This is a genomic window from Helicobacter sp. 23-1046 (assembly GCF_053654635.1).
Map to the genome: position 1 here is coordinate 686,618 of NZ_JBSIUS010000001.1, position 57,671 is coordinate 744,288.

General features: G+C 38.9%; 60 protein-coding genes and 1 tRNA gene (2 of these 61 running past the window's edge). 28 read left to right on the forward strand and 33 right to left on the reverse strand.

All coding sequences use genetic code 11. The features are described 5' to 3' along the window. The 7 genes from folE to ACWIUJ_RS03350 form a co-directional block, all read left to right on the forward strand. Positions 1–261, forward strand: partial view of a GTP cyclohydrolase I FolE gene (gene folE / locus ACWIUJ_RS03320; protein ID WP_454152041.1) — the 3' end only. The gene continues 279 nt to the left of window position 1, outside the view; only the last 261 of its 540 coding nucleotides appear in the window; its start codon lies beyond the left edge, outside the window; the stop codon is at positions 259–261. A gap of 34 nt (positions 262–295) precedes the next feature. After that, positions 296–709 (forward strand): divalent-cation tolerance protein CutA, encoded by a 414-nt coding sequence (gene cutA / locus ACWIUJ_RS03325; protein ID WP_454151780.1) that lies wholly within the window; start codon positions 296–298, stop codon positions 707–709. A 3-nt stretch (positions 710–712) separates the two neighbouring features. Beyond that, positions 713–991 (forward strand): hypothetical protein, encoded by a 279-nt coding sequence (locus tag ACWIUJ_RS03330; RefSeq protein ID WP_454151778.1) that lies wholly within the window; start codon positions 713–715, stop codon positions 989–991. Positions 992–1,064: 73 nt separating this feature from the next. Continuing rightward, positions 1,065–2,648, forward strand: a complete 1,584-nt coding sequence (locus tag ACWIUJ_RS03335; RefSeq protein WP_454168941.1) for a TolC family protein — start codon at positions 1,065–1,067, stop codon at positions 2,646–2,648. Between the two features lie 9 nt (positions 2,649–2,657). Beyond that, positions 2,658–3,965, forward strand: a complete 1,308-nt coding sequence (locus ACWIUJ_RS03340; protein ID WP_454168943.1) for an efflux RND transporter periplasmic adaptor subunit — start codon at positions 2,658–2,660, stop codon at positions 3,963–3,965. Between the two features lie 10 nt (positions 3,966–3,975). Beyond that, positions 3,976–4,674: an ABC transporter ATP-binding protein gene (locus ACWIUJ_RS03345; protein WP_454168945.1), complete on the forward strand. Its 699-nt coding sequence runs from the start codon at positions 3,976–3,978 to the stop codon at positions 4,672–4,674. A 9-nt stretch (positions 4,675–4,683) separates the two neighbouring features. Then, on the forward strand, positions 4,684–5,901 hold the full coding sequence (locus ACWIUJ_RS03350; RefSeq protein WP_454168947.1) for an ABC transporter permease: 1,218 nt from the start codon (positions 4,684–4,686) through the stop codon (positions 5,899–5,901). Between the two features lie 66 nt (positions 5,902–5,967). Here ACWIUJ_RS03350 and ACWIUJ_RS03355 read toward each other — a convergent pair whose 3' ends face one another. Genes ACWIUJ_RS03355 through ACWIUJ_RS03365 form a run of 3 tightly spaced genes read right to left on the reverse strand, consistent with a single transcriptional unit; the run spans position 5,968 to position 8,832 of the window. Continuing rightward, the gene (locus ACWIUJ_RS03355; RefSeq protein WP_454168949.1) at positions 5,968–7,074 is read right to left on the reverse strand and encodes a c-type cytochrome; all 1,107 of its coding nucleotides are present in this window, start codon (positions 7,072–7,074) and stop codon (positions 5,968–5,970) included. After that, complete coding sequence (locus ACWIUJ_RS03360; RefSeq protein ID WP_454168951.1) at positions 7,071–8,306, reverse strand: cytochrome b; 1,236 nt, start codon at positions 8,304–8,306, stop codon at positions 7,071–7,073. Before ACWIUJ_RS03360 ends, ACWIUJ_RS03355 begins: the two co-directional genes overlap by 4 nt. 19 nt (positions 8,307–8,325) lie before the next feature. Then, positions 8,326–8,832, reverse strand: a complete 507-nt coding sequence (locus ACWIUJ_RS03365) for a Rieske 2Fe-2S domain-containing protein (RefSeq protein ID WP_454151729.1) — start codon at positions 8,830–8,832, stop codon at positions 8,326–8,328. 217 nt (positions 8,833–9,049) lie between these two features. Between ACWIUJ_RS03365 and ACWIUJ_RS03370 the strand changes: the two genes are divergently transcribed. From ACWIUJ_RS03370 to ACWIUJ_RS03380, 3 genes are read left to right on the forward strand one after another with little or no spacing between them, the layout of a single operon-like run. Further along, positions 9,050–9,904, forward strand: a complete 855-nt coding sequence (locus ACWIUJ_RS03370; protein ID WP_454151727.1) for an NAD+ synthase — start codon at positions 9,050–9,052, stop codon at positions 9,902–9,904. Between the two features lie 3 nt (positions 9,905–9,907). Beyond that, a complete protein-coding gene (locus ACWIUJ_RS03375) occupies positions 9,908–10,822 on the forward strand; it encodes a tetraacyldisaccharide 4'-kinase (protein ID WP_454168953.1) in 915 nt (304 codons plus the stop codon). An 18-nt stretch (positions 10,823–10,840) separates the two neighbouring features. Continuing rightward, entirely contained in the window at positions 10,841–11,767 is a 927-nt protein-coding gene (locus ACWIUJ_RS03380; RefSeq protein WP_454168955.1) for a hypothetical protein, read from the forward strand. 12 nt (positions 11,768–11,779) lie between these two features. Here the strand turns inward: ACWIUJ_RS03380 and zupT are convergent, their stop codons facing one another. After that, positions 11,780–12,628, reverse strand: a complete 849-nt coding sequence (gene zupT, locus ACWIUJ_RS03385; RefSeq protein ID WP_454168957.1) for a zinc transporter ZupT — start codon at positions 12,626–12,628, stop codon at positions 11,780–11,782. A gap of 125 nt (positions 12,629–12,753) precedes the next feature. On the opposite strand from zupT, the gene ACWIUJ_RS03390 reads away from it, so the two are divergent. The 11 genes from ACWIUJ_RS03390 to ACWIUJ_RS03440 all read left to right on the forward strand — a co-directional run bounded on the left by ACWIUJ_RS03390 (position 12,754) and on the right by ACWIUJ_RS03440 (position 23,040). Beyond that, positions 12,754–13,767, forward strand: coding sequence for an ABC transporter permease (locus tag ACWIUJ_RS03390; protein ID WP_454168959.1), 1,014 nt, complete (start codon positions 12,754–12,756; stop codon positions 13,765–13,767). Between the two features lie 200 nt (positions 13,768–13,967). Then, the gene (locus tag ACWIUJ_RS03395; protein ID WP_454151716.1) at positions 13,968–14,303 is read left to right on the forward strand and encodes a hypothetical protein; all 336 of its coding nucleotides are present in this window, start codon (positions 13,968–13,970) and stop codon (positions 14,301–14,303) included. Next, the gene (gene vapD, locus ACWIUJ_RS03400; RefSeq protein ID WP_454168961.1) at positions 14,294–14,680 is read left to right on the forward strand and encodes a VapD family protein; all 387 of its coding nucleotides are present in this window, start codon (positions 14,294–14,296) and stop codon (positions 14,678–14,680) included. The genes ACWIUJ_RS03395 and vapD overlap by 10 nt, the downstream gene beginning before the upstream one ends. Positions 14,681–14,845: 165 nt before the next feature. After that, positions 14,846–15,544 carry a metallophosphoesterase gene (locus ACWIUJ_RS03405; protein ID WP_454168963.1) on the forward strand — a complete coding sequence of 233 codons (699 nt, stop codon included), beginning with the start codon at positions 14,846–14,848 and terminating at the stop codon, positions 15,542–15,544. A 21-nt stretch (positions 15,545–15,565) separates the two neighbouring features. Then, a complete protein-coding gene (locus ACWIUJ_RS03410; RefSeq protein WP_454168965.1) occupies positions 15,566–17,854 on the forward strand; it encodes an RNB domain-containing ribonuclease in 2,289 nt (762 codons plus the stop codon). Next, on the forward strand, positions 17,847–18,887 hold the full coding sequence (holA, locus tag ACWIUJ_RS03415; protein ID WP_454168966.1) for a DNA polymerase III subunit delta: 1,041 nt from the start codon (positions 17,847–17,849) through the stop codon (positions 18,885–18,887). Before ACWIUJ_RS03410 ends, holA begins: the two co-directional genes overlap by 8 nt. Before the next feature lie 97 nt (positions 18,888–18,984). After that, a complete protein-coding gene (gene rpsF, locus ACWIUJ_RS03420; RefSeq protein WP_454168968.1) occupies positions 18,985–19,425 on the forward strand; it encodes a 30S ribosomal protein S6 in 441 nt (146 codons plus the stop codon). Between the two features lie 9 nt (positions 19,426–19,434). Then, positions 19,435–19,917, forward strand: a complete 483-nt coding sequence (locus ACWIUJ_RS03425) for a single-stranded DNA-binding protein (RefSeq protein ID WP_454151705.1) — start codon at positions 19,435–19,437, stop codon at positions 19,915–19,917. 10 nt (positions 19,918–19,927) lie between these two features. Next, entirely contained in the window at positions 19,928–20,182 is a 255-nt protein-coding gene (gene rpsR / locus ACWIUJ_RS03430; RefSeq protein ID WP_454168969.1) for a 30S ribosomal protein S18, read from the forward strand. 74 nt (positions 20,183–20,256) lie between these two features. After that, positions 20,257–20,823: a manganese efflux pump MntP gene (locus ACWIUJ_RS03435; protein ID WP_454168971.1), complete on the forward strand. Its 567-nt coding sequence runs from the start codon at positions 20,257–20,259 to the stop codon at positions 20,821–20,823. A gap of 15 nt (positions 20,824–20,838) precedes the next feature. After that, positions 20,839–23,040, forward strand: a complete 2,202-nt coding sequence (locus tag ACWIUJ_RS03440) for a hypothetical protein (RefSeq protein WP_454168973.1) — start codon at positions 20,839–20,841, stop codon at positions 23,038–23,040. Between the two features lie 35 nt (positions 23,041–23,075). Here the strand turns inward: ACWIUJ_RS03440 and ACWIUJ_RS03445 are convergent, their stop codons facing one another. Together ACWIUJ_RS03445 and purE are read right to left on the reverse strand one after the other, a co-directional pair. Next, complete coding sequence (locus ACWIUJ_RS03445; protein WP_454168975.1) at positions 23,076–23,711, reverse strand: DUF3972 domain-containing protein; 636 nt, start codon at positions 23,709–23,711, stop codon at positions 23,076–23,078. 1 nt (position 23,712) lies between these two features. Next, on the reverse strand, positions 23,713–24,219 hold the full coding sequence (gene purE, locus ACWIUJ_RS03450) for a 5-(carboxyamino)imidazole ribonucleotide mutase (RefSeq protein WP_454168977.1): 507 nt from the start codon (positions 24,217–24,219) through the stop codon (positions 23,713–23,715). Between the two features lie 177 nt (positions 24,220–24,396). Between purE and ACWIUJ_RS03455 the strand changes: the two genes are divergently transcribed. The 4 genes from ACWIUJ_RS03455 (at position 24,397) to selD (ending at position 28,024) form a co-directional block, all read left to right on the forward strand. Next, the gene (locus ACWIUJ_RS03455) at positions 24,397–25,185 is read left to right on the forward strand and encodes a hypothetical protein (protein ID WP_454168979.1); all 789 of its coding nucleotides are present in this window, start codon (positions 24,397–24,399) and stop codon (positions 25,183–25,185) included. Between the two features lie 20 nt (positions 25,186–25,205). Then, positions 25,206–26,228 (forward strand): thiamine-phosphate kinase, encoded by a 1,023-nt coding sequence (locus ACWIUJ_RS03460; RefSeq protein WP_454168981.1) that lies wholly within the window; start codon positions 25,206–25,208, stop codon positions 26,226–26,228. A gap of 91 nt (positions 26,229–26,319) precedes the next feature. Then, on the forward strand, positions 26,320–26,943 hold the full coding sequence (gene yedF / locus ACWIUJ_RS03465) for a sulfurtransferase-like selenium metabolism protein YedF (protein WP_454168983.1): 624 nt from the start codon (positions 26,320–26,322) through the stop codon (positions 26,941–26,943). A gap of 64 nt (positions 26,944–27,007) precedes the next feature. Continuing rightward, a complete protein-coding gene (selD, locus tag ACWIUJ_RS03470; protein ID WP_454168985.1) occupies positions 27,008–28,024 on the forward strand; it encodes a selenide, water dikinase SelD in 1,017 nt (338 codons plus the stop codon). Positions 28,025–28,083: 59 nt separating this feature from the next. On the opposite strand, the gene ACWIUJ_RS03475 is transcribed toward selD, so the two are convergent. Genes ACWIUJ_RS03475 through mqnP form a run of 7 tightly spaced genes read right to left on the reverse strand, consistent with a single transcriptional unit; the run spans position 28,084 to position 33,711 of the window. Then, positions 28,084–28,878, reverse strand: coding sequence for a hypothetical protein (locus tag ACWIUJ_RS03475; RefSeq protein WP_454168986.1), 795 nt, complete (start codon positions 28,876–28,878; stop codon positions 28,084–28,086). Positions 28,879–28,890: 12 nt separating this feature from the next. After that, positions 28,891–29,502 (reverse strand): thiamine phosphate synthase, encoded by a 612-nt coding sequence (thiE, locus tag ACWIUJ_RS03480; RefSeq protein ID WP_454168987.1) that lies wholly within the window; start codon positions 29,500–29,502, stop codon positions 28,891–28,893. Further along, positions 29,503–30,384, reverse strand: coding sequence for an arginyltransferase (locus ACWIUJ_RS03485; protein WP_454168988.1), 882 nt, complete (start codon positions 30,382–30,384; stop codon positions 29,503–29,505). Continuing rightward, positions 30,381–31,640, reverse strand: a complete 1,260-nt coding sequence (locus tag ACWIUJ_RS03490) for a murein transglycosylase domain-containing protein (RefSeq protein WP_454151680.1) — start codon at positions 31,638–31,640, stop codon at positions 30,381–30,383. Before ACWIUJ_RS03490 ends, ACWIUJ_RS03485 begins: the two co-directional genes overlap by 4 nt. Before the next feature lie 53 nt (positions 31,641–31,693). Beyond that, a complete protein-coding gene (locus ACWIUJ_RS03495) occupies positions 31,694–32,215 on the reverse strand; it encodes a hypothetical protein (protein WP_454151678.1) in 522 nt (173 codons plus the stop codon). Positions 32,216–32,234: 19 nt separating this feature from the next. Further along, entirely contained in the window at positions 32,235–32,837 is a 603-nt protein-coding gene (locus ACWIUJ_RS03500) for a hypothetical protein (protein WP_454151676.1), read from the reverse strand. Beyond that, complete coding sequence (gene mqnP, locus ACWIUJ_RS03505; protein WP_454151674.1) at positions 32,827–33,711, reverse strand: menaquinone biosynthesis prenyltransferase MqnP; 885 nt, start codon at positions 33,709–33,711, stop codon at positions 32,827–32,829. Before mqnP ends, ACWIUJ_RS03500 begins: the two co-directional genes overlap by 11 nt. 491 nt (positions 33,712–34,202) lie before the next feature. Here mqnP and ACWIUJ_RS03510 point away from each other — a divergent pair, with 491 nt between their 5' ends. Further along, entirely contained in the window at positions 34,203–35,405 is a 1,203-nt protein-coding gene (locus ACWIUJ_RS03510; protein ID WP_454168989.1) for an MBL fold metallo-hydrolase, read from the forward strand. A 48-nt stretch (positions 35,406–35,453) separates the two neighbouring features. Here the strand turns inward: ACWIUJ_RS03510 and ACWIUJ_RS03515 are convergent, their stop codons facing one another. Beyond that, positions 35,454–36,206, reverse strand: a complete 753-nt coding sequence (locus ACWIUJ_RS03515) for a non-canonical purine NTP pyrophosphatase (RefSeq protein ID WP_454168990.1) — start codon at positions 36,204–36,206, stop codon at positions 35,454–35,456. Between the two features lie 32 nt (positions 36,207–36,238). After that, positions 36,239–36,315, reverse strand: a tRNA-Arg gene (locus ACWIUJ_RS03520). A gap of 127 nt (positions 36,316–36,442) precedes the next feature. Here ACWIUJ_RS03520 and gap point away from each other — a divergent pair. After that, positions 36,443–37,432, forward strand: a complete 990-nt coding sequence (gene gap / locus ACWIUJ_RS03525) for a type I glyceraldehyde-3-phosphate dehydrogenase (protein WP_454168992.1) — start codon at positions 36,443–36,445, stop codon at positions 37,430–37,432. Positions 37,433–37,458: 26 nt separating this feature from the next. After that, on the forward strand, positions 37,459–38,748 hold the full coding sequence (locus ACWIUJ_RS03530; RefSeq protein ID WP_454168994.1) for a glucose-6-phosphate isomerase: 1,290 nt from the start codon (positions 37,459–37,461) through the stop codon (positions 38,746–38,748). 23 nt (positions 38,749–38,771) lie between these two features. Here the strand turns inward: ACWIUJ_RS03530 and ACWIUJ_RS03535 are convergent, their stop codons facing one another. The 18 genes from ACWIUJ_RS03535 to ACWIUJ_RS03620 form a co-directional block, all read right to left on the reverse strand. Beyond that, positions 38,772–39,623, reverse strand: a complete 852-nt coding sequence (locus ACWIUJ_RS03535) for a 4-hydroxy-3-methylbut-2-enyl diphosphate reductase (protein ID WP_454168995.1) — start codon at positions 39,621–39,623, stop codon at positions 38,772–38,774. 12 nt (positions 39,624–39,635) lie between these two features. Then, positions 39,636–40,973, reverse strand: coding sequence for a 3-phosphoshikimate 1-carboxyvinyltransferase (aroA, locus tag ACWIUJ_RS03540; RefSeq protein WP_454168996.1), 1,338 nt, complete (start codon positions 40,971–40,973; stop codon positions 39,636–39,638). 14 nt (positions 40,974–40,987) lie between these two features. Then, the gene (pheT, locus tag ACWIUJ_RS03545; RefSeq protein ID WP_454168998.1) at positions 40,988–43,390 is read right to left on the reverse strand and encodes a phenylalanine--tRNA ligase subunit beta; all 2,403 of its coding nucleotides are present in this window, start codon (positions 43,388–43,390) and stop codon (positions 40,988–40,990) included. Positions 43,391–43,399: 9 nt separating this feature from the next. After that, positions 43,400–44,338, reverse strand: a complete 939-nt coding sequence (pheS, locus tag ACWIUJ_RS03550) for a phenylalanine--tRNA ligase subunit alpha (RefSeq protein WP_454169712.1) — start codon at positions 44,336–44,338, stop codon at positions 43,400–43,402. A gap of 182 nt (positions 44,339–44,520) precedes the next feature. After that, positions 44,521–45,270: a tRNA pseudouridine(38-40) synthase TruA gene (gene truA / locus ACWIUJ_RS03555; protein WP_454169000.1), complete on the reverse strand. Its 750-nt coding sequence runs from the start codon at positions 45,268–45,270 to the stop codon at positions 44,521–44,523. Between the two features lie 3 nt (positions 45,271–45,273). Beyond that, entirely contained in the window at positions 45,274–46,305 is a 1,032-nt protein-coding gene (locus ACWIUJ_RS03560) for an LptF/LptG family permease (RefSeq protein WP_454169002.1), read from the reverse strand. Beyond that, a complete protein-coding gene (locus ACWIUJ_RS03565) occupies positions 46,298–46,954 on the reverse strand; it encodes a prepilin peptidase (protein WP_454169004.1) in 657 nt (218 codons plus the stop codon). Before ACWIUJ_RS03565 ends, ACWIUJ_RS03560 begins: the two co-directional genes overlap by 8 nt. Positions 46,955–46,957: 3 nt before the next feature. Further along, positions 46,958–47,590, reverse strand: coding sequence for a protein-L-isoaspartate(D-aspartate) O-methyltransferase (locus ACWIUJ_RS03570; protein ID WP_454169006.1), 633 nt, complete (start codon positions 47,588–47,590; stop codon positions 46,958–46,960). 20 nt (positions 47,591–47,610) lie between these two features. Next, positions 47,611–48,357 (reverse strand): carbon-nitrogen hydrolase family protein, encoded by a 747-nt coding sequence (locus tag ACWIUJ_RS03575; protein ID WP_454169008.1) that lies wholly within the window; start codon positions 48,355–48,357, stop codon positions 47,611–47,613. Beyond that, positions 48,347–49,393, reverse strand: a complete 1,047-nt coding sequence (locus ACWIUJ_RS03580; RefSeq protein ID WP_454152035.1) for a ribonucleotide-diphosphate reductase subunit beta — start codon at positions 49,391–49,393, stop codon at positions 48,347–48,349. The genes ACWIUJ_RS03575 and ACWIUJ_RS03580 overlap by 11 nt, the downstream gene beginning before the upstream one ends. A gap of 47 nt (positions 49,394–49,440) precedes the next feature. Beyond that, positions 49,441–49,782 carry a DUF6394 family protein gene (locus tag ACWIUJ_RS03585; protein WP_454151652.1) on the reverse strand — a complete coding sequence of 114 codons (342 nt, stop codon included), beginning with the start codon at positions 49,780–49,782 and terminating at the stop codon, positions 49,441–49,443. Between the two features lie 27 nt (positions 49,783–49,809). Beyond that, positions 49,810–50,784: a protein translocase subunit SecF gene (gene secF, locus ACWIUJ_RS03590; protein WP_454151650.1), complete on the reverse strand. Its 975-nt coding sequence runs from the start codon at positions 50,782–50,784 to the stop codon at positions 49,810–49,812. Positions 50,785–50,795: 11 nt separating this feature from the next. Further along, positions 50,796–52,412: a protein translocase subunit SecD gene (gene secD / locus ACWIUJ_RS03595; RefSeq protein WP_454169010.1), complete on the reverse strand. Its 1,617-nt coding sequence runs from the start codon at positions 52,410–52,412 to the stop codon at positions 50,796–50,798. 14 nt (positions 52,413–52,426) lie between these two features. After that, complete coding sequence (yajC, locus tag ACWIUJ_RS03600; RefSeq protein WP_454151646.1) at positions 52,427–52,792, reverse strand: preprotein translocase subunit YajC; 366 nt, start codon at positions 52,790–52,792, stop codon at positions 52,427–52,429. Positions 52,793–52,913: 121 nt separating this feature from the next. Further along, entirely contained in the window at positions 52,914–54,284 is a 1,371-nt protein-coding gene (nhaA, locus tag ACWIUJ_RS03605; protein WP_454169012.1) for a Na+/H+ antiporter NhaA, read from the reverse strand. A gap of 21 nt (positions 54,285–54,305) precedes the next feature. After that, the gene (gene serA / locus ACWIUJ_RS03610; protein WP_454169014.1) at positions 54,306–55,886 is read right to left on the reverse strand and encodes a phosphoglycerate dehydrogenase; all 1,581 of its coding nucleotides are present in this window, start codon (positions 55,884–55,886) and stop codon (positions 54,306–54,308) included. Between the two features lie 21 nt (positions 55,887–55,907). Further along, the gene (locus tag ACWIUJ_RS03615; RefSeq protein WP_454151640.1) at positions 55,908–56,375 is read right to left on the reverse strand and encodes a hypothetical protein; all 468 of its coding nucleotides are present in this window, start codon (positions 56,373–56,375) and stop codon (positions 55,908–55,910) included. Positions 56,376–56,384: 9 nt separating this feature from the next. Further along, positions 56,385–57,671: the 3' portion of a 30S ribosomal protein S1 gene (locus ACWIUJ_RS03620; RefSeq protein WP_454169015.1), read on the reverse strand. It continues 378 nt past the right edge of the window; only the last 1,287 of its 1,665 coding nucleotides appear in the window; the start codon falls outside the window, past its right edge; the stop codon is at positions 56,385–56,387.

Genomic DNA, 57,671 nt, shown 5'->3' on the forward strand with positions numbered 1-57,671 from the left:
GGGATTAGTTCGTTAGCAAAGTTAGTAGAGGTTTTTGCGCGGAGATTGCAGATTCAAGAAAGCCTCACAGAGCAAATCGCTCAATGCCTACTAGAATCGCTTGAGCCAAAAGGTGTGATAGTTGTATGTGAGGCGCACCATTTATGTGTGAGTATGCGAGGCGTGCAGAAGAATCCTACTATTATCACAAGCGCATTGCGAGGGCTTTTTAAGACAGATTCTCGCACGAGGGCAGAGTTTATGCAGCTTATTAAGACATAAGTTGCAAACTTTTGCGATTATAAAGGGAAGTAAAATGTATATCGCTATTCATACAACAACAAACAGCAAAAGGCACGCAAACAAAATTGCACGATTGTTACTAGAAGAGGAGCTTTGTGCTTGTGCGCAAATTAGCAAGATTCAAAGTTTATATATTTGGAAGGAAAAGATTTGCGAGCACAAGGAATTTTTACTACAAATAAAGAGTAGGGCGGAGCATTTTAAGCAGATTGCTAGAATTATCAAACAACATCATAATTATCAAACCCCACAGATTATTTCATTACCCATAGATAATGTGGAATCTGCGTATGAGGATTGGCTTAAAGGCGCACTTGCTAATAAAATCGCCTCGCACACACAAAAAAAGAATCCAAAAAAGCCTAATCCTAGAAGCAATCAAGCCAAAAAACCTAAAACACAAAGCAAATTGGCAAAAAAAGGATAATTTTTGTCAAAGCGTGGTTGCAGGTTTTGCTTTAAGTTTCAATTTAATTTAGTGAATATTTTGCTTATCCTCTTTGTCTGTGCGGTGGTGTATGTGGGACATTATTTTGATATGAAAGAACATCGCCAAAAACTCGCCCAAAAAGCCCAAAATGAAGCCTTAGAGTTTGATAGATTACAAGAGGAGTGTTTTTTTAAAAACATAGAGCAATCTTGCCAAACACTTCAAAAAATCAATGACAAAATAAACGCTACTAACAAGACAAACAAAAACACACACTAAACTTTTTATTTCACGCTTACTTCACTTTTTATTTTTACAATGTGGCATTAAAATCAATTTTACGGAGAAATCGTTGAGATATATTTCTATACTAATGATATGTTTTGAAGTCTTTTTTATCTCGTGTAGCACAAAGATTCCAAATAATGCAGAAATTGCAAATAAAACACATATTAAAGAGAATTTTTCCAATACTAACAACTCTAATGATATGAGTAATCTTACGCAAAAAAGAGAAGCATTAGCACAATTTGGCGCGCTGGTAAATGATAAGGAGCTTATTACATTGCTAGAAATTGGTTTAGAGCGCAACACCAATGTGCTTATTATGTCTTCTCGGATTAAACAAGCAAAATCCCAAGTCAAAACCAGCACCGCAAGTATGCTCCCAACTATAAATGGTTCGCTTAATACAAATTACACCGATAGACGCACACAAAATCAAGCCATTAACATTCGACCGGGGACAAATTCAATTAACGCAAGTTTGGGGCTTAGCTGGGAGTTAGATTTATTTGGCAAACTTAATGCCTTGCGTAAGAGTAGCAAAAAGGCTTATGAGCAAGCGCAAAGCAATCTTGCCAACGCACAAATTTCACTCATTGGTGAGGTGGCAAACTTGTATTTTACTTTGCGTGATAATGCGTATAGTCTTAGCACAAATAAAGCAATATTAGAAAATCTCAAAGAAATCGATGAGATTGCGCAAGTGCGCTACAAGCAAGGACTTATTAGTATTAACGACTACAAAACCATTAAAGCAAGTCTTATCACCCAACAAAACTCTTATGAGAGTTTGCAATACACTTATGAACAAAACAAAAACGCACTTTTAGTCCTCCTTGACATAAATGATGAAGATTTGGCGCAAAAAGTGGATTTTTTAGCCGATGGAGCAAGGGACGCCACGCAAGAAACTCAAACAAACAATACAGATTCTCATAACATTACACAATCCCCCCACACACAATCTTTTTATAAATTACCTAACATTGCATTATTTCAAGTCAATACCATTCCAGCTCAAGTAGTGCTTAAGCGTCCTGATGTGCAAGCGAGCATTTATGCCTTACATTCACAGCTTTATAAAACAACAAATGCCAAAGCCGCACAACTCCCTACCATTAGTCTAAGTGGCTCTATTGGCGAAGTGTTGTATTCAAATACAGGCTCTGGCTCGCTAATTTACCAAATAGCTAATTCTATAAGTGCCCCATTACTTAATAGGACAAGTCTTAAGCAAAATTATCTTATACAAAAAGAGCTTAGCAATGAAGCGTTTTATACCCTGCAAAATACCATTAACACAGCAATTAGTGAAATGGAAAATGCCCTTTTTGATACGGATTCCAAAAGACGACAAGTGCAAAACAATAGGGCTATTTTTGATATAGCTAAAGAGGCTTATGATAGCGACATTATCCGCGCTAAGAGCGGTATGCTTGATAGGAGCGAGTTTTTAACTAACCAAAATAGCTACTACACGCTTCAAAGCCAATTTTTCACTTCCCAAATCAATGAGCTTATTTCAGCTGTTACATTGTTTAAAGCATTTGGTGGGGATTTGTATTTCCCTACGGATAGTATTTCGTTTGATGAAAACGATGCAAAAATGAATAAAATCACAGAATCTAATACAGCTAACATATCAAACTAGGAGAGCTTAATGATAGACATATATAAGGCACTAAATCCTAAAAAATTTACGATAAAAGACATTCCGCGCAAATACCTTATTACCATTGCTTCTGGCATTGGGGTTTTGTTGCTTATTATTGTATATTTTGGGATATTTTATACACCAAAGTTAGAGTTTGAAACCACCACAGCCACAAGAGGCGACATTAAATCAAGTATTTCTGCTTCTGGCTCGCTTTCACCGACTAATGAAGTCGAAATTGGCAGTGTGATTTCAGGAATTGTGCTAGAGGTGCTCGTGGAGGAAAATGATAGAGTGAGCAAGGGGCAGATTCTCGCGCGTATCAATCCAGAGACTATCAATCAGCAAATTGCTCGCTACCAAGCCCAGCTAAACTCTGCCCAAGCCCAGCTTAGAGCTAGCCAGCAAACACTTATCGATAAAAAGTGGAATTACGATAGATTACAAGAGCTCTATGACAGCACAAAAGGTCGCTCACCATCACTCCTTGAACTACAAAATGCAAAAACTAACTATACAAGTGCGCTCAGTGATGTGGATATTAAAAAGGCTTCTATTATAGAAATTGAGACAAACATCAAAAGCTCAACTATTGATTTAAAAAATTCTCAAATTATCTCACCAATCGATGGCGTGGTGCTCACTAAAAGTATCGAAGTTGGACAAAGCGTGGCAGCAAGCTTTCAAGCTCCGGTGCTTTTCAAAGTGGCAGAGAGCTTGGAAGAAATGGTGCTAAAGGCAAATATTTCAGAGGCTGATATAGGCAAGATTAAAGAGGGGCAAGAAGTGAGTTTTACCGTTGATGCGTATCCTGAGAGAAGATTCTCTGCAAAGGTTGATAAAGTCAATTATGGTTCAGGCGATGGAAGTTCGAGTTCAAGCTCAAGTAGCACTTCAAGTAGCATTATTACTTACATTGCGCGCATTGAAGTTGAAAACAAATCCTTGCTTTTGCGCCCTGATATGAGTGCTACAGCGGATATTATCATAGCACAAAGCAAAGATACCTTGCTTGTGCCAAGTGCGGCATTGTATTTTGACCTTAATAGAGCCATTGAGCGCAGTGTAAATAAAAATAAGGGTTCGCAAGGAAGCCCTCTTAGCTCAATGTTTGCTCCACCACCGCGTCCAAAAGCTGGTAGGACGGAAAAAAAGCAAGGTGGAAACAAACAAGGCACATTGTGGGTGGTCGTAGATGGCAAACCACAGGCTGTAAATGTAGAAGTGGGAATCTCCGATGGACAATTTAGCGAGATTCTAAGTGGCATTGATGAGCACACGCAAATTATCACTTCACTAAAAAATAATAAATAAGGCAACTACAATGAGTGATTTTATCACACTGCACAATATCCATAAAGTTTATGGTAAGGGCGAAAATGCCTTTGAGGCGTTAAAGGGCGTAAGCTTAAATATTGATAGAGGCGAGTTTGTGGCACTTATGGGACCTAGTGGTTCTGGTAAAAGTTCTTTGGCGAATATTTTAGGCACTCTTGATGTGGGCACAAGCGGGGAATATTTGTTTTGTGGAGCAAGTGTTTTTGCCCTTACGCACAATCAACGCGCCTTATTGCGTAGGAATTTTATTGGTTTTATTTTTCAAGGATTTAATTTGCTTGCTCGCACTACGGCATTAGAAAATGTAGAATTACCACTAATGTATCGAGGAGTTAAAAAGCAAGAGAGAGAGGAAATCGCGTATGCTGCATTAGAAAAAGTAGGACTAGCACAATGGGCGACACACACAAGTGCCAAACTTAGCGGTGGGCAACAACAACGCGTAGCCATTGCGCGAGCTATCGCCTCAGAGCCACTATTTTTGCTCGCCGATGAGCCAACGGGGAATCTTGACACTAAGCGAAGTGTGGAAATTATGGAGATTTTGTGTGAGTTAAATTCTTCGCTTGGCATTACTATTTTAATGGTAACCCACGAGCCAGAAATGGCGAAATATGCTTCAAGGGAGCTACATTTTTTAGATGGGAATCTGCTTAGTGATTCTAAACAAACAGAGTGTAATTGAGGTGTGTATATGATTATCAATGCGTTTTTTCTCGCCCTGCGTCAAATTCGTAGGAATTTCTTGCGCGCGTTTTTGACAATGCTTGGTGTCATTATTGGCGTTGGTTCTGTGGTGGTAATGATAAGTCTTGGAAATGGGACAACAAAAATGATTAGTGATAGAATCTCCTCGCTTGGAAGCAATATATTGCTTGTTTTTCCTGCTAGAGGCGGTAATATCAGCTGGAATTTAAGGCGCAATTTTAGCCTAAAAGAAGCAAGTGATACAGAGTTATCAATGAGTGAGTATATCGTGGCACTTGCTCCCATTTCAGAATCTAACTCAATCCTCGTGCAGTATAAGTCTGAAAATACCACCACAAAAGTGCAGGGCATAAATGCGAAGTTTTTTGCAGTTACGCAGTGGGATAGTGCAGAGGGTAGGGCGTTTGAAGAGAGTGAATACCGCGTGGGGAGCAATGTGTGTATGATTGGGACTTCTGTGAAAAAAAATCTCTTTAAAGATGAAAATCCACTAGGTAAAAAAATCCGCCTAAGCAATATCGTGTGTGAATGTGTGGGGATTTTGGAATCTAAGGGGCAGGGTGGATTTGGAAATGACCAAGATGATGTAATCTTAATGCCTATGCGCGCATATTCTCGCTCCATTAGTCGCAATACTACGATGTTTGTTGCCAATCGCTTAATGTTGCGACTTCAAGAAGGCGTAGATTCTGATGAGGGGGTGGCAGCATTAAGTAGGGTAATGCGCAAAGTGCGTAATGCAAAGCCCGGTGAGCGTGATAGCTTTGAAATTATGGATACCAAACAAATCGCAGATACGCTCACTCAAACTACAAAAATGCTCACGGCATTGCTTGGAATGGTCGCTGGAGTAAGCCTTATTGTGGGTGGCATTGGAATTATGAATATAATGCTTGTTTCAGTTACAGAGCGCACGCGTGAGATTGGCACAAGAATGGCGATTGGCGCATTACAAAGCGAGGTTTTGGGGCAATTTTTAATAGAATCTGTTACGCTTAGTTCGCTTGGTGGCATTATCGGGATTGTATTGGCGTTTTTTGTTTCGTTAGGGTTAAGTTTTTATATGGAGATTCCATTTATTTTTGATGTGCCAACGGCGATTGTCGCATTTATCTTTAGTGCGTGTATTGGCGTGGTGTTTGGATATTTACCCGCTAAAAGAGCTTCTAAGCTTAATCCTATTGACGCCCTCCGCCACGAATAAAATTAGGAGTAAAATTATTTTATAATAAATATCCACACGCTGTATGATTAGCGTGTGGATATTTTGTTAGTGTAAGTCTTTCCACTTCTTGCGTTTCCACAAGTATGCAAAGATACTTAGCACACCAAAGAATATAATGATAGAGACGCCAAGACTTTCACGCTCGGCTTTTTTAGAATCTCCAATAGATTCCAAGTAGCGCACCACGCGACCTTGCGATTCTTCATTTAATCCCACGCGTGGCATTGAAAGTCCCACAGGTAAGACGCCCATTTCTCTTGCGAGATTGCTAAAGTCCTCATCTTCTTGCCACTCAGATTTCTTTGTGTTTGTAGAGAGGTTAGCATTCGCATCTTCATCTAATATAGCAGTTTTAATCTCTTTGTAAGATTTCTTTTGTGGGTCGTTGATAAACCACTCCAAATAATGCTCACCCTTAGAGCGAATCATCATTGACAAATCAGGGGCTTTCGCACCAAGATAAGCCTCTATATCCACTTTCTTTTGATTGTTAGCAGCAATTTGCTCTGCAGTTTTTGGCTCATCGTATTTGATACTATGACATCGTGAGCACGCATCAAGGAAAATGACTTTATCAGTTATATGTGTTCTAGCATTCTCAATCTCCTCACTCTTTTGCGATTCTGAAAGGTTTGATTTTTCAATCGCTTCTTTTCTTGCGATGAACTCATCATTGAAATTCACTGCTTGTTTGAGTGAAGCTTCACCGATAGATTTTAAAAATGCCACGATGTCAGCAACTTCTTGCTCCAGATTCTCATCTTCGCCCTGTGCGAAATATGGTGGCATCATATAATCTTTATGCTCCAACTTAACCGCTTGGGCAGGGTTAATGATAAATGCAGCTAAGAAATTTTCATTATAAATTGCTCCAGCTGTGGATAAATCAGGCATTACAACGCCTGCCATCTCACTCTGCTCAGATTCAAAGCCCTTTGCTTTAAGATTATGGCAGTTTTGGCAATTCCCTTGAAACAACTCTTCCCCTCTTTCCTTATTGCCTTTTGAGAGGTCGATTCTTGCTAAATCTCTAAACTCAAAGTCTGCAGGTGCAGCCTTTGGGTGAAATACAGAGTGCGCCAAAGGCTCGACACCCCAATACAAAACACCAACCACTACAATCAAAACAACTAAAATTTTAATTTCTCTCATTGCGCACCTCCGTTATTTTTGCGCTCCATAATGGTAACCAAAGGTAACGCAATAAAGAACCAAATTAAAAATCCAATAGCTCCTACGAATCCAACATAGACATTTATGCCCTCTGGCGGTAGCTTACCATAAATAGTAAGCACAATGAGGTCTGCAATAAATACCCAAAACCACACCATAAAGAGAGGTCGTCTATGCGCTGGAGCAACAGCTGGATTCCTATCAAGCCAAGGGAGGAACAAAAATGCCACTTGCGCAATGCCAAATGCTATAAGTCCCACATCTCCACTAAAGAAAAATCCACGCAATACTTCATAGCTCCATAAGAAATACCACTCAGGGTAAATATGCGGTGGAGTTTTTAGGTTATCAGCTGGGTCGAAGTTAATGGGGTCCATCGCAAAATCAAAGTGATAGCACACAAGATAGAAAAACAACATCATAAATACGCTAACCACAAAAATATCTTTTGAGAGGAAATCAGGCCAAAAGCTTACGACTTTAGATTCTTTCTTGTTGCCCTCTTCGTATTTTTTTGCTTCTGCTGCGAAGTCGATTTCCTCGCCCTCTTCGTTATTGACATGAGGAGTGCGCAATGTATAGAAGTGCAACGCAATCACCATTAGCACGGCAATAGGCAACAAACACACATGAAGCATAAAAAATCTTGTCAGCGTAGAATCTGCGACAACAAAATTTCCTCGAACCCATTCTACAACCGCAGGACCAACCATAGGCACGGCGTCAGGCAAATTAGTGATAACTGCTGCAGCCCAATAGCTCATCTGCCCCCAAGGAAGCATATATCCGCTGAAAGCCTCCGCACTAAAAAGCACAAAGAGGAGCATTCCACCAATCCATACCATTTCTCTGCCACTTTTATATGAACCATAATACACAGCCACAAACATATGGATATAGATAATTAAAAATACCATACTCGCAGCCACAGCGTGTATATGACGCCATAACCAACCAAACGCCACTTCACGCATAATTGTGTCATTTACACTATCAAAGGCAAGTTTCACATCAGGCTTATAATACATCAGCAAAAACAGCCCGCTAACCACCAATAGCGTGAAAAGTGTCAAAAGCACTACGCCCATAGCCCACAAAAAGTTAATCTTTTTGGGAATCCAGTATTTTGTCATCAATACTTCGATGACTTTTTTGAGATTCGTTCGTTGGTCTAACCAATCAACAATTCCATCTGCTTTTCTTACTTCCATTATTCGCTCCTTTTAGAATCTATGCTTGTTTGAGGGCTTTATACTCTTCGCCCTCCTCACCTAAAACCATTTTTAGCCCATCAAGCTTAAATGGAGGAATCTCCATTGGCTTTGGTGGAGGCGTGCCAGCGATATTCACACCTGAAGAGTCAAATCTCCCTCCGTGGCACGCACACAAGAATGATTGTGTCTTTTCATTAAAGCCCGGTATACACCCTAAATGCGTGCAAATTTGGATACCAACGGTGTAAATCGCACCATTTATCTCAAAATCTCTCCCCTCTACTTTTGGTGAGCCGTCTTGTTTTTTGAGGATATACACAGGTTTGCCACGCCATTCAACCGCACTTAAATGTCCAGCTTGTAATGTGCTTAAATCCACCGTAGTAAAACCCGCAGAAACAACACTGGGCAACGGGTCCCAAGACCTTTTCATCGCATAGAGCGAAGCCACTGCTCCCACAGCAGCCACGCCACCTAAAGCCATACCGAGAAAATCTCGTCTCTCAACAACTTCTTCTGACATTTCTACTCCTTATTGTTGGATTCTCTTTAAAGCCTTGATAATAGTAAAAATTTGCTTAAAAGTTTTTTATTTTTTCACTTTTTTTGTAATTTTTAATGCAAAATGGCTAATATTACACATTATTTTAAGAATCTATAATGCGGAAATGAAACATTATACTTGCAGATTCCCTAATGTTAGAGACTTTATGTAGAGTGAATGTGTATAAGGGTGTAAAATGCGTGATTGGGAAAAATATATTGCAACGATGTGTGATTTTTTACACACTCAAGTGCATAATGCTGGCTTTAATAGTGTCGTTTTGGGGCTTAGTGGCGGGATAGATTCCGCTGTGGTGGCGAAACTTTGTGTGGAAGTTTTTAAAGACAATGCCACTGCCATTTTAATGCCATCTTCTACTTCTAATCCACGTAATTTGTATGATGCAAAGAATTTTGCCGCTTCCATTGGTATGAAGCACATTGAGATACCCATTGCGTCATTTGAAGCTCAAATGCGAGAAAACCTTTTGGTAAATTTTGCCATTAAAGATTCTATAAATACCAATGAACTTGATAATTTGCGCATTGGTAATTTTTGTGCAAGAATAAGAATGGCGATTTTGTATGACTTTTCACTTGCAAATCACTCCCTTGTCATTGGCACGAGCAATAAAAGTGAGATTCTTTTAGGATATGGGACGATTTTTGGTGATTTGGCCTACGCGATAAACCCAATAGGCGGACTTTTTAAAAGTGAAATTTTTGCGCTGGCTAAAGTATTGGGAATCCCGCAAGAAATTATTGATAAACCACCAAGCGCGGATTTATTTGAAAATCAAAGTGATGAAGCGGATTTAGGATATTCTTATAAGCAAATTGATGCGTTTTTATCTGCATTTGAAGCACTTTTACAAAAGCATAATGTAAAATTTAGCGCATTAAGTCAAAAAGATTATACTGATTTAGTTTTGATTGCAGATGAGCTGGAGAAAATGGGCTTTGAAAAACCTTTTGTAGTTTCTCTTATGCGTAGAATCTTAAGAAATGCGTTTAAATCTCATCTGCCAAAAATTTTTAATTCTATGGAGTAGGGTATGCGTTTTGTAGATTCATATTTCTATCGACCGAATTTTTTTCAAAAATGCCTTAGTATCGCGCTTTTACCCGTTTCGGTATTTTATGGTGTGAGTGCGACATTGCGTAGAGTGTTTGGTAGGGTGTTTGGATTGCGTGATTTTGGTGTGCCTATTGTGAGTGTGGGGAATCTTGTCGTAGGTGGTAGTGGCAAAACACCATTTATCATAGAAGTGGCGCGCGAATTTGACAGTGTGGCAGTCATTTCAAGGGGATATAAACGCAAAAGCAAGGGGCTTTTGGTGGTTTCTCATAATGGAAAAATTACTTGCAAGCAAGTAGAAGCTGGAGATGAAGCATTTCTCATTGCTAAAAGTTTGCCAAATGCCACGGTTATTGTGTGTAAAAATCGCACAAAAGCCATAGAAGAAGCGAAGAATCTCGGCGCGAAGTGCATTTTCCTCGATGATGGATTTCGTTTTGCTTTCAAAAAACTTAATATTTTATTACAACCAAAACTTGCTCCATATTTCCCATTTGTCCTACCTAGTGGGATTTATCGTGAAATGCCATATTTGTATAAAAGTGCGGATTTGCTTGTATTGGAGGGTAGGGATTATGACAGAGAGGTCGTTGTAGAGAATCAAACGCAACGAATGCTCCTGCTTACCGCCATCGCTAATCCATCGCGTTTGGAGGAATATTTGCCAGCAGTGGTTGGAAAAATTTTTTTAAGCGACCATAGTCGATTTGATGAGGAATTTTTACGCACACAAATTGACAAACACAATGCCACAAGCCTCCTTGTAACTTCTAAAGACGAAGTGAAGCTCCAAGATATGGGGTTTGAGTTGAGTGTTTTGCGTCTAAAACTTCGTATAGATTCTCAAATCTTGCGTCAAATCCGTGAATACATTACAAGCTACACCCATTAAGTCATTTGGTCAAAGTCAATGAAACAGAGATATTTCATAGAGCGCATATTGTATCTTGTCTTTTGTAGCGTGCAGATTCTCGTATCTCAGCACCAAGAGGCACTAGAATTTTTACAAAAACCTATTTCCCCAAACCAACAAACCCTACAAAAAGAATCTCTGCACCAAGATTATCCTGATGATAGCGCAAGGCTGCATTACGCAAGCATTGCGTATTTGCATTCATATATGAAAAACCACGATTTTAGCATTTTCTCTCAAGGCGTGAGTTTGCAATACTACAATACAAACGATTCTAATCGCAATCTTTTTGCGCTTAATATAATGGATACCGCATTATATAATCCAAAAGATTCTGTAACTTCTAAGGTTTTTTCCGCAACGGCGAGCAATATTGGGCTTTTTGGCGCATTTGATTTTTCATTTGGCGATACTTCATTTGGACATCATTTGCTTGGAGTGGAAATTGGCTATGGCAGAAGTTTGATAGCAAATGGAGCGCGCAATCAATTTAACGAGCATAGTGCGTTACTTAATGTGGATTATGGATATGTCTTTGGCTTTGGGGAACTTTTATTGTATCCATTCGTGCGTGTGGAGCAATATATATTTTTCGCACAAAACCAAAATGGAGAGCCAAAAGATTATGGCTTAAACGCTATTTTAGGAATCAAACTTATGCAGGACTTTATGCAATGGGATTGGTGGGCGAGTGTGGGCGTTTTGAGTGATTGTAATCTCTCTGGTAATGGGATTGGGTTACTTGCTGATAATTCTATTATTTATGATAGAGATGGGATTACAAATGGAGTTTTAGGAGAAATTGGGGTAAATCTCGCTCATACGAAGCATTTTTCATTGCTTACTAAAAGCGCGATTTCTTATACACTTACATACTATGAGCTCAATATCAAAAGTGCGATTTATGGGACTTATAGATTCTAAAATCTAAAGAATCTACAAGTGATTGAGCATAGCGAGGCTTACTGCCATTATCCCCATACCAGCAAGCAATCCATACAAGCAATGGTGTGCCTCACCATATACTCTCGCGGCAGGCAAAAGCTCATCAAAAGAAATATACACCATAATGCCAGCAATAATGGCAAAAGTAACCGCTAATGTGAGCTCGCCGATAAAAGGCAATAAAATAAATACCCCAAAAAGCGCACCAATTGGTTCAGTGAGACCAGAGAGCGCGGAGTAAATAAATGCCTTTTTCTTATCTCCTGTGGCGTGATAAATAGGCAGTGAGACAGCCATTCCCTCAGGAATGTTATGAATCGCCACTGCAATGGCAATAGCAATCCCAAAGGAGAGATTCTCCAACGAAGAAATAAAAGTCGCAAAACCTTCAGGGAAGTTATGGATAGCAATGGCTATGGCAGTTAAGATTCCCGCTCGTTTTATAGCGGTGTTTGATTGTTTGGCTTGATGATAGGCTTTGTCTTGTAAATTGCAAAATTTTAGCTCCTTATATTCTTCTTGCGAATGAGAATCTAAATTTTCAGGGATTAGTTTATCTACAAACACAGAGATGATAATGCCCACAAAAAAGCAACATATCCCCAAAAGTTCTCCCCAAACACCCGTATATACCTTGCTAAAATCCTCAAATGACTTAGGCAAAATCTCCATAAAAGAAATATAAATCATCACTCCTGCGGAGAATCCAAGCCCAATAGAGAGAAATTTGAAGTTATCTTGCCTTGAAAAAAATGCTATCACTGCGCCAATAGCAGTAGAGAATCCAGCCAAAGCTGCAAGCATAAAAGCAATTAAAATTTGGTTTGTGGTAATTTCCATAGTATAATTTCACTCTTTTTGTTTATTTTTGTGTATTTTATAAATAATTTTTATTGTTTAGCAAATGATTGCGAAAATTGCAAAAAATTACAATGACATTGTATTGATTGAGGGCGGTTAAAATAATGGACTTTACACATAAATGGCGTATATTTACCTCCAATAAGCGCGCATACATTTCGCTTATACTTTTTGTGGTATTGTTTGTGGTGAGTTTGCTTGCACCATTTATCGCAAACGAAAAGCCTCTTTTCATTTATCACAATAATAAGGCATATTTTCCTGTTTTTGTAAATTATGCAGAGAGCGAGTTTGGCGGGGATTTTGAAAGTTATACAGATTATTTAGATTCCTATGTGCAGGAAGTTTTACTTAAAGATTCGTTGGTTATCACTGCTCCTATCCCTTATAGTTATGATACTATCATTTTTGATTTAGGCACTCCATCGCCTACTCCGCCAGATTCTAAGCATATACTTGGCACAGATGACAAATCCCGCGATGTAGCAGCGAGAATCTTGTATGGATTGCGCCTTAGCATTATTTTTGGATTATTGCTGACAACCTTTAGTGTGCTTATTGGTGTGGCTTTGGGTGCGTTTCAAGGATATTATGGTGGTGCGCTAGACTTAATTGGACAACGACTTATTGAAATTTGGAATTCTGTGCCTATTTTATTTGTCATCATTATTGTCTCAAATTTCATTACGCCAAATTTTTGGTGGATTTTAGGCATTATTTTGGCATTTTCGTGGATTAGCCTTGTGAGCGTGGTAAGGGCAGAATTTCTAAAAGCGCGCAATTTGGAGTATGTCAAAGCAGCAAAAGCACTTGGACTAAGTAACTTTACTATTATGCTAAAACATATTTTACCAAATGCGATGGTCGCCACAATCACTTATATCCCTTTTATTATGGCTTCAGGCATAATTACACTTGGGAGTTTGGATTTTTTAGGTTTTGGTATGCCTGCGCAAAGTGCAAGTTTAGGCGAGATTCTCGCGCAGGGTAAAAATAATCTCACTTCCCCTCATCTTGGCATTAGTGTGTTTATTGTGCTTTCAATCTTGCTTTCAATCCTTGTATTCATAGGGGAGGGCATTAGAGACGCATTTGACCCACATAGCAAAGCACGCTAATTCTGCTTATACAAGGAGAGAATTGCATTTCTCAAGCACGCAGTGAAACAAACATAGCAAACATTAAAAAATAAATATACCTAAAAACAATATAAGAGGTATCTTATCTGCTAAAAAGGCAATGAGTATGCTATAATCGCCTTAAACAAACAAGGCGATTGTGCTATGTTTGCAAAACTTGCAAAAAAAAAGGATAAACAATGTCAGCAAATGAAACAAGAAGCGAAAAAAGTGTGAGAATCGTGCTAGATGAGGAAAAAATCTTGCGTGAGGGCAAGTATAAGTTAGAGGATTTATATGCGTATTTAGATGAGATAGCAAAAGAGGCAAAACTCCACAAACGCGATAAATACACCTATGTAGCCCAAAAAAGTGAAAGCGATATGGCGCATATTGCAATTTTTACAATAAACAATGCTATACACAATGAAGCAATCACGCGCAATGTCAAAGAATGGTATTGGTTAAAAGATGGCATTGTATCTACAAATGTGATAAAATCAGCAAAAGAAAATGGAGATGGTATATGGGATTAGATAATAATACAGATGAAAAACACATTAAGTGCATAAATTTTGATTTAGACACCAAACAATTAAGAGAAATATTCCCCGATAGCACACGAGAGCCCTACATATTGATTAAAAAATTCTTTGAGGATAAAGGATTTGGACATAGGCAATATTCAGGCTATATATCAAAAGAACCCTTAAGTGAATATCAAATATATAGAATCATTGAAGAATTAGCCAAAAAATTTACTTGGTTGCGGAAATGTATGCAAGAATTTGATATTTCAAATGCACCAGATAGAATCAGCGTAAAAGACCAAATTGCAGATATTGCCTTAAAACAAGAAAAACAAAACAAACTCAACGAAATAACCACTACACACAAACCACACAGACGATAATAACTTACTCATTATTTCAACACAAAGACAAGAAGCGCAACAAAAGGAGTGTGCTAAAGTTTTGCATTTCACAAGCGATATGAATGCACGAATTTTTATTTAGGATTGTCAAATATTGCAACCACAATGCTATAATGACAAAAGAATAACGATTAAAGGCAGAGATTGAATTACTACATACACGATAAAACCTTTCTTATTTCAGATTCCCATTTTGGGCATTTCGCAGCCTTAGTGAAAGAACCAATCCGCTTAAATAGTGCGCTTTCGCACGGATTTAGAGATTTTGATGAATTTAGTATTATGCTATGGAATCAGAGCATTGGCAAAAAAGACGAAGTGTGGCATTTGGGTGATTTGTATTTTGGCGATGGGATAAAGTGCCTCAAGCGTCTCAACGGGCAAAAAACACTTATCGTAGGCAATAACGATATTGGAAAGTTTGAATATGTCAAAAAACAAAGCGATTGGAGGGTGTGCAAAAAACTCAAACTTCAAATCCCAGAGCGTGAGTTTATCAAAAGAACATTAAAGAAAAAATTTGGCGAAATGTGTCTCAAAAATATTTATCTCAATGCCATTGTGTGTGATTTTGATGGTGAGCGGATTATGTTTTCACATTTTCCTGTGTTCAATCGCAAAGCGCGCGATAGATTCGTAGCGGCGCGAGATGTGCTTGATGAAGCGTTTAAACTTTCACAATGTTCGCTGAATATACACGGACATTTACACTCAAAACCAAGTGGAAATGACTTTTGTATCAATGTAAGCTGTGAGAATCTCGCCTTTATCCCGCGCACACTAGGAGAAATTTTACAAAACTATCGCAAAAAATTTGCCCACAAACAAAGTGTTTTTGCGTAAGAGTGGTAATGCAGGACTCTAATGAAGTCGCCTCAAATACACAATAACAAAGATTTTCCATACCACCTCTTATTTTATGAGCTCTACACAAAGGGCATAAATGCAAAAAGCATAAAAAAATCTACACCCCCGCACACTATAATAGAGAATCTGCTCGCCATAGACGCGCTTGAGTGCGAAAATAATACCTTGCGTTTAAAGCCACATTTGCTTGTAGGAAGACTTGATATTGTTACAAAACATTCTAAAAATACTTCAAAAACTCAAAGTAAAGATTCCCCAAAAAAGACATTTTTATCGCCATTTTATACGCCTACAAATATTGGAATCTCACTAGATTCTAAAACATTACAAAAAGACTTTATGTTAAAAGATTTCCCGCCAAATGCCAATAAAGGTGATATACTCATCGCTAAAATCCGCTATATCAAGCAAGGTAAGCGTGCTGGAGTGATGATAAATAAACTTGTAGCGGAGTTTATCGCCACACTTGTGCCAAAAGTGCCACTAAGCGTATGTATCGCCATAGAGCATAAAAATACGATTGTGGGGTTTGCCTTGCGTGAGAGGAAGATTCTCTCCCTTAAGGCAACGCAAAAATCTCTGCGAACATTACCAAAGCAAGCCGTGCTTCAAGTAAATATGCAAACTTGCGAGATTATTGAGGTGCTAGGAGTGTTTGATAATGAGGTGATTGATAAAGATATTGTGTTAAAAGAATATGCTGTGGAACAAGAATTTAGCCACAAATGCGTTGAATACACACAAAATATTGAAAAATCCTTTAAAAGAGGAGGGAAGTTCGTTATTGATTCAGAGCTTTATCCGCATAGAGAGGATTATACGCATATTCCATTTTGCGTCATTGACCCCAAAGATGCAAAAGACCACGATGATGCGATTTATTATGATACAAAGACAAAAAAACTCTATGTCGCTATCGCCGATGTGGGGGAATATGTAGCGCATAACACTCCACTTGATAAAGATGCACAACAGCGGTGCTTTAGTGTGTATTTCCCAGATTGTGTTATCCCAATGCTCCCTTTTGCTCTTTCAAGCGGACTTTGCTCATTGCAGGCTGGATTAAAGCGTTTGGCATTAGTGTGGGAAATCCACATTAACAATGGGCAAATGCTTGATTGCTCTCTTAAGGAGGGAATTATAAAAGTAAGGGAGCATTTTACTTATGAACAAGTGGCAAACTTTATAGAATCTCATAAATTCAACAAAGAGCTATTATGGCTCAAAAGCTATATGACACAAGTAAAAAAACTTCGCACAAAAAGACTAAAAAATGGCTATGAATTTGAGGGATTGCAAGCACACATTAGGCTTAAAGGCAATGGAGAGGTTGCTTCATTCGCTCCAAAGGCACTCTTAGATTCACAAAAGCAAGCCCTCGCGCTTTCTCATAGCATTATTGAAGAATCAATGCTCCTAGCAAATGTCGCTTCTGCAAATTTACTTACTACAATCTCTAAAAAAAGTGCAATGTATAGAATCCACGAAGCCCCAAAGCCTCAAAAAATTGCAGAATTATTCGTGTATGCAAAAAATTTTGATAATGCACGCAAACAGGGCAATGATTCTCATCTTTTTAAAAAAGACAAAAAACAATCATTACATTCTTTGCACGCACAAATTACACAGATTCAAAACCAAGCAAAAATGCTAGGATTAGAGCAAATTATAGATTGGATTATAATTAAAGCCCAATGCAAAGCTATTTATAGTCATATCGCAGATTCTCACTTTGGACTTGGGTTTGCGTGTTATACACATTTTACTTCGCCTATTCGCCGATATAGCGACCTTTGTGTGCATAGAATCTTAAAGGCACATTTACATAAAAGCAATGAAGTGGGATTTTTGAGCCAAAACCTCGAAGCAATAGCGCGTGAGCTCAACATAAAAGAGCGTGAATATATGCGTTTGTGGTTTGATTTTTTAGATTTGAAATTTGCGCGTTTTTGCGCCAAAAATGCACCAAAACTCACTTGCAGGGCAGTGGTTATCGATGATAGCTCTCCTATGGTGTGTGTGGCACTAGATTGTATTCCTGAGGCGAGGATTATAGTAGAATCTGCAAGTTTTGGGAAACTAAGTATTGTGTATTTACGCATTATAGGGGCAAATATTTTAACGCGTGAAATTTTTGGTGAAGTCATTGCCTGTGAGAGTGAGGGATTGCCAAAACAAGAAAGGCAAACACACCCACAAAAAATAACTCAAAAACGATATAATGCAAAATCAATTCGCACCAGCAAGCGTGCCAAAACTAAGATAAAAAGAGGAAACAATGTATAAAAAAGAGCTTGATTCTCTTTTGCTTAAACCAAATCCACCGCGTGCATATTTACTTTATGGTGCAAGTGAGTTTTTGATACACCATTATGGCAAGAAAATTTCCACGCTTTTGGCACAAGGTCAAGAAATAACTACTTTTTATTACGATGAATGCGATCCAGATAGCATTCTCTCAATGCTTACTCAAGATTCTCTTTTTGGTGGAGACACTTTCATTGTGTTAAAACTTGATAAAAAGTTTGATAAAAAAACTTGTGAAAAGTTTTTAAACGCGCTTGTTAAACACCCAAATAACGGACTTATCATTGAATTTTACATCGCTAGCTCAAAAACAGATGCGCAATATATGCAAGATTGTCGTGCCTTTGCTCAAAGTTTTAAAAATCCAAATATGCAAGTCGCTGAAGTGCGGTTTTTTGAGCCTAGCATACAAGAAGGATTAGAATTTTTAAGGGCACGATGCAAGGAGATTGGCATCGAGATTCATAGCCAAGACTTGCGCTATATTTTAGAATTACAAAACAACAATCTTGCCATTGCTTGCAAAGAGATTGAAAAATTTGGCATAGGCGTAAAATCTCCAAGCGCAGATTCAAAATCACAGACTCAACCAACAAAAATTATCGATACTCAATCGGTGCGATTTTTATGTGAAGGGGTGGCAAGCTTTAACACAGAAGAATTGAATTGTGCCATTATGGAAAAAAAGCCTATTGTGAAGATTCTCCAAACACTTTATGAAGAAGGCGTGAATGAAGTCGCACTAGCTAGAGATGTGCAGAGATTTTTTTATCAACTTTTCTTATTTTTTGCCTACATTAAGACCAAAGGTGCGCCAGATGCGGGAGAAATTTTAGGCTTTAATCCTCCTAAGGCTATTATTGAGCGACAAAGTCGGTATTGTATGAAATTAAAAGAGCGCGATTATGTTGAAATTTTTGATTTGCTTAATTCGTGGGATTTGGAGGCAAAAAGTGGAAAAAGTAAAAATTCTGCAACGATTTTAATGAAAATTCAAGCAATGATTGGGTAGAATTAGCACTTTAAACCTTGCTCTTTTTTGTAAAATCACTACAAATATCGAAAGATAGGTAGTTTCAAAGAAAGGGCGATAACCAAAAGGAGACACAATGAAGCACTACGAAACGATGTTTATCGTAAAACCGACACTACAAGAGGAAGAAATCAAAGCAAAAATTGATTTCTTTAAGGACATTATCACCAAAAATGAAGGGGTGATTGAAACCTGCTTAGATATGGGTATGCGTAATCTTGCCTATGAGATTAAGAAAAATCAGCGCGGATATTATTTTGTCATTTATTTTCAATCTAACCCAAGCCTTATTGCCGAATTAGAGCGTAATTACAGAATCAACGAGGATATTTTGCGATTCCTCATTGTGAAATATGAGAGCAAAAAAGAACAAAAAGCGTGGCAAACACTTGTAGATAGGGCAAATGGCAAAGTGGAAGCACCAAAGAGGAAGCCAAAAGAGCGTGTGAGTGTGCCTGAGGATTCTCCCAAAGAACAAGAATCTGTGGAAGCAAAGCAAGAATCTACAGAATCTTAAGGTTGTGTAATGTATAATAAAGTTATCATTATAGGGAATCTCACGCGTGATATTGAGGACATTCGCTATTTGCCAAGTGGAAGCGCAGTAGCCACCTTAGGGCTTGCATCAAATAGACGATACAACAAGCAAGATGGCACAAAGGGCGAGGAAACTTGCTTTGTCGATGTGAAGCTATTTGGGCGCACCGCAGAAGTGGCTAAGCAATACCTAAGAAAAGGCTCAAAAGTGCTTATTGAGGGACGATTGAATTTTGAAAGCTGGAGCGACCAAAGTGGACAAAAGCGTTCAAAACACACTATTATTGCTGAAAGTATGCAAATGCTCGATAGCAAAGGTGGTGGAGAATATACTCAAAGTGATGGATACAGCCAAGATTCCCAAAATCAAGGTTATCAAAATTCACAACCACGCAACACACAAGGTAACGCGGGGGGATATAATCAAAATATCCCAGAAATTGACATAAATGACGAAGATATACCATTTTAAAGGAGAAACAATGGAAAAAAGAAAATATTCAAAGCGATACTGCCGATACACAGAGGCAGGGCTAGAATTTATTGACTACAAAGATATTGAAATGCTAAAGCATTCGCTCTCAGAGCGATACAAGATAATGCCTCGCCGACTTACAGGCAACACAAAAAAATGGCAGGAACGCGTAGAAGTAGCGATTAAACGAGCGCGTCATATGGCATTGATTCCATATATTGTGGATAGAAAAAAGGTTGTTGAGAATCCGTTTAAAATTTAGCAAACTTACTTAACCTCGCGGAATATTGTTTGATTTAGTAAAACTCAACAACAATATTTTAGGAAGGATTAAGTGTGGATACTTGGAGTATTTTTTTGCTTTCTTGTGCTTTAGCAGCAGATGCTTTTGCTGTGAGTTTATGTAAGGGCTTTAGTGTGCGTAGCGTTACTCCTAAGCATTGTATGGTTGTTGCGTTATACTTTGGTGGATTCCAAGCTTTAATGCCTGCTTTGGGATTTTTTCTTGGCATTATATTTGCAGGTTTTATCGCCGATTATGACCATTGGATTGCTTTTGTCTTGCTTAGTTGTATTGGCTTTAAGATGATAAAAGAATCTTTCCAGCCACAAGAATGCGCAAGCGATAGTGATAAATTTGGATACCAAACAATGCTTCCTCTTGCGATTGCCACAAGTATTGATGCACTTGCGGTTGGAGTTAGCTTTGCGGTATTAGAGACAAATTTGTTATTGAGTGTAGCTTGTATTGGTATTGTAACGGCTGTTTTTTGTATTGTTGCACTCAAAATTGGCAATAAATTTGGATTATTTTTGGGGCGCAAGGCAGAATTTTTAGGCGGAGGAATTTTGGTGCTTTTGGGGATAAAGATTCTCATAGAACATCTCTTTTTTGATTCTTAAACTAAAGATTAAATTATGTGTAATAAACGCGGTGCGAAATTCTTACTTGTATGTTTTACATTGAGCGGTGCTTATGGCGTTGATTGGACGAATTCTACTTTGCCGACAAGCATCACGCTAAATGGCGGACAAAGGCAAGATACTATAACTTCGACAAAAAGCCCACAAGGCTGGCAAATGACTACCATAGGGCTAAATCGCAATCCGCATTTAAGCATAAACGGCACGGCAGGCTCGCAATATGCACTCACAATCAAAGACAGCACTACAACTTTTTATTCAAGTGGATTGAGCGTGGCTAGTGGGATAGAATCCACGCTTATAAGTGCACATACGCTTAGCATTGAAAATGGGAGTGTCAATATCGGCAATGGAGCGAAATTGAGTGTCATCTCAAGCGGAAACACAATCAACGCACAAGGCTCGGAATATGGTGGCGAATCCAAAGTGCGATTTGGAAGTGGCTCTACGCTAAATCTCACACAAAATGCCACTGCGGATTTTAGTAATGCCAAATTTTTTATCCACAATGGAAGCACAAACCTTTCTCAAGGCGCGAATCTTAAAATATCTGCCAATACAATTCGATTGCAAAATAGTCTAACAAACAACGGCGGAAGTGTGAATCTAACGGGCAATGTCTATAATGTCGGCTATTCAGGTAGCATTCAAAGTAATTCAGTGTCAAATTTCACGCTAAATGGCGGAAGCGTAACAATCACGGGCAATTTTTACAACGGAATAGAATCAAAAGATATGAGCGTGGATACTACGGGCGGTGGATTGTTTAATGCCTTTGACCCTGCCTTTGGTGGCGGTGGGAATCTCATCATCACAAATGGTGGCACGATGAGCGTTACAGGGACATTGATTTCGCAAATGGGTGGAGATTCTATCAATGGCGGCGGGATTTATAATCCACGCAATTCTAGCATTTCAATCTACGGCGGGACGCTTCAAGTTGGGACATTGCAAAATAATAGTGGCAGCACACTTACATTTGGGATACAAAATGGCACAATGGGAAAACTCGCAGGGAATCTCACCAATAATGGTGGGAGTGTAGTTGTGGATTTTTCTGGTGCAAGTGATGGACAAACCTATCAATTCATCACAGGCACGATAAATGGAGCAAACATAACCTACACCAACGCAGACTTTGCTAATATTACCCTTAATGGTGGAAGTGCCACTTACAACTTAGATTCCACAAAAGTAAATACTTTCACACAAGGGTTGGTTGGCAATGAACGCGCAATTTTTGAAGCAAATAAGGCTGTTATGGGGAATGCCATTTACTCAAGTGGGAGTAGCGGGCAAATTAAGCAATATATGAGTAGCACTAATCAAAGTATAAATGATATTATCAATGCTCCATTTAGCGCACTTTTTAGCCTTAAAAATGCAAGTGCTGACTTTATGGATTCTAACACAGCAGGGGAGAATCTAAGAGTTGGTGTGATTGGCTCAAAATTTCTCACTGGAAATCACGGGAATAATGTCGGCACGCTTATTGGGGCGCAAGTGGGTAGCAAAATATTCAACACAGCTTTTAGTGTAAGTTATGGTAAGGCAAACATAGAGCACACAAACAACGCGCAGTCTATCACACACACAAGTCATAATGTTATGTTTAGGGCTACGCAAACTATCGAACTCTCGCAAGCTCTGCATTTTCTCTTGGGTGGAGCATATTTTAGCTCATTTGGAGAGGTAAATCGCCACAATACATTGGTGCAATCTCGCACAAATGCTTCCCAAGATATGAGTATTATCCAAATAGATTCTTTGTTGTTTAAGGCATTTTCTATGGGTGAGCGCATTGCATTTACGCCTTATGCAGGATTACACCATTATGTGTATAGCATAGAGGCACTCAAAGAAAATGCTTCTAATGCCTTGCAAACGCAAACAAATAGTTTTTATGCACTTGGGGTAGGGATTGGAATCAAGGGGAATTATTTGCTTAATGGTTATAATATATTTGGAAAGGTTCATTATGAAGTTATGACTATGGAGGAAAACAAAAACATCAAAGTGCTCTATGGCACACAAAGTTTGACTTATGCTCCACCACTTTATAATACACTTAATATCGCTTTGGGTGGAAGTTTTACTCTGGCAAATAATACCTTTGTTGATGTGGGTGGATTTTTTGTAAATTATGGTATCAACAATACAATAGGACTAAACGCTTCGCTAAGAAAGGAATTTTAGAATCATAAAGTTATGCAATGCAAGAAAATCGCGTGTTAGCTTTTGTTGCTATCAATGGTTTTGTTGCCCTCAGTAATGGTAGAAACCTTTCCCCACATTAAGCGGTATTTGCGCTTCATAAATTCCACTTCTTCTCTTGCGTGTTCGAGCTCTTGGCGCAAGGTTTCCATTGTCTTTTTATCATCATCATAGACTTCTTGCATTGATACAAGAGCATCTTTTAGGAATGTGTTTTCGTTTTTAAACGCACTAATAGTTTCATCTTTACTTGCAATCACCTTATCGTGTAGGCTTAGGATAGTCGCGATAGTCTTTTCGACAAACATAGGATTGAGCTCACCCTCACTTACGAGGCTACCTTGCACGCGCTTGATAAGCGCATAAGTCCCGCTACTCGCATCAATGAGTATCGCTTCTGCGTCTTTTTTTGTGTTTAGTGTGCCAGATTCTATAAGTTCGTTGATTTTCTCCTTGCTTAATCCTGAAAGTTGAGCAAACTCATCAACGCTAATCCAAGTGGTAGAGGCTTGGATATTTGCAGGCACAGGAGTTGGCTGTGTTTGTGGTGGAACGACTTGCACATTTGGAGAATCTCCATCTGTATTTCTCTCACTTATCTCACTCGCTTCGCTTAGTGGCATTTCATTTGGTGGCATCTGATTTTCTGACATTTTATCCTCTTAGTAATACTTGGATTTCTTGTGAGCTTTGCTCTAAATCTTTTAGCTTGTTAGCGCGTTCATCGCTAAGTTTTTTAGCAAGACGAGAATCTTGTAGGCTTAGTATTTGCATTGCTAAATGTGCGGCATTTATCGCTCCAGCCTTGCCTATCGCCATAGTCGCCACAGGCATACCGCTTGGCATTTGCACTGTGGCAAGCAGAGAATCTAGCCCATTTACAGCACTTTGTGCGCTAGTAAGCGGGACGCCAATCACAGGCTTGCAAGTTTGCGCAGCAACTGCACCAGCCAAGTGCGCTGCCATACCAGCTGCCGCGATAAAAACTTGCGCTCCGCGAGATTGAGCGTCTTTTATATAATCCTTTGTGCGCTCAGGCGAGCGGTGAGCGGAGGATATGATAAGCTCATAAGACACACCAAATTTCTCTAAGGTTTTGGCGCACTCACTCATTACTTCATAATCACTTTTGCTCCCCATAATAATGCTGACAAATTCCATTGCATTCCTCTAAAACGATTGTTTTATGATGATAAGCAAATTTTAATCCTTAAAACTTATAAAAACCTGAGTATTCGCAAAAAATTTTCTTATAAAATGAGATTTTGTTTTAGATTCTCTGTAAATTTTGTGCTAGACTTGCAATCACTGACACAAAAAGACACAAAGGAGATAAATATGGCATTTGGCAATCCATTGAAAACTTGCCTTAAGTATTTGCTTATAGGTGTTGTTTCTCTCACGCTTTTTGGTTGCACGCAAAAGAAAATTTTTATCAACACTCTTGATTCTCAATCTAATCGCTATGGCACACAAGAAAAAGCTTATACAAATGGCGTTATGCTTGTTACTTCTACAAAGACTCATTCTTCTGTGCGTTTTGAAGTCGCCCAAGAGCAACTCAACAAAACCCAAAATGAGCCTTTAACAATTTACATTGGTGCTACGCTAAAAACCCAAGAAAAATCAAACACACAAACACAAGAAAATGACGAGGAATTTATCTTTGATACGCCTAGTGTGTCCGCGTTTTATAACTCCAATCCTGTGAAAATTTTAAATTTTGAAGAGGTAAAGCAGTCTGGTTTGAATTTTGGGCTTGCTATTGAGTCGTTTGGTGTTGTTGTGTCTAAAGAGCCATCGCAATCTAAAGCATATCCTTACGCTACCTATCCTTCTTTAATCTATCGTGGATACCCCGGATTTGTTTTTTATGACCCGTGGTTTGGCGCGCGCGATAGAATCGAACAAGAGCAACGATTAGAAGAAAAACGGCGCATAAAGTCTATTATCCTCTCAAGCTATTTGCGTAAAAATACACTTAAGGCGAATGGAGAAGCAAAAGGTGGCTTTATCGTCATTCCTCCAAAGTCCTTAAAAAGCGGGGTTTTACGCATTGAAGTGAGAATCTTAGATGAGATTCACACACTTTCTCTTTCGACTAGCAAGAGAAAACGCACCCTATAAAAGAGATAAAGCACGCGTGAATGGCACAAAGCATTGAAGAATTCTTTATCGCTTCTTTGCAAAAAGTCGGACAAAAAAATGGCGTGTGTGCTAAATTTGATGATGATGTCTTTGTATGTAAAAAAGAATTACATCATCACACACACAAATATTTGCCTTGTAGGAATGTCTCTTTAGGCAATCATTCTACCAAAGACTTTCAACCCCTTGCAAAAGATTCTCATTTTATTAGTGCGGTTGATGGGTTTTGTGAGGATATTCATTTCAAGCGAGAATGGTTTAGTCCTTATATGCTCGCTTATAAGGCATTTTTAGTCAATATTTCTGACTTTATTGCCAAAAATGCTACGCCAACATTTGCCCTCATAAGCCTCGTAATCGCCAAAGATATGAATAAATCCCAAATTACTCAAATAGTGAATGGATTTAGCGATGTGTGCAAAAACTTTCACATTCGTATCATAGGCGGAGATACAATGTTGGGCAAAAAACTCGCCTTTCATATCACGCTTTTTGGATTTGCCAACAAGCCTATTTCGCGCCATAGCCAAAGTGGTTCTTTGCTTTTTTGCACACAGGGAGATTTTGGAATAGGATTGAGTTTAAAGACATTGCGTGATTTATTGCGCTTTAAGCCAATGCAAAAAAATCTAAGCAATCTTACAACGCAAGTGCTAAAAAATCAAAGAAAAAGCCTGCATAATAGATTTTATCTCCCATTGCCGCGCATTTGTTTTATGCAATCTTTTGGCAGATACATTTGCTCAAGTATGGATATTTCTGATGGCTTACTCCAAGACATTCCTAAACTTTTATCGCATTCAAATTTAACCTTTATCCCAAGCCAAACATTTAAACGATTTCAAAATGGAGGGCAAAAATGGCGTATCCAAAGCGGAGAGGAGTATGAGATATTGTTTTGTATCCACGCCAAGCATAGACACGCACTAAAGAGAATCACACGCAAAACACGCACAAAAATCCTTTTTTTAGGAAAGTTAAAGCGTGGAAAATGTCGCCTCCACTCACAAAAATGGCATTAGATTCTCACTTGCTTATGATTTAATCCTTTAAAAAAAAGCAAAATATGCTACAATACGCGTTTGCATTGAAGTTTTAATACAAGGATAAACAATGGGTGATAATATCAATATTGATGTGCGCAATTTAGCTTGTCCTGAGCCACTTTTGCGTGTTAAAAAAACACTCAATGGAGTAACAAGCGAGACGCTCAAGCACGCACATTATGAGGTCATAGGCAATAGCGTGAGTGCAGAGGAAAATATCTCACGATTTTTAAAAAAGGAAGGCTATGCTTTTGAAGTTGGACACTCCAATGACAAAAAACAATTTATGATAATCATAAAAGCAAAGTCAGAAGCACAAAAAACACAGGAATTAAGCAACAAGATTCTGCCTAAAACACTCCTTGTAAGAAGTGATAAAATAGGCGAGGGCGAACTTGGCGTAATGCTTATCAACGCATTTTTAAAAGCCCTTACAAACACACAAGTTCTCCCGCAAAGGATATTCTTTCTCAATCGTGGCGTGCTTCTCACCACCGATAATGGCGAAGTGCAAAATGATGAAATCGTAGAAGCCCTAAAAGAGCTCGAAAAGCTCGGCGTGCAGGTATATTCCTGTGGTTCTTGCCTAAGTTACTTTGCGCTTACAGAGCGAGTAAAGGTAGGAATGATAGGCAACGCATTAGAAGCAATCGAAGAAATGCTAAAAGGCGAGGGCGTTATATCATTGTAAGCGAGGTTAAATGAATGAGTATAAATTAACGCAATTTGTCTCCTGCGCTGGGTGAGCTGCAAAAATGGGTCCGGAGGACTTACGACAAATTACAAGTAGCCTTACCCAACCACGCAATGACGCACTTTTAGTTGGCTTTGAGAGCAGTGATGATGCGGGTGCGCTTGCCTTAGATTGCTTGCTAGATTCCCAGCAGGGTATGCCACAAAGCAGAGAATTACCAAATGGATTGGTCTTGCTTAGCACGGTGGATTTTATCACACCTATTGTTGATGACCCGTATTTATATGGACAAATCGCAGCGGCTAACTCTCTAAGTGATATTTTTGCAATGGGAGGTAGGGCGATTAACGCACTGAATCTCTTTATGTGGGATAGCACAAATGTCGATACAAACGCAGCTAAGGAAATATTGCGCGGGGGATTAGATAAAATCACAGAATCTGGTGCATTCTTGCTTGGCGGACATACTACGAGTGATAATGAGCAAAAATATGGATTGTGTGTAAATGGTTTGGTGCAAAAAAACGCACTATGGCGCAATAATAGCGTGCAGGTGGGCGATTTACTCGTGCTTTGCAAACCTATTGGCACGGGAATCTTAAGCACGGCTATCAAGGGTGGATTATCCTTTAATCAACGCGAAGTGGTGCAATCAATGACTACGCTTAACTTGCGCGCGAGTCTTGAGGCAAAAAAATATCAAATCCACGCTTGCACGGATATTACGGGCTTTGGGCTTATCGGACATACACTTGAGATGTGTGGGGATAAAACTCTTTTGCTCTACACCCAAGATATTCCGCTCTTTGATGGGGTAGCAGGATTTGTAAGTGATGGGATAATCCCCGGTGGCACACATAACAACAAATCAGCTTTCTCCAAACGCGTAAGCGTGCAGTGTGGCATAGATGATGATATTATCTTCTATGATGTGCAGACAAGTGGGGGATTGGTGTTTAGTTTGCCAGCGAGCGAGGCGAAATCTTTAGTATATGACTTGCGCTTGGCAGGATATGAGAGAGCAGATATAATCGGCGAGGTGCTTAACTTTAGAGAATCTTCGATTATTTTGGGATAGAAAATGTATTATTTTTTAAGGTTAAATTTGCAATCCAAATCTCACAACTTAAAGTAAAATTAAGATAAATTTTTATTAAAAACACTTAGCATTGTCCTTACACTTGCGTGATTTATGGGTTTTTTTCTTGGAGTTATAAATTTTTTATCACTTATATCGCTTAAGTGCTTGTTTTTAATCGAAATGTTCTTATTTGCGTATTTACATTCATTCCACGCGTGCCCGATAAAAGTGCATATATTTGAGGATTTAAAGCAATATTTCCATTTATCAGCAATATAGATATTGACCCATTTCTCCACACACTCAATCTCGTGCGTAGGTCGCCAATATCCAACGGGGTCAAGTGTGAGTAAAATTGGAATTGAATTGCGTGGTAATTTTTCTTTTAGATTCTCTAATGCCTTACATATATTGCTTGCTCCCCAGCTGTGTGCGATGATATATGGCGTATAGCCTAAAGCAAGAATCTCGGGCAATAGAGAAACAAAAAGTCGTTTGCAATAAAATGTGGTGTATATTTTTGCCACAAATGGAATGCTTGAAAACTGCGCGCAAGAATCTAGGGTAAAACTCGCAAACTCCCTAAAAACGACTCGATGAATGCTGTCTAAAAATCCACCAACAAAGATGATAATAGGTTGAGATTGATTGTTTTTTGGTTTGTGAGATTGCACGGATTTTGTGCTTTGGCAAAGCGGGAGGATAGTTTTTTGCACTTCGTTGTTTAGCCACATATTATGTGTGCGATAAAGAGTATTTTTACCTGACAAAAGAGCAGGACAATGGACATCATCGCGCAAAAACTCATCACAGTGAAAATCACCACTATAAAGGAAAACAGGCGTTAGCATATAAGATTCCACTTATAATGAGGTATTTTGACACAAATTCCGTGCATTTTTATACACATCTCCATTCCACAAAGCACTTATCACAGCAAACATATTGGCATTTTTTAGCAACGAAATATTATCTTTGCTAATCCCACCAATCGCACAAATAGGAATGCGTAATTCTTTTTTTGCTTGAGAGAGAATCTCTGCACCCACACATTTGGCATTTGGTTTGGTGGGTGAGTGGAATATCGAACCAAAAGCCACATAGTCAATCCCTTGCTTTTGCAATTCTTTTGCGCGGGTTATATCGCTATATGATGAAGCTCCTAAAATCCCTGTAAAATTTTTACGAATGACTTGTATGTCTCCATCATCTTTACCAATGTGTAAGGCAGGACATCGAAGTCTAATAGCAAGCTCCACTCTATCATTAAGCACAAAAAGAACATTAGATTTAGCACAAATATCCATTAAGCGATAAATAATCTCTATAATATCGTTATCATCGCTAATTTTATCGCGATATTGAAAGATTCTCATTCCACCTTTGATTGCTTCTTGCACTTGAGTGCAAATTGTTTCTTTTGGCGTGAGGGCTGTATCGCTAATGCCATAAAGTCCGCTTAATGCGCTATTCATCTAGGGCTTTCCTGTGTTATTGTAAAAATCCTCATTTTGCTCCTGCGCTGGCAAGACACCTTGCATTTGCTTAGAATCTTCATATAGAGGTTGGCTTGGTTGTGCTTTTTGCAACACACTATTGATACACTCCTCCTTTTTTTGTGCAATGTCAATCTCCTTAGTATGAAGCACCCACTGTGTGCTATCAAAAATATCAGGCGTGTTTATTAGGCATTCAAATGGTTTAAATCGTTCTTTGTATCCCATTGAGCCGTGTCCATCAATCCAATAGCCCGGGTAAAAATATCTCAATTTCTTTTCCTTAGCGATACGCAACTGCATTAAAATATTAAAAGTCCCAAGACTTAAATGTTGATAATCGTGGTCATAGAAAAAATACACCGCGCTAATGTTATCTTGTAAAATATCCACCAAACCAACGCCTACAAGCTGAGAATCCACGAGGTATAAAAATTCATAACCATAATGCTGATGTCCTTCGATAAACATCTCTGTGTAGCTTTTTTGCGTGATTGGGATATATTCCCAGCCTTTTTTGTCGTGCATTTTTTTGTGATATTTGTCATAGAGATTCAAATGCTCTTGACTAATAGTTGGTTTTTGTATGTATAGTTCGGTGTTATAGTTATTTTTTATCACTCTTTTGTGGTTTTTGCTAAATTTAAATTCTTCCACAAGGGTGCGTATAGTGATACATTTTTGGCATTCGCCACACATTGGCACAAAGAAATAATTCCCAAATCGTCTCCATCCACGCTCTAAAAGCCCAATATAAAAGGAATCTGAGCAATTTTGTATATGAAAATAACGAAATCTACTAATTTTATCGCTTAGGTAGCTACATTCCTTTGGCTCAGCGTAAAATTCAAACAGCCTCATATCATACCTTTGTATTGTTGCTTAAAACCGCTTACTTTTTGCACATATTCCCTTGCTTCGGCTTTTTGGAGTTTGCTTGCGAGCTTTTTATACACTTGCTTTGGAGAAAGCGAGTTGATAACTTCGATAGCTTTTGTTCTATCATTATGAAACGCTCTAAGCACATTACCACTGCCTGTGTTGTATGCTGCAATCACGCAATATTCTTGGGATTGTGGGTTTTTAATATCTTTAAGATAGCGTGTATAAAGAATATGGAGATAGGCACTTCCATAGTGAATGTTTGTCTCTGGGGTAAAAAGCATTTGTTTGGTCGGTGCGCCTTTTTGCCCCGTGATAAGCTCGTGGGAATCTGCCCCCGCTGTGCTTGGCACAACCTGCATAAGTCCAAATGCTGGAACATAGCTCATCGCATAGGGATTAAAGTTTGATTCTGTGCGGATAATTGCCATTAGCAGGGCAGGTTGGAGATTATATTTTTTAGCGTATTTTTTCACAAACGCTTGATAATTATTCCCCGCGAGCTCGGCATAATTTCCCTCCATTTGCAAATCCACATAATACACTTCATCACCTTTGCTATCCTTGCGCGTTTTTAGTTTATTTTGCACGAGATATTGCGCATATTTTTTTGCTCTCCACTCATAGAGCACTTCTTTACCCTCATTATCTTTGATTAAGCCCGAGAGAAATGGCTTCCCGCCGAACTTCACTGCAGAATCTGAATACAAATCTATACTTCTGGGGTCATCGGGCGTAAGCAATGTCGATACAATAGCGTTTTGCAAGGATTGTTCGGGGTTTGATTTATCCACCGTTTCCACGCGGATTTTTCCATCACTAAAGTTAATTTTTGAGCGCGAAAGATAATGGTCTGAATATTTGATAATAGAATCTTGTGAAGTCAGCTCTACTTCATCATTTCCCCAATTTTCTATCACCTTATCACTTAGAGTGATAATTTCTTTTTTATAAGCCTCGTGTGCGGCTCTTAGCTCCTTACCACGATTGGAATCTAAATCTGATAACGCACTCTCTAGCGCAAGACTTGATTGCTCTAAAATACTATCACGAGAGAAGAATGTATTACGCCCTGAAGTGCGTTTGTGGATTTGTTTGTTTGGTAAATCCTGCTGGTATGTGCCCCTTAGTTTGGAATCTGCGGTTTGTGTTATGGGGCTGTATGAAAAGCCACTATAAGTTGTCGAGCATCCACACATACATAACGCAAAAGCACCATAAATGTAATATTTCAAATCTAACCTCTATTTATCAACCCCAATGCGATGAAACACATTTAAAAACCATATTAGCGTATATTTGAAAGTTTTAAGATAAATTCAATCTCGCCTTTATTTAAACGCATTTCCTTAGCGATAGCATCAACACTCCAACCATCTCTAAATAGTCCTATGATTTTTTTCTCATCAATCGCATTGCCATTTGAAGGTGTATAGTTTAGTCCCCGTAGCTTCTCTTCGAGCTGGAGCATTTTCTCCTCGACATAATCATTTTGCTTGAGTGTTTGAGATTCTAAAACTTCAATTTGTCGCTGGACATTGATGATTCCATTATTCAGTGCGTCTTTGACTTCGGTTTTGATTTTCGTGTGTATGGCGTTATTGTTGTATTCGCTCTCTAATTCGGTGTCTTTTATCCACTTTTTGATTTTATACACTTCTTTGTTAATATCCTCAAATCCGCGCTCAAATCGCCTAAGACGCTTGGTCATATCGCTATTTTTAAAGAAATTTAACACAGAAAGGATAATCACCGCGCCAAGACAAGAAATACTACAAACAATGCTGATATTCTCTAGTGAAATCTCCATAACTTTCCTTTAATTGCTTTTATTCTTTTATTTCATTGCTTTTAGCATCTAGTATCATTGCACGCTCGCATTCTACCACAAAACTATCAAATCCTCTCGTATCGCGCAAGTGAAGTTTTTGAATATGTGCGATTTGCGAATGAATGACTTTAGCAAAGATTCCAATATCACGCTCAGGGAAAATCGGCAAAAACATTCGCACATAAATATCGCCCATATTGTCAAATTTGTGTCCATCTTTAAGGCAAAGCACATTATGTCCTACAAATCCAAGTTTAGCGGTGTTTGCTAGCGGGGGGAGGGTGCGCTCTTCCTTTTTGATAAGTCGCTCAAGATTCTCAATTTTTTTATACATTTCAACTAAAATTTCAAACAACACTTCTTCACCAGAATCCAATTTCCCCTTAGCTCCCCTCGAATGTATCCATTTCATCATCGGTGTTTCACTTAAGTTTGCTAAAGCACTAAATTCATCTTGGAATGTTTTGATATTTGTTTCATTGACAAATTCATAGGTAATTTGAGTGTGGGTGCTCCCTAGCCGTGTTTGAATGTCAAATGTTTGAAGTATTTGCTTAAAATCACTCGCCAAAATGAGTGGTGTCTCAAAGCTAGATTCCATAATGCAATCCCCCATCAATAAGAATAAATGTCAAAAAAACAAATCCTAAATATCCATTCGTAGTAAAAAATGCTCGTGGAATATTCTCAAAGTCTTTATGCACTAAGTATTGCTCATATATTAACATTAGCGCGCAAACACAAAGCCCTATATATGAAAAGACACCAAGCACTTCTGTTTGCGAGATGAAAAATGCCCAAAATACCACCGCACAGAAATGAAAGATTCTTGAAATATATAAAGTAGTTTTTGCACCAAATCGTGCTGGAATAGAATGTAGGCGATGCTTACAATCAAACTCTATGTCTTGTAAAGAATATAATAAATCAAAGCCCGCCACCCAAAACATCACCGCAATGCAAAGTGCTAAACACCAAAATTCCATACTACCTAAAATCGCAATGCAACCTGCAATAGGAGCAAGTCCAAGCGAAAGTCCTAACACGATATGCGCCATTGATGAAAATCTTTTCATAAACGAATATCCACCCAAAATCACCAAAAACGGCAATGAGAGATAAAACGCTAAATCATTAATATAATATGAGGTAACAACAAAAATCGTGGCATTAAGCGCGCAAAAAATGACAAGTGGTGTAGCAGAAATGCGTCCATCAACACTTGGACGACTTTTTGTGCGCTCATTAAGAGCATCAATATCTCTATCAACTAAACGATTAAAACCCATTGCAAAATTTCTCGCGCTAATGAGTGCAAGGGCACAAAGGAGTAGGGTAGGGAAACCAAACCAAATGCCTGCGTGCTTTTGCAAGCTTGCCACAACCATAGCCACAAGGATAAAGGCTGCAGAAAACGCTGTATGCTCAAACACAACTAATTCGCTAAAGTGTTTCACTTTTTGCCAAAGGCTCATTTATCGCACCCCTAGTGGAATCTACAGATTCTCTTAGATTTTGTAAATGAAATTCTAACACAAAATTTACTTGGTAAATGAATTTTGTAAAAAAAAACACTATAATACGCGCGTATCCTATGGATAACCCACTAAAACATAGGATACCTGTGAGTTGTCATCACTGAATCTTGTTGTACCGAGCAATAGAAAAAACTTTTTCGTAACCTCCTTTCGTAAAAATAAAACTAATGCAACCAAAACAAAAAAATATCCAAAGTATTTGGCACAACAAGGACAACTCACAGAAACCAGAAACTTGCCTTAAACAAAACGCTGAAATAAAATTGAGAATACTTAAATTCATTTATGAAAACTATAATTTTCAAATTACTATTTATCTATCCGTCCCGACTTCATATTTAAAATTACACAAAAAAGTTTCAAAGAGTTTTTATGCTACAATGTTGCTTTTAACTCTTTTAACCCAAAATAAAGGGCTTAAAACTTAAATGACAAATGTATTTAAGGTATTGCTGGCGTTTTTGTGTGTTTGGCTTTTGAATGCGTGTGCTTATAATGCCAACTACACAGAATCTAAAATCATCACGCCAGCGCACATCGACAGCACGCTAGAGAGCATACAAAAGGATAAATGTATGGAGTATGTGAAATTTTCTATCCACTCAAACACGCGTCAAAAATCTCAACAAACACCACACAAAAATCGCTCTATTTACACTAATGAGCACATTGATATACTCTCCGCACAAAAGGTTACCTTTAGCGATGTGTGGAAATATTACAGGTCTAAAAATGCCAAAAACACCAAACCATCAAAGCCATTGCCTATGGCAAATAAAGATTTTATCAGCTTAGATTCTGAACTTTTTACAAAAGATTTTGTCGTATGGCTCGGACATTCATCACTGTATATCTCTAGTAATGGTGTGAATATCCTCATTGACCCTGTTTTTAATACCTATGCTTCACCCCTACCCTTTATCAATCGCGCATTCAAGGCACATAAAACCTACACATTAAGGGACTTTCCACCCATTGACATTGTGCTTATCACGCATTCACATTATGACCACTTGGATAAAAAGTCGATAAAGTCCCTTGCCAAAGTCGCTCAACTCTTTGTCGTGCCTGAAAATACCGCGCCATTACTACAAAAATACGGAGTGGAAGCCAAAAAAATCGTTGAGCTCAATTGGTGGGAAGGCATAGAGCTCAAAAATGAGAATCTCACGCGTTTAAAAATCACCGCCACACCTTCACTGCATAGCACCAAACGACTTGGCTATAAGACAAATGAAATGCTATGGCTAAGCTATGTGTTAGAAACGAGAGAAAAGAAAGTTTTTCTCAGTGGTGATGGAGGCTATGATGAGCGGTTTAAAGAAATTGGCAGTTATTTTGGCGGGTTTGATTTGGTTTTGCTAGAAAATGGACAATACAACCAAGCGTGGAAATATTCCCACTCATTCCCAGAGCAAACTATACAAGCCGCACAAGAACTTCGCGCCAAAGTGCTTCAACCAATCCATTGGGGGCGGTTTATGGCTGGCTCTCACGGCTGGAATGAGCCTGTAGAGATACTAGGCAATCTTGCCAAAGAGCGTGATATAGGCTACAATGTCCCACAAATTGGCGAAGTGTATATCATTGGCAATACGCCCAAAGATACGCGTTGGTGGGAAGGATTTTAGTGTTTAGATTCTCAGTGGTGAGAGGAAATGCAAACAACAAAAAATGGACTACATTGCACTTAGGCATAAAGTTTTACGCAAAAACTCTACACATTGTTCTAATGCCATTTTGCGATGCGAGAGAGAATCTTTATTGGGCATTTGGGCGAGCGTTTGTGTATAGCCATCAGGGATAAAGATTGGGTCATAACCAAAACCCTTGTCGCCAGATTTTTGCGTTACTACCCTGCCCTTTAAAATCCCCTCAAAGTGCTCGCATAATGGATTTTTTACTTCATTTAATTTACCAAAAAGACACATATTTGCCACAAAGGTGGCATTTGAAGATTCTAACCCCCTTAAGCCCAACTCATAAACTACCCGTTCCACATTGATAGAATCTGTGTCTAGCGTGCGTGGAAGAGTGGCTTGATAGCGCACCCAAGTATCCACATTATCATCATCAAAGTGTGTGTGAGGGCTACCACAGGCAAAATTATGGATATTTATGTCTTTAAACCTCGCGCTATACACGCTAGGCGCACCATTTAATGCCTCTATACAAAGTCCGCTGTCTTCACTTAGCACTAAGAAGTTTTTAGTGCTCTTTTCATTGCTAAAATACTCACTTAACGCTTCATATATCACTTTGGCTTTGATTTTGGCATTCTGTGCGAAAGTGCTTCCGTTTTCAACGATTTCAAAAGGCTTTATAAAATCGCTAAAACTCACAACTTCAATGCCCTTTATCTCATAATGTGAAAAAATATTGTTAATTTCAATGCGCTTATTAACATTTGAAGTGGCTAAAATGATATACATAAGTATCCTTAAGCTAAGTGTCTTTGAGAATCTGGTGTCCTCGGCGGGATTTGAACCCACGACCTCTCGATTAGGAATCGAACGCTCTATCCAGCTGAGCTACAAGGACAAATCACTTAGAATGCAGATTCTACTTACATTTTTCACACAAATCAATATTTTTTTGCCTTTTTGCATTAAAATACCGCTGTAATAAATACATCAAAAAAAGACAATCTAAAAACAAAAGGATAGATATGAGTCTAAAAGTAGCAATAAATGGCACAGGACGCATTGGACTTTGCTCTGCGAGAATCATTGGAAATAGAGATGACATAGAGCTTGTGGCGATGAATACCACTGCTGATATTGACACACTTTTACATTTGTTGCGCTATGATTCTGTGCACGGACGATATGAAGCACACAAAGTCGATGATAGCACACTTTGCATTGGCAAATCTAAGCGTGTAAAGATTCTAAGCGACAGAGACCCAAGCAAACTTGATTTTAGTGCGTTTGGGGCACAAGCTGTGATTGAATGCACGGGCAAATTTAATGCACTTGATAAGGCAAGTGTGCATTTGCGCGATACAATCAAACGCGTCATCATCTCTGCCCCAGCGCAAAATACCCCGACTTTTGTCTATGGAGTAAATGAACACAACTATAATGGCGAGGCTGTTATTTCTAATGCTTCTTGCACGACAAATTGCCTCGCGCCTATCGCTAAGGTTTTACACGAAAATTTTGGCATACAATCCGCGCAAATGACAACTATTCACAGCTACACCAATGACCAAAATCTCCTTGATGTGAAGCATAAAGATTGGCGCAGGGCGCGAGCGGCAAATCTTAGTATGATTCCCACTTCTACGGGAGCGGCAAAGGCGATTTCACTCGTTATCCCAGAGCTTGAGGGACGATTTAGTGGTTATGCCCTGCGTGTGCCTACACCCGATGTGAGTCTTGTGGATTTAAGCGTGAATCTTAGCAAATCCACAAGCAAAGAGCAAATCAATACACTCTTTATAGACGCAGCAAAGGCGCGTCCAGATATTTTTTATGTCGATAATGAACAATGTGTATCAAGTGATTTTATCAGCACAAGTTATAGTGCTATAATCGTGCCCGATAAAACAAATGTCGTTGGCGAGAAGTTTGCTAAGATTCTCGCGTGGTATGATAATGAAATGGGATATTCTAGTAGATTGGTTGATATGTGTGTTTATGCACTTTTGCACTAATGTTTAATCTTAAAGAAAGGCAGTAAATGTTGGAATTTGAGCAAGATTTTTACATAGGTTCTTTTGATATAGATACTCCAAATAAACAAATTGAAGCGTTGTTTGCCAAAATATTGCAAGAGCGAGAAGAACAAGCAAGCGGATATTACGCCCTACCCTTTAGTAATCGTGCCTCGCAAGATTGCGAAGAATTTATCCAATCTCGCAAAAAGATTCTCAAAAATCTTAAAAATCTTGTGATTATTGGCATTGGAGGGAGTTCTCTTGGACTTAAAGCCATTGATTGCTTATTGCGTCATAAACCTCATAAAAACACACAACGCCACGATTCACGCCCTAACCTTATATTTTTAGAGCATACAGATGCGCTTATGATTCCACATTTGCTTACAAACTGCAAGCGTAAAAACACACTTTTTATCGCTATTTCTAAGTCTGGGACGACTATTGAAACTTCAAGTCTGCTAAAATATGTCATCAATGAATTTAATCTCTTAGAATCTCATAAAACAAAAAAACACTTAGCCATTATTACAGATGTTGATTCTGCTTTAGCGCGTTTTGCTAAAGAAAAAGACATCGCGCATATCACTATTGCGCCTAATATCGGTGGCAGATTCTCTGTGCTTAGTGCTGTGGGGATACTTCCACTAAGATTGCTCGGCTATGATACATACGCGCTTTTGCAGGGGGCGCAATCATTTATGGAACTCTTTTTTGCGCGCAAGGAGGAGCACATTTTATACAAGGCATTCTTTCTTGCAAAAAACCACATTCAATATCCAATGAGCGTGCTTTTTTCTTATTCAAGCATTTTTAAAGAATTTAATGCGTGGTTTGTGCAGTTATGGGGGGAAAGTTTGGGAAAAATTGACAAACAAGGCAACAATGTAGGCTTAAGTCCCATAGGGCTTATTGGGAGCATTGACCAGCATTCATTTTTACAACTTATCGTGCAGGGACGCGCTGATAAAAGTGTGAGTTTTCTTTCACTCTCGCCACACGCTATACCAAAAGATTCTCCAGAAATTCCAAATCTTAGCTTACCACATTTGCAATCCACAGATTTTATCAATAAAGTGAAATTTTGTGAGCTCTTAGAAAAGCAAAAATGCGCGACATTAGAGACACTTCAAGCCCAAAATATCCCTGTGGATAGCATTGAGTTAGAATCTTTAGACGAAGTGAGTGTAGGTGGGCTTATAGCATATTTTGAACTACTTACATCTGCGACAGGTTGTGCGTTAGAGATAAACACTTATGACCAGCCCGGCGTAGAGTTTGGTAAAAAGCGATTGAGGAAAATGTTTAAATAACGCGAGATTCTTAACACAATAATTTACAACGCCACTACTTTTTGCTTCACTCTTTGGATTATCCAATCTGGCGTGCTTGCTCCTGCGGTGATTCCGCATATTTTTTTGTTTTTAAACCACACATTTTGCAATTCTTTTTCATCTTCGACAAGATAGCTATTTTTGCAGTTTTTCTTGCAAATCATTAAAAGTTGTTTTGTGTTTGAGGAATTTTTCCCACCCACGACTATCATTATATCCACTTCTTTGCTTAGTGCGTCTGCGGCATATTGATTCTCAAATGTCGCGTTGCAAATAGTGTTAAAAACTCGCACTTCAGCCACACGCATAATAAGATAACTCGCAATTTGCCCAAAAATCTCTGGTTGTTTGGTTGTCTGTGAGATAAGCGCGATTTTCTTGCCTAAACGCAAATGACTAAGCTCCTCCATATTTGCCACTACTTTTACAGCCGATTTAGAATCTTGTGTATTTGATTTTGTATTCGCATAACTTACCACGCCCTTGACTTCAGGGTGCTCCTCATCGCCAAACACGATAATATCATACCCCTTAGCACTCATTTCCTCGACTATCATTTGTGGTTTGCGCACAAATGGACAAGTAGCATCTATGACTTCAAATTTTTGCGATTGCAAACGCTCTAAATCCTTTTTGGGAATCCCGTGAGTGCGCACGATAAGCTGCCTACCCTTTTGGAGATTCTCTAAAGTTTCACTTGTATCGACATTGTAATCCATTTTCAAACGCGTGATTTCTTTTGCATTGTGGATAAGCGGTCCAAGTGTGATAGCATTTTTATGCTCTTCAGCAATTTTGATAGCACGCTTCACGCCAAAGCAAAAACCATAATTTTGCGCCAATCTTACTTCCATAAAATGTCCCTTTTAAGCGTTGTGTATTGTAACGGTTGTAATTTTACCTAAAAGCTCTAAAAAATTAGGAAATGAAGTGTCAATGCACTGCGTATCTGTAATCTTTGCTCCGCATAATAACGCACCAATAGCAAAGCTCATAGCGATTCTATGGTCCCCGTGAGAATCGATAGTGCCAGATTTGAGCTCGCCACCTTGCACGCTAAATCCATCTTCAAATTCCTCACATTCAATCCCCATAGCACGCAAACCCTCAACCACACTTGCAATCCTATCAGATTCCTTCACGCGCAATTCTTTAGCGTTACAAACCTTGCTTTTCCCATTAGCACAGGCAAATGCAATAGCCAATGCGGGAATCTCATCAATAAGCCACGAGATATTTTCACTCACATTCACCGCCTTTAGTGGAGCATAGCGCACCTCTATATCGCCAATATCCTCGTAATGTGAGCTTTTGAGATGATAAGAAATCTTTGCTCCCATTTTTTCTAACACTTTATACGCCTCAATGCGCGTAGGATTAAGCAATATATTTTCTATCACCACACAGGAATCTGGCACTATGCACGCAGCAAGTGCGAAATAAAATGCGCTAGAAGGGTCGGCAGGGATTGTGAGTGAAAAGGATTGAAGTTTGGCATTTTTAGGCAACGATTGGAATCGCAGTGTGTGTGATTGCGCATTTTGCGAGGTTGTGAAATTCACTCCCATAGCTTGCAATATACGCTCTGTATGGTCTCTGCTTAAAAGTGGTTCGCTAAAAGTATTTTCCCCGCCACTCTCTCCAGCAAAAAGTCCCGCGAGAATCATTGCGCTTTTTACTTGAGCTGATGAAATTTTGCTCTCATAAGAGAAGTTTTGCAAATGTTTGCCAATGATGGTAAGCGGAGCAAATGCACTGCCCTCTCGCCCATAAATACTCGCACCAATACTGCTAAGTGGCTCAACAATGCGTCTCATAGGACGAGCATTAAGATATTTATCACCACTTAGGACAAAATACCCCTTAATCCCTGACAAAAGCCCTGTATATAGTCGCATAGCAGTGCCAGCATTGCCACAATTAAGAATATCACGGGGCTCTAAGATTCTCTCATCTATGCAATCTGTGCTTTGCGGAGTGAAAATAAAGCTATTTTGTGCGGTTTGTTTAACCTCCAAACCAAGTGATTGGGCGATTTTTAATGTATCAAGTGTATCCTCGCCAAGCAGATAATTTTGCACTTCGCACTTTCCATTGCTTAAAAGCGCAAACATAGCCACGCGATGAGATATAGATTTATCTGGGGCGATTGCGTCAAACGCACAATGAAATTTCTTACTCGCGCTTATACTTATATTTCGCATTTGATTCCAACATCTTAAGTTTTAAGTTTGGCATCAAATTTTTGCTCTAAGAGTGCCAAAACCGCATTGGTGGAATCTACCAAATCTTTTTCTTCTAAGGTTTTTTGCATCGATTGCAAGATAAGACGAATGCTTAGTGCAATAACCCCCTTAGATTGAGCATAAACATCCACAGGATAAATATTTTGCAAATGCGGAATCTGTGCTAAAAGCACTGCTGTGCGAATTTTATGGAAAGGAATATCATCGCTAAGAAGCAAGGTCAAATCCCTCTGTGATTTTTGATATTTTGAAAAATCCTTAAAATGCGGGATTTTTGCATATTGCTCATCAAGTAATACCTCACACACAAAGCAATCCTCAATCTCTAAACTTGGGTGCAATTTGCCTATAAATCCTATGCACTCATCGTTTTGAAAAATAAACGCACATTGATATGGGTGCAGTATATGTGGGAATTCCCCATCGCTCTTAAAGCCAAATTTGCTCAATAATTCATCTTTAAGTGGTGTTTGTAAGGCGTTTTGCAAGCTAAACTCTCCAACTGCACTGCAAATTATGTTTGCCACGCTAAATATATCCCATTTTTTGGGTTTTATATTTGGATAGCATTCCTGACTTAGTGCTCCATTTAGAAGCACACAAAGACGCGTGCTCTCCTCTCTTTTAGCATTATATACCGAGCCAATCTCAAAGAATCGAATGTTTTTAAATCCAAGATTCTTATTGCGCTTAGTAGATTCTATCATTGCTGGGATAAGGCTAGTGCGCAAAGTATCCATTTCACTGCTAATTGGATTTTGCAAATCTAGCTCATTTTCTACACACGCAAAGCCAAGAGAATCTAAATGTGCCAAACTAGCAAAGACATAATGCACGCACTCATAGAGCCCGTGCGCCAAAAGAGACTTTGCAACATTGCGTCTATAAGTATATCGTGCGTATGGGAGTGTAAGCTGAAGCTGTTCGCTAAACGCACACGGTTTTGGAGTGATATTATCAATCCCATAGATTCGTAAAATTTCCTCCGCTAAATCCTGTGTATTACTTATATCGTGGCGATATGGTGGCACAGAAGCGATGAAAAAACTTTCGCTACCCGTTACTTCTAACTCAAATTTCAATCGCTTCAAAATTGAACTCATTTCTTCTTTGTCAAGCACATCGCCAATGATATGGGTAATGGAATCAAAGGTTGTTTTAATTTTGTTTTCTTGGTCATATTGGTCAATGTTGTGCGTGCCTGAATACACCAAAGTTTTAGAATCTTGTAACATTGCCCTACATAAAATATTCATTCCTTGCTCTAAGTCTGGATTACTCCCTCGTGTAGAGCGATAGGCGATATGTGGCGTGGTTTTTAGTTTGTGGTTATAAATGGCTTCGGCGATGATTTTTGGTGGCGCATAACTTGCCTCTATAACGATAATCTCATTTTTGCAATCAAACTTTGTATCATTGTGAAAGATTCCCACTTGAGAGAGAATCTTATCCTTTGTGCAAATTGTTTCCACACCATTTTTATCCTTTTTGACATAGAGTTGTGCTTCAAGGGAATCTTCATCGCTATCACGCAATCGACACTCATCAAGTTTATATGCGTTAAATATCACTCCACTAAGATACCGCCCATATTCTAAGAAACTCTGCACTACATCATCTTTGAGTGTATCATTAAAGCCTAAAACAAGAGCCACAGAGAGTGGCAAGGAAAATGAATTGATTTGAGCCACACGATACAGCAAGTGCGAGTAAAGTTTGTTTTCGACATTTATCCCAAGCACGCGTCCAAGCCCAAGAGACAAAATATTATCAATGTCGTTAATAGACTTTAAACGCAAGTCAAAATACGCACTTATATCGCGTGCGATTCCTAGCACACTTAGGCAATCACCACGATTTGGAGTGATAGAAACTTCAATAGCATAATTATTAAAAAACTCTAAATCGCAAAGTTGCTGCCCTATACTAAACTTCCCAATGCTAGAATCGAGCACCATAATCCCATCATTGATTTTAGGCAATCCTAACTCCACACTTGAGCAAATCATTCCACAGCTTTCTACGCCACGCAGGGTAGTTTTTTTAATTGTTAGCGGTTTAGATTCCTTATTGCTAGCTGGAATAGTTGCGCCCTCTAATGCGACCGCGACAAATTGCTCAACATCGACATTTTTCGCCCCACAAACAATTTGTAGCACTTCGCTCCCCACATCTACTTCACACACGCTGAGTTTATCTGCATTTGGGTGATAAGATTTGCTTATAACCTTGCCCACAACGACTTTTTGTGGAATCTCAAAAACCACCACGCTCTCTACTTCCAAACCAATAGTATTAAGCCCGACACACAGCTTGTCTAGTGAGAGAGAAGATATATCTATAAAATCAGAGAGAAGGTGCTTTGTAACAATCATTGCTTCCTCCTAAAATTGTTCTAATACGCGCAAATCACTCTCAAAGAAACTGCGCAAATCATTCACTCTACTAAGCAACATCGCAAATCGCTCTATACCAAGACCAAACGCATATCCACTTACATTTTCATACTCAACGGCTTTAAACACATTGCTATGCACGACACCACAACCCAATACTTCAAGCCAACCTGTATGCGAGCACACGCGACACCCTCCCTTGCCATTCTCATCGACACCATTGCAAAATACACAGGAAATATCCACTTCTGCACTTGGCTCTGTAAATGGGAAAAAACTCGAGCGAAAGCGCACACGCACATCACCAAACATATAGCGTAAAAAATCCTCTAAAATATATTTTAAATTCGCAAAACTTACCTTATCTTTTGAATCCACCACCAACCCTTCAATTTGATGAAACATTGGCGAGTGCGTTACATCATTATCCCTGCGGAACACCGCGCCCGGAGCGATAATGCGAATGGGAAGTTTAGCATTTTGCATTGTGCGGATTTGCACGGGGCTTGTATGCGTGCGAAGCAAAAGAGAATCTTTGAAGTAAAATGTATCTTGCATATCCCGTGCTGGGTGATATTTTGGGATATTAAGTGCTTCAAAGTTATGGAAGTCATCTTCTACGAGTGGTCCTGTTTGGAGAGAAAAATTCATATTGACAAAATATTCAATAATTTTATCCATTACTTGATTGATTGGGTGTCCGTTACTTGTAGCTTTTAGCGTGGTAAAAAGCGAGGCATCAACATATTGTTGCTTGAGGTTTTTTGCCACTTCCTGTGCGCTTAAGTCTTTTTTTGTCTTTTCAAGAGTGCTTTCAAAATGTGTCTTAAGGGCATTAAGTTCTTTGGCTACATCTTTTTTCACCTCTTCGCTAAGTTCCTTTAATTCAGCAAAGAGTGCGCTTAACTCACCCTTTTTCCCTACCATTTGGATTCTTAGATTTTCAAGTTCTTTTAAATCCTTTATATCTGTAAACGCCTTATCAATGCTTCCTGCAAGTGTTTTAATCTTTTTTTTCAAAACAATCCCTTTCTTTTAAAAGACTTATCCTCTTAATTTGGCTACACAAATCATAAAAATGCTTATATTGTAGCACAGAATTTATACATTTATAACTTCGAGCCAAATATTTCATACCCAACAGCACTTAAATACAATCCATTTGGGCTAATTGGTTGCCAAAATACGCGCTCTTTGGCATCAATTTGCCTAAGCAAATCTGCTTTTGTAATCTCACCGCGTCCAAAGGCAAAGATTGTCCCTAGCATTAGTCGCACTTGTGCGCGTAAAAAGCCATTTCCTCGCACCTTTACAATCAAATATTCTCGATAAGTGTAGCAACTTGCGCGAAAAATATGACGCGTATCACTTTTGCTCAGCGTGCCTTGCTTTTTAAAGAATCTAAAATTATGCTCACCTATAAAATATCCTAATGATTCTCGCACACGAGACATATCGCCATAATCTTCAAATCCAACAAAGCGAGCACATAGCACATTTGGCATTTTTTTGGTGGCGATATAACGATATTCTCGCCATAACGCATTATATCGAGGATGAAAATCATTTGGCACTCTCCATATACATTTGCAACAAATATGTGGATAAAGTTTTTGATTAAGCAACTCTTTTAATCGCACGAGATTCCAATGTATTTCACTCTCAAAGCTAATCATTTGCCCACTTGCGTGCACTCCCTTATCCGTGCGCCCAGCATACAAAAGCACTGAATCTATCCCCACGCTTTGCAGCACTTTGCTTAATTCGCCCTCTATCGTGTGTATATGAGAATCTGGCTGAATAGCAAATCCACTAAACGCACTCCCATCATAAGCAATCTTAGCTAATAATCTCATCATAATTTAATAATATGGCTTAATGCTCTTACGATAAAGCAGATAAGAAAGCATAAACCACGCACTAGGGATACATACAATGCCAATAAAAGGAAAATTCTCCGCGCTAATATAAAGCAACACAAAATACAAAATACTCGCACCAATCACATAAAAATACGACATATTAGATTGAAAACGCGGATTAGCCACGCCAAAAACAAGAATCAAAAATATCGAAGATAATGGAAAAAGTGAAAGCATCACACTTTGGGCGAATTTTCGCTTCTTGCTCTTAGAAGAGCCATCAAATGCGCTGTGCCAATAATCAACAAGTTGATATGCGCTTAGTTGTGGTTCAGCAATCACTTGGTAAATATTCATCAATTCATACCCAATCTTGCGGATTTCTTCCTCGCTAGCGAAATACGCTTCGCCATTCTCTAATATCAACTCAAAGATTCCATTCTCATTTTTCGTGCTTCCATTTTTAGCCACGACAAAGGACTCTGCGCTATCGCGCTTATCAAACCCACCCTGCGAATACAAAATAAGATTCTCATATTTTCGTTTGTCTGCCTTATCGACATACACAAGCCAATTCCCAATCTTTTGCCCGAGCTCTCCTGCGCGCAAATTCACATCTACATCGGTGCGTTTTTTAGAGACAAAGTTAATACTCGCACTCGATGAGAGTGGGACAACCACCAATGAAAAAACAAACAAAATTGCCGTAACAAGCAAAATAATGGGAGTGAATGCTTTAAGGATTGCAATAGGCTTCACTCCTAATGAAAAAAATACCATTAACTCATAATCATAAGCTAAGCGCGAGATTCCAAGCACTAAGGAAGCAAAAAATGCAATAGGAATAATAAAAGAAATACTTGAAGGTATCGAATAAGAAAAAAGTGTAAAAAGGTCTAAAAAGTCCATTTTCACCACATAAGTGCGACCAGCAATAGATATAAGCAACACCACAGACGCAATAAATAACAACACCAGCAAAAATGGGAAAAAGAGTTGAGAGAATGACAAAAACAAATAGCGTTTAAACATTCACTTCTCCTATTACGCTTATAAACTCATCTAAAAATTCCGCTCCACCAAAAAATACCGCGCAAACAGCGAGGAATAAAAAACTTACAAATGGAATCTTACGCCAAACAACGCGTTTTATAGCTTTCACACCAAACGCCACAATAAGCGCAAATACCGAAGCAACAAAAATGCTAAACACACAAAACTTTACTCCAAAAACCATTCCAATGCCACCCAATACGACAATATCTGCTTCGCCAAAAAGTTCTTTTTGCCAAAAAGATTCTAAAAAGACTTTAAGGACAAACAATATTCCCATTATAGCAAAGCCTTGTGTGATTTGCGTAATTTGCATAGAAACTAACATATCTGGTGTAAAAAAACCTACCATAATACTTATGAATAAAAACACCAAAAGTCCTCCATTTGGCAATGCTAAAAACTCCACATCAACAAGTGCCAACACAAATAAAACTACAAAAAATCCATACAAGAATAGCGAATAACACAAAAAAGCAGAATCTATAAGCACAAGCAACAACGCACAAATACCAAGACATAGCCCAAAAAGCCCATAAGGATTCCAAAAATTTTCACTCAAAAAGCGCGTAGTAAAAAAACTCGCTAAAACACCCACTATGAGCACAGGCACATAGATTTCAAGCATACACTATTGCCTTAAGATTCCATTACACACATCGACAAAAAGACATTGTGTAATCACAAGTGGCTTGCTTAATGCACCATCAATTTTCACAAAACGCGTGATATGCTGTTTGCCATCTTGTAAAAATGGCATTAAAAGCACACCGCCCTCTTTTAACTGTTCGATAATCTTTAGCGGGATACCCTGCGCACACGCGCTAAAAATCACGGCATCATAGGGTGCGTGCTCTTCCCAGCCATCTTGTCCATCACCAAGTTTGCTAAAAATATTATCCGCACTGAGAGCACTAAACCTCTTTCGTGCTTCTAAAAAAAGTCTCTCTATGCGCTCAATCGTGCAAACGCGTCTAAAAAGTTTAGAGAGAATCATCGCCTGATAGCCACTTCCACAACCGACTTCTAACACACTTTCCCCACCTTGTGGCATAAGGGATTGCGTCATTATCGCCACAGTAAGTGGAGAACTAATCCATTGAGATTGCTCTATTGGCAACGCATCGAGGCTGTATGCTTTGTCTAAAAAAATCTCTGGCACAAAAAATGCCCTATCCACGCTTTGCATAGCGTTTATTACTTTTGGCGATAAACGCACAAACCGCTGAATCTCATCTACCATTTTAACCAAATGCTGGGACATTCGCACCTCTTTAGATTCTATTATGAATTGATTGGGATTCCTGTTTGGATATGTTTGCGCATTTTTGCACTATCACGCAAATCAACTTGCATACTTACAATCTCTTTTTTGTCATTTTTATATACGATTCCATACGGCGTTATAATTGCACTTCCCTTAGCCATTGTATCATTTGCACCATCACTTGCCACTACAAAGGCTTGATTGCTAATAGCAAGGGCTTTGGTGAGAGTTTCAAATTGCTCTTTTCTCGCCCTGCCCCAAATTGCTGGGACAAAAATAATATCCGCTCCTTGAACGCGCTTCCATAAATCAATAAAACGCAACTCAAAGCAATTAATCGCCGCGCATTTTATAGAATCCACAAAAAAAGGTAAAATCTCATCTTCACTTCCAGCTTCAAAGTGCAGATTCTCATCGCCAAGCTCAAAGAGTTTGTGTTTGGATTGTTTGTGTATAACCTCGCCTTTATGGAACACTTTAAGGTTGTTATAAAATTTATTGCGCTTTTTTTCTATCATTGTCGTTACTATGGTGCATTTTTCGCTAGATTCTAAAAGTTTTTGTGTAACAACTTTTGAAAACTCGCTCGCCTCTTCCATTTTTTGATACGCAAACCCGCTAAAAACTACTTCTGGCGTGCAAACAATAGAATCTTGTTCGATATTTTTAAGGTATTCAAGCACTTTTTTTAAATTTAACTCAAAATCCTGTCCGATTTTCACCTGCAAGGCGCAAAGTTTCCTATATGGATTCTTAGAAATCATCAAAATCAATACTCCCTTTTGCGTAATTCGTTACCTTCGCTTCAAAAAAGTTGGTTTTTTGGTCATTAAAGCTTGAAAACTTATCCACCCATTTAATCGGGTGTGTGGCGTTGTAGAGCTTTGGTAGCCCTACTCTGCTTAATCGCTCATCAGCAAGGAACTCAATATATTGGCGGATAATATCGCCTGTAAGTCCTAAAATCTGTCCTTGCGTGATATACTCACCCCAAGAAGATTCTACATCTACGGCTTTTTTAAACATTTCTATGACTTCTTCTTCTAGGTTTTTGGTGAATAAATCGGGTCGCTCTTTGCGCACTGAGTTTATCATATTTTGAAAAAGGACTAAATGCGTTACTTCATCGCGATTGATAAATCGTATCATTTGCGCACTGCCAAGCATTTTGCCACTTCTAGCAAGTGTGTAAAAATAGCAAAATCCACTATAAAAATAAATCCCCTCTAAAATTTGATTTGCAAACATTGCTTTAATAAGGTTGTATTCCGTTGGGTTGGTGGCAAGCTCGATATACACATCGGCGATATAGTCATTTTTCGCACGCAACTGCATATCCACGCGCCACATATCATAAATCTCCTCTGTATTAGCAGAGATAGATTCCACCATTACAGCATAGCTTTGTGAATGCAAAGCCTCTTCGTAGGCTTGACGCACAAGCACGAGGTTAATTTCTGGGCTCGTCATATAGGGATTGACATTGTCAATCAAATTGTTCGTTTGTAAAGAATCCATAAAAATAAGCTGAGCAAGTGCTCTGTCATAGCCAAGTTTTTCTTGTGGAGCTAATCCACCATTATAATCGCGTTTATCAGCATTCATATTGACTTCTTCTGGAAACCAAGTGTTTGCAAGCATTGTCTTCCATAAATTATATGCCCATTGATATTTAATTTTGTTTAAATCAAACATACTTGTAGGATTCCCGCCAAATATTTTGCGTTCATTCACACCCTCTGTGCTATGTGGATTATAGATTTTCTTGCGCTCGATAAGCGGGCTTTGATTTTCTTGCATTCCCTCTCCTTTGTTTATTGCATTCATATCACTCATTTTTTATTCCTTTAAATTTCCTCTCTCCCGTCTTTTATACTCTCAATAGTAAGGAGCACGAGGGCATAAAAGTTTGCGACCACTGCACCGATGACTATCCCATATCCTAAGTGCTTCATTCCAAAAACTTGCAAAATGATAAATGCTGCTGCTAAATGAAATATCGCCACCACAAAAGTCGCCAAAATCTCGGCTGATAGAGAGCTTTTTATGCCTATGCGAAAGGTTGCACACAAGAAATTCACACTTGCACATAAAAATAAAATCACAATATTGCCCTCGTATAAAAACTCCACGCCAAGCGTTAGTCCCATTACGCTAAAAAATACAAAAAACACTCTTCCCCAATTCATTTATACTACTCCTTTAAGTTTATTGTGCTATACACGACCATTTTCATACATTGCGCGTAACCGCTCTTTTTCTTGTGCTCTTTTTTTCTTCTCTAACTCTTTTTGGTAATATGTATCCAAACTAAAGCCAAATACAATCGCTAGTCTTGGTGCGACAAACATTGAGCTATAAGTCGCAATCAACACGCCAGCAAGCATTGGCAGTGAGAATCCTTTGATAATATCCCCACCAAAGAGATAGAGCGTTAAGACAACCAAAAACACCGTTACAGAAGTGAGAATCGTCCGCGAAAGTGTGGCAGAAACCGCCTCGTTAATCACAAAATTCATATCACTCATTCGCTTTGAAAGCATTTGCTCGCGGATTCTATCAAATATGATGATAATGTCATTTATCGAATAACCAATAAGCGTTAGTAACGCCGCTAGCACCTCTAAATTAAAATCAATATCAGTGATAATCACAATGCCAGAGACAATGATTACATCGTGTGCGAGCGTGCAAATCCCAGCAAGAGAGAATCTCCACTCATAGCGAAAAGAAATATATACCATCATTGCCGCTAAGGCAAGCACAATGGCAATAATCCCTTTTTTCTTAAATTCATCACCCACTTTTCCGCTAATGGTATTATCACGGCGAATTTCAAACGCTCCTGTGGATACCAAAAGAGATTGGACAATTTGAGCTACTTGCGCGCTACTTTCGCCAAATTCAGGGAGCTTTAGCAACACTTCATTTGGTTCGCCAAACTCACTTACTTGGAATCCTTTAAATCGCTCATCATTTGAGAGAATCTCTCTAATTTGCTGAATTGGGGCTTTTTGTAAATCGGTGTATTGAATCTGCACAATACTCCCACCCGCAAAATCAATGCCCAACTTAAAGTCTTTTATCACAATAAGCGCGATTGAAGCAACGCAAAGCACCACAGAAAGAATAAGACCATAGAGGCTATATTTGACAAAATCATAAATCTTTACTTTTTTAAATACTTCCATTGTGCCCTCCCCTACTTGCTTAATCCAAGTTTTTGAGAATCTCTTGTCGCATTGCTCACACCAAACCATAGCCATAATGCCTTTGAATTAGCGATTTTTGGCAAAATGGCTTGATAGATTCCGTGTGTGCCGACAATAGCAGTGAGAATCGAGGCAATGATTCCAAGACTTAGCGTAATAGCAAATCCTTGCACCGCGCCTGTGCCATAAGCATAAAGTAAAATAGCGACCAAAAGCGTAGTGATGTTTGAATCAAAAATCGCCCTAGAGGCGTTAGCATAGCCAAGCTCTATGGACTTCGTGATAGAGTTCCCTCCCCGTAAGGCTTCGCGGATTCTCTCATTGATGATAATATTGGCATCGACTGCCATACCGACGGTGAGCACGATTCCAGCCATTCCGGGCAATGTGAGTGTCGCGCCAAAAAGTGCCATAACAGCCACAATAAGCACAATATTAACCAACAATGCTACCACAGCAATGATTCCAGCGACATTGTAATACGCTATCATAAAGATTACTACCAACACAAATCCGCTTATAAGGGCAATCATAGACGCTCTAATGCTATCTTCACCCAAACTTGGTCCCACTCCACGCTTCTCTAAGACTTCCATAGAAGCAGGCAATGCACCACTTTTGAGCGTGAGGGCTAAATCTGCAGCGGAATATTTATCAAAGTCTCCACTTATTTGCCCGCTATCAGTAATCCTACTACGAAGCACAGGCGCGGAATACACCTTGCCATCAAGCACGATAGCCAATCGCTTGCCAATATTTTTACCAGAAAAATCCCCAAAGATTCTCGCTCCAGCAGAATCTAGTGTAAAACTCACCACATATTGGTTATTTTGGTCTCTGCTTGGGGAAGCACTTGTAATTGATGAACCATCTAAAATAGGGATTTTTTTTACAAGCAAAAAACCGCTCTCTCCACCAGCAGAAGTGCTCTTAGCAAATGGCAAAATTACATCACCATATTCCTCAGCTTCCAAATCACTCATTAGATTCACTCGTGCGTTGCGCTCCTCATCGACTGCCATAAACTCCAAATACGAAGGCTTGGAGATAAGATTGCGCAACCGCTCCTCTTCTTGTGGTGTATTTTCACCGGGCACTTCGACTAGGATATTTTCCTTTCCCTGCCTTGTAACGCTAGGCTCGCTTAGACCAAAAATATCTAATCGCTTGCGAATTGTGCCAATAGCTTGCTCGATAGCATCTTCTTTGATTTTATTGATTTCTTCTTCGCTAAACGATATGGTGTAGATGTTGTTTTCCTCAAGCACTACTAAACCATCAAATTTTTCTAGCATTGCTTGTATTTCTGGTTTATCCTGTGGGTTTAGCACCTCAAAAGTAAGCTTGTTTGCACGCATTTTTACAGAATCTACTAAAAGTTTTTTGTTTTCGCTTTCAAATTTAATGCTTGAAGCTAGGCTTGAGAGTTTTGCATTCACCGCCTCTTCACTCTTAACGCCCAAAAGGAGATTAAGCCCGCCTTGTAAATCAAGTCCAAGCGTAATCTTGCGCCCTTGTATATCAAAAAATGACGGCAGGCTAAAAAAGATTCCAAAAATTGCTGCCCCAATAAGACTTAAGAGGCGAAAGTTGATACCCTGATTCATCGCGTCATAATCACTTAGTTGTTTTGCTGTGTATCATCGATTTTGTAAGCGACAAACTCTCTTGAGAGTTTTACTATTGTATCATCATTTAAGCGCACACTAAAGAAATCATCTTCTGGTTTTACCACTTCAGCTATCAAACCGCCTGTGGTGATAATTTTATCACCTTTCTTAAGGCTTGTTATCATTTCTTGATGTTTTTTACGGCGAGTGTTTTGTGGGCGCACAATGAGAAAATAAATCAACAAGATAAAAAACGCAATAGGTGCTAATCCTATAAGCGTGTCATCAACGCCAGCTTGAGGTCTTTGAGCGGGAATCTCATCGGCTATAAGCACGCACGCACTTATTAAAGTTAAAAAGAACAATTTACATTTCATTTGCTATCCTTTTTTGTGATTTAGGTGTGAAATTGTAGCAATTCTTTGCTTAAAAGATTTTAATTTTACACAAAGAATCTCTACTGTAATCTCTAAAATAGCTACATAAGTGTGCTGTGGGCTAACGCTTTTTTATAAAACTATACACAAACAAAAAAACCGCACCAAGAATGCCTGCCGTGCTAGAAGCAATCAAAATAGAAATCTTCGCAACATCTTCAGCACTTTGAGAATCTCCCCCGCCAAATGAATCAAAAGCAAGATTTGAGACAAAAATCGACATTGTAAATCCAATGCCAGCCAACATTCCAGCCCCAAGAATCTCTGCCCATCGTATCCCCACAGGACGCGCTGCGACACCCAACTTCTCGCTAAGAAATGTAAAAAGCAAAATGCCAATAGGTTTGCCAACTACAAGCCCAAGAAATATGCCCGGTGCGATATAATCCAATCCAAAATCAATGCCACCAGAGAGATTCACTCCTGCGTTACTAAACGCAAAAAGTGGCATTATAAAATACGCACAAAGTGGCTGCAAAGCGTGCTCTAAACGCAAAAGTGGGTTTTGAACATTGATAGAATCCTTTGCCATAGTGCTTAAAATATCCATTTGTTCGCGTGTGAGGAGCACATTTTTCTTATCTCTATCCATTTGCTTAAACTTTTGAGGTAATTCTTCAAAAAGGTTGAGAAACTGCTCGCTTGGCATTTTTGGCTTCACAGGCACACAAAACGCCAAAATAACTCCCGCGATAGTCGCGTGAATCCCACTATGATGCACACAAAACCAAAGCAATCCACCAACCACCAAGTAGATTCCCAAATTTCGCACACCGATTTTATTAAGCACTATGAGGGCGACAACTATAAGTGCTGAAAATCCTAGCCAAACAAAATGCACGCCCTCAGGTGATGGATAGGCTGTGGCTATTATCATAATCGCACCTAAATCATCAGCCACCGCTAAGGTAACCAAAAACACCTTTAATGCCATTGGCACACATTTACCAAGCAACAAAATCACGCCCAAAACAAATGCAATATCCGTAGCCATTGGGATTCCAAAGCCGTGCCAAGAAGGTGTTTGTGCATTAAGCGCGAAATAAATAATGCCCGGTGCGACCATACCGCCAAGTGCTGCAATGACAGGGAATGCCGCTTTTTTAAACCCAGCTAAATCACCAAAAAGCACCTCTCGCTTAATCTCCAAACCAACCATAAGAAAAAAAAGCACCATTAGCACATCATTCACCCACTCTTGAATGCTAAATCCATAGAATCTCTCTTCTCCAATAGAAACTCCAAACCTCTGTGTGAAAAAGTCAAAATATTCTTTAGAAATAGAAGAGTTTGCTACAAACATCGCGCATACTGCGCAAAAAAAGAGCAAAATACCACTAAAAGATTCTGCTTTGATAAAGCCCACAAAGACTTCACTTAACCTTTTACGCGTAATGTCTTGTAAATATTGTTCTTGTGTGTTTCTTTTCATTGTTGCTTCTTTATTGCAATCTTATACAACGACATATTTTAATCCAAGACACGCTGGGATAGATTCCAACTCGCCTAAAATCGCTTCATTCACATCATCATCGACCACAACCACCGCTAACGCTTCTTTATCTTTGCGTGCCATACGAAAATCTGCAATGTTAATATTATGCTTTGCTAAAGTGTTTCCCACCATTCCAACGACACCCGGCACATCGGTATTCTTAAAAAATATCATTTTTCCATTTGGCTCGACATCAAAAATAAAGCCATTTACGCCCGTGATTCTTAAATATTTGTCCTCAAACACTGCGCCATCAACGCTGAAACTATCTTGTTGAGAACGCAATGTAACTTGTATATGGCTTTTGTAGGTTTGTGAAATTTCTTTGCCACTAAATTCTACTTCCAATCCCCTCTCTTTTGCGACAAATGGCGCATTAACATAATTGATAGCATCACCCAAACTCGCACTTAGCGCACCAACCAAAGCAAATGTGCTAAGAGAATCTTTATATGTGCTTACCTCGCCTTGAGCAGTGATTTTTAACGAGCTAAAAACGCCTTTGTTTGCTTGAGCACAAATAAATGAGAGTTTTTGAATAAGCTCTAAATACATTTTAATGCTTGGTGGTAAATCCACTTCCTTAATGGGCAGATTCAACGCATTTGGATAACTTGAGCCACGAGCGGCTTCTATGGCGGCTTCAGCAGCTTGAATGGCGATTTTTTCTTGAGATTCTAAGGTATTTGCGCCAATATGAGGCGTTACATAGACATTTGGCAAATCAAGAAGTTTGTTGTCTATGCCGGGCTCTTTGTTAAAGACATCAATGCCAGCCCAACGAATTTTACCACTCTTTAATCCCTCGAATAAATCATCTTCATTATAAAGCCCTCCTCGCGCGCAGTTTATGAAGATTACGCCGTCTTTACATTTGGCGATTTCTTTTTTGGTTATCATATTTTTTGTTTCATTATTTTTGGGCGTATGAATCGTAATAATATCACAAGCGAGAATCTCATCAAACTTTGTGGTGTATTTAATCCCCGCGTCTAACGCCACTGATGCGCTCACATAAGGGTCATAGGCAAGCACTTCCATTTCAAAGGCTTTAGCGCGTTTTGCTACACGAGAACCAATATTTCCAAAGCCAATCACGCCGAGCTTTTTGCCCTTTAATTCTGTGCCATACCAATCCTCTCTTTTCCACTTGCGCTCATTTTTGAGCTGATGATTTGCTCCCGGGAAGCTCCGCACGGCATTGATAAGATGTGCCATTGTGAGCTCTACTGCAGCTATGGTGTTTGCCGTTGGGACATTCATCACTACTATGCCCTTTTTGGAGCAAGATTCTATATCCACATTATCTACGCCCACTCCAGCACGCACGATAGCCCTCACATTTGGCGCAGCCTCTAAAAACGCACTATCCACATCTGTGGAACTCCTCGTAATCGCAACTTCGCATTCTTTGAGATTGTTTAGCAATTCATCTTTTGGCAAAGATGAAAGGTCTTGTGAAGTTATGTTTTTTTGGGATTTTAATAAATCCAAACCACTCTTGTGAATATGGTCGCACACCACGATTTTTGTAGCCATTTGCACTCCTTAAGTTTAAGTTTATTTCATTACATATTGGATTCTGTAATATTGTAAATCTGCCAATAATCGTTCTAATTTAGCTTTATCGTTGATAAATACGAGCAATTTTAAGGCATTGCCACTTTTATAATAAGTGCTATCAAGGCGATTTTGTTTTAGCACTTGAGAGACGCAAAAAAACTTATACTCATCAAGTCCTGTAATCTCAATGCTACGCATTATATCTTGCTCATCGCCATTTAAAAAATCAAACTTCACAAAAAGTTCTGTGGCAGGATATTGAAAGCTATCTTTAGAATCTACACCAAAATTCTCCAACCACACGCTATCGCGTGTAATATTAGACACGGGGATTTGGGCGTCTGGGTATTCTCTTGGCTTGACTTTGGGGTTTATCAAATCCGTCTTAAAATACACCAACGCCGCTACACTCCCAAGTGCAACAAGAAAAAATACAATTCCTATGCTGGAGAGAACTTTCTTCATTCAAACACCTTAAGAAAATTTATTTTTAATCTTATCTCCTAAAGTCATTGTTTGGCTTTCTTTATTTGCTTGATTAAACGCTTTAAGGTTTTCTTTATTTTGCACGCGTTCTAGTCGTTTGACAGAAGCGCGGACTTTATTATTACGCTCATCAATAGCATATATAGCGCATTTTAAAGTATCTCCTTTTTTAAGATTTTCGACTTGGTCTTTTGGAATATCTTCATTTTTGACGAGCACTTCCACGCCATCAAGCTCAATAAACACACCAAAATCCTTGATGTCCATAATGACTCCCTCAACAATAGAATCTATCCCGTGCTTTTTAGCAAACGCTTTAGCTGGAGAATCACTTAAAAGTCTCTTGCTTAGAGAAATTCTTTCGTTCGCGGAATCAATCCTTACGATTTTTACTTCTATTTCATCGCCGACTTTAAATGTATCTTTGCAACGCAATCCACGCTCCCAAAACGCATCTTCGTTATGCAATAACCCATCAACCGCGCCAAGATTGATAAATGCACCAAAATCTGTAAGAGTAACAATTTTGCCTGTGATTGTTTCATTTTCCTTATGTGCTTTGGCAAAAGCACTAAAAGGTTTATGTAAGAGTTTTTTGAGTGATACGCGCAAGCGTTTATTAACCAAATCAATCTCAATAATCTCCACATCAATTTCTTGTCCAATTTTTAAGTAATCTGCAGGGTGCTTGATATTTTTATCCCAAGAGATTTCTGAAATATGCAAGAATCCCTCAATATCATTACCCAAATCCACAAACGCACCATACTCTTCAATATTTGTAACCACAACTTTAATCGCATAACCGACTTCTAGCGTATTGCCAATTTCTTGCCAAGGGTCGCTCATCAACGCTTTTAACGAAAGCGTAAGTCGCTTTTTCTCTTCGTCATATCCTAGGATCTTCACCTCCACTTCATCACCGACTTTAAAGTATTTTTGTGGATTTACAGGTCCTTTATGGCTTAATTCTGTGTAATGGATAAGCCCCTCAACATTATCAATATCTACAAATACACCAAATGTAGTCGTGCTATTAACGCGTGCTTTCACCACTTTATCACCAATTAACAATCGCTCTACGACTGCTTTTCTATTATTTTTTTCAAAGTCAAAAAACTTTTTGCGTGAAACGATGATAGAGTTTTTCTCCTCGCTAATTTTTGTAACCATAACCTTATAGCTTTTACCCTCAACCTTAAGTCCCTCTTTAAAGGCAGATTCCCTACGCGGTAAGAACACATCTATCCCGTCATAATCCATCACAAAGCCACC

Coding starts and splice junctions, on each gene's coding strand:
- cutA (WP_454151780.1), top strand. CDS start 296: ATGTATATCGCTATTCATACAACAACAAACAGCAAAAGGCACGCAAAC.
- ACWIUJ_RS03340 (WP_454168943.1), top strand. CDS start 2,658: ATGATAGACATATATAAGGCACTAAATCCTAAAAAATTTACGATAAAA.
- ACWIUJ_RS03345 (WP_454168945.1), top strand. CDS start 3,976: ATGAGTGATTTTATCACACTGCACAATATCCATAAAGTTTATGGTAAG.
- ACWIUJ_RS03350 (WP_454168947.1), top strand. CDS start 4,684: ATGATTATCAATGCGTTTTTTCTCGCCCTGCGTCAAATTCGTAGGAAT.
- ACWIUJ_RS03355 (WP_454168949.1), bottom strand. CDS start 7,074: ATGAGAGAAATTAAAATTTTAGTTGTTTTGATTGTAGTGGTTGGTGTT.
- ACWIUJ_RS03360 (WP_454168951.1), bottom strand. CDS start 8,306: ATGGAAGTAAGAAAAGCAGATGGAATTGTTGATTGGTTAGACCAACGA.
- ACWIUJ_RS03365 (WP_454151729.1), bottom strand. CDS start 8,832: ATGTCAGAAGAAGTTGTTGAGAGACGAGATTTTCTCGGTATGGCTTTA.
- ACWIUJ_RS03370 (WP_454151727.1), top strand. CDS start 9,050: ATGCGTGATTGGGAAAAATATATTGCAACGATGTGTGATTTTTTACAC.
- ACWIUJ_RS03375 (WP_454168953.1), top strand. CDS start 9,908: ATGCGTTTTGTAGATTCATATTTCTATCGACCGAATTTTTTTCAAAAA.
- ACWIUJ_RS03380 (WP_454168955.1), top strand. CDS start 10,841: ATGAAACAGAGATATTTCATAGAGCGCATATTGTATCTTGTCTTTTGT.
- zupT (WP_454168957.1), bottom strand. CDS start 12,628: ATGGAAATTACCACAAACCAAATTTTAATTGCTTTTATGCTTGCAGCT.
- ACWIUJ_RS03390 (WP_454168959.1), top strand. CDS start 12,754: ATGGACTTTACACATAAATGGCGTATATTTACCTCCAATAAGCGCGCA.
- ACWIUJ_RS03395 (WP_454151716.1), top strand. CDS start 13,968: ATGTCAGCAAATGAAACAAGAAGCGAAAAAAGTGTGAGAATCGTGCTA.
- vapD (WP_454168961.1), top strand. CDS start 14,294: ATGGGATTAGATAATAATACAGATGAAAAACACATTAAGTGCATAAAT.
- ACWIUJ_RS03410 (WP_454168965.1), top strand. CDS start 15,566: ATGAAGTCGCCTCAAATACACAATAACAAAGATTTTCCATACCACCTC.
- holA (WP_454168966.1), top strand. CDS start 17,847: ATGTATAAAAAAGAGCTTGATTCTCTTTTGCTTAAACCAAATCCACCG.
- rpsF (WP_454168968.1), top strand. CDS start 18,985: ATGAAGCACTACGAAACGATGTTTATCGTAAAACCGACACTACAAGAG.
- ACWIUJ_RS03425 (WP_454151705.1), top strand. CDS start 19,435: ATGTATAATAAAGTTATCATTATAGGGAATCTCACGCGTGATATTGAG.
- rpsR (WP_454168969.1), top strand. CDS start 19,928: ATGGAAAAAAGAAAATATTCAAAGCGATACTGCCGATACACAGAGGCA.
- ACWIUJ_RS03440 (WP_454168973.1), top strand. CDS start 20,839: ATGTGTAATAAACGCGGTGCGAAATTCTTACTTGTATGTTTTACATTG.
- ACWIUJ_RS03445 (WP_454168975.1), bottom strand. CDS start 23,711: ATGTCAGAAAATCAGATGCCACCAAATGAAATGCCACTAAGCGAAGCG.
- purE (WP_454168977.1), bottom strand. CDS start 24,219: ATGGAATTTGTCAGCATTATTATGGGGAGCAAAAGTGATTATGAAGTA.
- ACWIUJ_RS03455 (WP_454168979.1), top strand. CDS start 24,397: ATGGCATTTGGCAATCCATTGAAAACTTGCCTTAAGTATTTGCTTATA.
- ACWIUJ_RS03460 (WP_454168981.1), top strand. CDS start 25,206: ATGGCACAAAGCATTGAAGAATTCTTTATCGCTTCTTTGCAAAAAGTC.
- yedF (WP_454168983.1), top strand. CDS start 26,320: ATGGGTGATAATATCAATATTGATGTGCGCAATTTAGCTTGTCCTGAG.
- selD (WP_454168985.1), top strand. CDS start 27,008: ATGGGTCCGGAGGACTTACGACAAATTACAAGTAGCCTTACCCAACCA.
- ACWIUJ_RS03475 (WP_454168986.1), bottom strand. CDS start 28,878: ATGCTAACGCCTGTTTTCCTTTATAGTGGTGATTTTCACTGTGATGAG.
- thiE (WP_454168987.1), bottom strand. CDS start 29,502: ATGAATAGCGCATTAAGCGGACTTTATGGCATTAGCGATACAGCCCTC.
- ACWIUJ_RS03485 (WP_454168988.1), bottom strand. CDS start 30,384: ATGAGGCTGTTTGAATTTTACGCTGAGCCAAAGGAATGTAGCTACCTA.
- ACWIUJ_RS03495 (WP_454151678.1), bottom strand. CDS start 32,215: ATGGAGATTTCACTAGAGAATATCAGCATTGTTTGTAGTATTTCTTGT.
- ACWIUJ_RS03500 (WP_454151676.1), bottom strand. CDS start 32,837: ATGGAATCTAGCTTTGAGACACCACTCATTTTGGCGAGTGATTTTAAG.
- mqnP (WP_454151674.1), bottom strand. CDS start 33,711: ATGAGCCTTTGGCAAAAAGTGAAACACTTTAGCGAATTAGTTGTGTTT.
- ACWIUJ_RS03510 (WP_454168989.1), top strand. CDS start 34,203: ATGACAAATGTATTTAAGGTATTGCTGGCGTTTTTGTGTGTTTGGCTT.
- ACWIUJ_RS03515 (WP_454168990.1), bottom strand. CDS start 36,206: ATGTATATCATTTTAGCCACTTCAAATGTTAATAAGCGCATTGAAATT.
- gap (WP_454168992.1), top strand. CDS start 36,443: ATGAGTCTAAAAGTAGCAATAAATGGCACAGGACGCATTGGACTTTGC.
- ACWIUJ_RS03530 (WP_454168994.1), top strand. CDS start 37,459: ATGTTGGAATTTGAGCAAGATTTTTACATAGGTTCTTTTGATATAGAT.
- ACWIUJ_RS03535 (WP_454168995.1), bottom strand. CDS start 39,623: ATGGAAGTAAGATTGGCGCAAAATTATGGTTTTTGCTTTGGCGTGAAG.
- aroA (WP_454168996.1), bottom strand. CDS start 40,973: ATGCGAAATATAAGTATAAGCGCGAGTAAGAAATTTCATTGTGCGTTT.
- pheT (WP_454168998.1), bottom strand. CDS start 43,390: ATGATTGTTACAAAGCACCTTCTCTCTGATTTTATAGATATATCTTCT.
- pheS (WP_454169712.1), bottom strand. CDS start 44,338: ATGGTAGGGAAAAAGGGTGAGTTAAGCGCACTCTTTGCTGAATTAAAG.
- truA (WP_454169000.1), bottom strand. CDS start 45,270: ATGATGAGATTATTAGCTAAGATTGCTTATGATGGGAGTGCGTTTAGT.
- ACWIUJ_RS03560 (WP_454169002.1), bottom strand. CDS start 46,305: ATGTTTAAACGCTATTTGTTTTTGTCATTCTCTCAACTCTTTTTCCCA.
- ACWIUJ_RS03565 (WP_454169004.1), bottom strand. CDS start 46,954: ATGCTTGAAATCTATGTGCCTGTGCTCATAGTGGGTGTTTTAGCGAGT.
- ACWIUJ_RS03570 (WP_454169006.1), bottom strand. CDS start 47,590: ATGTCCCAGCATTTGGTTAAAATGGTAGATGAGATTCAGCGGTTTGTG.
- ACWIUJ_RS03575 (WP_454169008.1), bottom strand. CDS start 48,357: ATGATTTCTAAGAATCCATATAGGAAACTTTGCGCCTTGCAGGTGAAA.
- ACWIUJ_RS03580 (WP_454152035.1), bottom strand. CDS start 49,393: ATGCAAGAAAATCAAAGCCCGCTTATCGAGCGCAAGAAAATCTATAAT.
- ACWIUJ_RS03585 (WP_454151652.1), bottom strand. CDS start 49,782: ATGAATTGGGGAAGAGTGTTTTTTGTATTTTTTAGCGTAATGGGACTA.
- secF (WP_454151650.1), bottom strand. CDS start 50,784: ATGGAAGTATTTAAAAAAGTAAAGATTTATGATTTTGTCAAATATAGC.
- secD (WP_454169010.1), bottom strand. CDS start 52,412: ATGAATCAGGGTATCAACTTTCGCCTCTTAAGTCTTATTGGGGCAGCA.
- yajC (WP_454151646.1), bottom strand. CDS start 52,792: ATGAAATGTAAATTGTTCTTTTTAACTTTAATAAGTGCGTGCGTGCTT.
- nhaA (WP_454169012.1), bottom strand. CDS start 54,284: ATGAAAAGAAACACACAAGAACAATATTTACAAGACATTACGCGTAAA.
- serA (WP_454169014.1), bottom strand. CDS start 55,886: ATGGCTACAAAAATCGTGGTGTGCGACCATATTCACAAGAGTGGTTTG.
- ACWIUJ_RS03615 (WP_454151640.1), bottom strand. CDS start 56,375: ATGAAGAAAGTTCTCTCCAGCATAGGAATTGTATTTTTTCTTGTTGCA.